Annotated in this window: 50 protein-coding genes (2 of these 50 only partly in view); 27 read left to right on the top strand and 23 right to left on the bottom strand. The window is 72.2% G+C overall.

Going from position 1 to position 56801, the window contains the following annotated elements; genetic code table 11:
• The 3 genes from Aiant_RS09940 to Aiant_RS09930 form a co-directional block, all read left to right on the top strand.
• Window positions 1-1499, top strand: partial view of a hypothetical protein gene (locus tag Aiant_RS09940; protein WP_229831452.1) — the 3' portion only. The gene continues 742 nt to the left of window position 1, outside the view; the window shows 1499 of its 2241 coding nt (coding positions 743-2241); the start codon falls outside the window, past its left edge; the stop codon is at window positions 1497-1499.
• 124 nt (window positions 1500-1623) lie between these two features.
• Window positions 1624-3321 carry a CTP synthase gene (locus Aiant_RS09935; RefSeq protein WP_189336595.1) on the top strand — a complete coding sequence of 566 codons (1698 nt, stop codon included), beginning with the start codon at window positions 1624-1626 and terminating at the stop codon, window positions 3319-3321.
• Window positions 3321-3869 (top strand): NUDIX domain-containing protein, encoded by a 549-nt coding sequence (locus Aiant_RS09930; RefSeq protein WP_189336596.1) that lies wholly within the window; start codon window positions 3321-3323, stop codon window positions 3867-3869. Before Aiant_RS09935 ends, Aiant_RS09930 begins: the two co-directional genes overlap by 1 nt.
• 6 nt (window positions 3870-3875) lie before the next feature.
• Here Aiant_RS09930 and Aiant_RS09925 read toward each other — a convergent pair whose 3' ends face one another.
• Window positions 3876-5267 carry an alpha/beta hydrolase gene (locus Aiant_RS09925; protein WP_189336597.1) on the bottom strand — a complete coding sequence of 464 codons (1392 nt, stop codon included), beginning with the start codon at window positions 5265-5267 and terminating at the stop codon, window positions 3876-3878.
• A gap of 89 nt (window positions 5268-5356) precedes the next feature.
• On the bottom strand, window positions 5357-7252 hold the full coding sequence (locus Aiant_RS09920; RefSeq protein WP_189336598.1) for a hypothetical protein: 1896 nt from the start codon (window positions 7250-7252) through the stop codon (window positions 5357-5359).
• A gap of 72 nt (window positions 7253-7324) precedes the next feature.
• On the opposite strand from Aiant_RS09920, the gene Aiant_RS09915 reads away from it, so the two are divergent.
• The 3 genes from Aiant_RS09915 to Aiant_RS09905 all read left to right on the top strand — a co-directional run bounded on the left by Aiant_RS09915 (window position 7325) and on the right by Aiant_RS09905 (window position 10126).
• Window positions 7325-7825: an ArsR/SmtB family transcription factor gene (locus Aiant_RS09915; protein ID WP_189336599.1), complete on the top strand. Its 501-nt coding sequence runs from the start codon at window positions 7325-7327 to the stop codon at window positions 7823-7825.
• 40 nt (window positions 7826-7865) lie between these two features.
• On the top strand, window positions 7866-9116 hold the full coding sequence (locus tag Aiant_RS09910; protein ID WP_189336600.1) for an MFS transporter: 1251 nt from the start codon (window positions 7866-7868) through the stop codon (window positions 9114-9116).
• 212 nt (window positions 9117-9328) lie between these two features.
• Complete coding sequence (locus tag Aiant_RS09905) at window positions 9329-10126, top strand: alpha/beta hydrolase (protein ID WP_245006648.1); 798 nt, start codon at window positions 9329-9331, stop codon at window positions 10124-10126.
• Between the two features lie 184 nt (window positions 10127-10310).
• Here the strand turns inward: Aiant_RS09905 and Aiant_RS09900 are convergent, their stop codons facing one another.
• Window positions 10311-11288 carry an NAD(P)-dependent alcohol dehydrogenase gene (locus Aiant_RS09900; RefSeq protein ID WP_189336602.1) on the bottom strand — a complete coding sequence of 326 codons (978 nt, stop codon included), beginning with the start codon at window positions 11286-11288 and terminating at the stop codon, window positions 10311-10313.
• 57 nt (window positions 11289-11345) lie between these two features.
• Here Aiant_RS09900 and Aiant_RS09895 point away from each other — a divergent pair, with 57 nt between their 5' ends.
• Window positions 11346-11765, top strand: coding sequence for a VOC family protein (locus Aiant_RS09895; protein WP_189336603.1), 420 nt, complete (start codon window positions 11346-11348; stop codon window positions 11763-11765).
• On the opposite strand, the gene Aiant_RS09890 is transcribed toward Aiant_RS09895, so the two are convergent.
• Complete coding sequence (locus Aiant_RS09890; protein ID WP_189336604.1) at window positions 11735-12100, bottom strand: winged helix-turn-helix transcriptional regulator; 366 nt, start codon at window positions 12098-12100, stop codon at window positions 11735-11737. The genes Aiant_RS09895 and Aiant_RS09890 overlap by 31 nt on opposite strands.
• A 106-nt stretch (window positions 12101-12206) precedes the next feature.
• Between Aiant_RS09890 and Aiant_RS09885 the strand changes: the two genes are divergently transcribed.
• On the top strand, window positions 12207-13019 hold the full coding sequence (locus Aiant_RS09885) for an NmrA family NAD(P)-binding protein (protein WP_189336605.1): 813 nt from the start codon (window positions 12207-12209) through the stop codon (window positions 13017-13019).
• A 76-nt stretch (window positions 13020-13095) separates the two neighbouring features.
• The gene (locus Aiant_RS09880) at window positions 13096-14580 is read left to right on the top strand and encodes a cellulose binding domain-containing protein (protein ID WP_189336606.1); all 1485 of its coding nucleotides are present in this window, start codon (window positions 13096-13098) and stop codon (window positions 14578-14580) included.
• 366 nt (window positions 14581-14946) lie between these two features.
• On the opposite strand, the gene Aiant_RS09875 is transcribed toward Aiant_RS09880, so the two are convergent.
• Window positions 14947-16155, bottom strand: coding sequence for a barstar family protein (locus Aiant_RS09875; protein WP_189336607.1), 1209 nt, complete (start codon window positions 16153-16155; stop codon window positions 14947-14949).
• Window positions 16156-16230: 75 nt separating this feature from the next.
• Between Aiant_RS09875 and ald the strand changes: the two genes are divergently transcribed.
• From ald to Aiant_RS09855, 4 genes are all read left to right on the top strand, one after another.
• A complete protein-coding gene (gene ald, locus Aiant_RS09870) occupies window positions 16231-17346 on the top strand; it encodes an alanine dehydrogenase (protein ID WP_189336608.1) in 1116 nt (371 codons plus the stop codon).
• Window positions 17343-18257, top strand: coding sequence for a site-specific tyrosine recombinase XerD (gene xerD, locus Aiant_RS09865; protein ID WP_189336673.1), 915 nt, complete (start codon window positions 17343-17345; stop codon window positions 18255-18257). The genes ald and xerD overlap by 4 nt, the downstream gene beginning before the upstream one ends.
• A gap of 100 nt (window positions 18258-18357) precedes the next feature.
• Entirely contained in the window at window positions 18358-19290 is a 933-nt protein-coding gene (locus Aiant_RS09860) for a ParA family protein (RefSeq protein WP_189336609.1), read from the top strand.
• Between the two features lie 12 nt (window positions 19291-19302).
• Window positions 19303-19974: a zinc metalloprotease gene (locus tag Aiant_RS09855; RefSeq protein WP_189336610.1), complete on the top strand. Its 672-nt coding sequence runs from the start codon at window positions 19303-19305 to the stop codon at window positions 19972-19974.
• A 32-nt stretch (window positions 19975-20006) separates the two neighbouring features.
• On the opposite strand, the gene Aiant_RS09850 is transcribed toward Aiant_RS09855, so the two are convergent.
• From Aiant_RS09850 to Aiant_RS09840, 3 genes are all read right to left on the bottom strand, one after another.
• A complete protein-coding gene (locus Aiant_RS09850; RefSeq protein WP_189336611.1) occupies window positions 20007-20333 on the bottom strand; it encodes a hypothetical protein in 327 nt (108 codons plus the stop codon).
• Between the two features lie 17 nt (window positions 20334-20350).
• Window positions 20351-21880, bottom strand: coding sequence for a hypothetical protein (locus Aiant_RS09845; protein WP_189336612.1), 1530 nt, complete (start codon window positions 21878-21880; stop codon window positions 20351-20353).
• Window positions 21881-22044: 164 nt separating this feature from the next.
• Window positions 22045-24804, bottom strand: a complete 2760-nt coding sequence (locus Aiant_RS09840) for an ATP-binding protein (RefSeq protein WP_189336613.1) — start codon at window positions 24802-24804, stop codon at window positions 22045-22047.
• 152 nt (window positions 24805-24956) lie between these two features.
• Between Aiant_RS09840 and Aiant_RS09835 the strand changes: the two genes are divergently transcribed.
• A complete protein-coding gene (locus tag Aiant_RS09835; protein ID WP_189336614.1) occupies window positions 24957-26153 on the top strand; it encodes a hypothetical protein in 1197 nt (398 codons plus the stop codon).
• Between the two features lie 19 nt (window positions 26154-26172).
• Window positions 26173-27090, top strand: a complete 918-nt coding sequence (locus tag Aiant_RS09830) for an adhesin (RefSeq protein ID WP_189336615.1) — start codon at window positions 26173-26175, stop codon at window positions 27088-27090.
• Window positions 27091-27824: 734 nt separating this feature from the next.
• Here the strand turns inward: Aiant_RS09830 and Aiant_RS09825 are convergent.
• The 4 genes from Aiant_RS09825 to Aiant_RS09810 form a co-directional block, all read right to left on the bottom strand.
• Window positions 27825-28526 (bottom strand): DJ-1/PfpI family protein, encoded by a 702-nt coding sequence (locus tag Aiant_RS09825; RefSeq protein ID WP_189336616.1) that lies wholly within the window; start codon window positions 28524-28526, stop codon window positions 27825-27827.
• Window positions 28527-28626: 100 nt separating this feature from the next.
• On the bottom strand, window positions 28627-29610 hold the full coding sequence (locus tag Aiant_RS09820; protein WP_189336617.1) for a GlxA family transcriptional regulator: 984 nt from the start codon (window positions 29608-29610) through the stop codon (window positions 28627-28629).
• A 65-nt stretch (window positions 29611-29675) separates the two neighbouring features.
• Window positions 29676-31082, bottom strand: coding sequence for an APC family permease (locus Aiant_RS09815; protein WP_212847032.1), 1407 nt, complete (start codon window positions 31080-31082; stop codon window positions 29676-29678).
• A gap of 46 nt (window positions 31083-31128) precedes the next feature.
• Complete coding sequence (locus Aiant_RS09810) at window positions 31129-32736, bottom strand: amidohydrolase (RefSeq protein WP_189336619.1); 1608 nt, start codon at window positions 32734-32736, stop codon at window positions 31129-31131.
• 62 nt (window positions 32737-32798) lie between these two features.
• On the opposite strand from Aiant_RS09810, the gene Aiant_RS09805 reads away from it, so the two are divergent.
• The 6 genes from Aiant_RS09805 (at window position 32799) to Aiant_RS09780 (ending at window position 38916) form a co-directional block, all read left to right on the top strand.
• Entirely contained in the window at window positions 32799-33401 is a 603-nt protein-coding gene (locus tag Aiant_RS09805) for a TetR/AcrR family transcriptional regulator (RefSeq protein ID WP_189336620.1), read from the top strand.
• Window positions 33402-33483: 82 nt separating this feature from the next.
• The gene (locus Aiant_RS09800; RefSeq protein ID WP_189336621.1) at window positions 33484-34632 is read left to right on the top strand and encodes a hypothetical protein; all 1149 of its coding nucleotides are present in this window, start codon (window positions 33484-33486) and stop codon (window positions 34630-34632) included.
• Between the two features lie 21 nt (window positions 34633-34653).
• Window positions 34654-35736: an adhesin gene (locus Aiant_RS09795; RefSeq protein WP_189336678.1), complete on the top strand. Its 1083-nt coding sequence runs from the start codon at window positions 34654-34656 to the stop codon at window positions 35734-35736.
• Window positions 35737-35946: 210 nt separating this feature from the next.
• Entirely contained in the window at window positions 35947-37086 is a 1140-nt protein-coding gene (locus Aiant_RS09790; RefSeq protein ID WP_189336622.1) for a segregation and condensation protein A, read from the top strand.
• On the top strand, window positions 37083-38186 hold the full coding sequence (gene scpB, locus Aiant_RS09785) for an SMC-Scp complex subunit ScpB (protein ID WP_189336623.1): 1104 nt from the start codon (window positions 37083-37085) through the stop codon (window positions 38184-38186). The genes Aiant_RS09790 and scpB overlap by 4 nt, the downstream gene beginning before the upstream one ends.
• Complete coding sequence (locus Aiant_RS09780) at window positions 38155-38916, top strand: pseudouridine synthase (protein WP_189336624.1); 762 nt, start codon at window positions 38155-38157, stop codon at window positions 38914-38916. The genes scpB and Aiant_RS09780 overlap by 32 nt, the downstream gene beginning before the upstream one ends.
• 42 nt (window positions 38917-38958) lie before the next feature.
• Here the strand turns inward: Aiant_RS09780 and Aiant_RS09775 are convergent, their stop codons facing one another.
• From Aiant_RS09775 to Aiant_RS09740, 8 genes are all read right to left on the bottom strand, one after another.
• Entirely contained in the window at window positions 38959-39498 is a 540-nt protein-coding gene (locus Aiant_RS09775; RefSeq protein ID WP_189336625.1) for a permease-like cell division protein FtsX, read from the bottom strand.
• A 52-nt stretch (window positions 39499-39550) separates the two neighbouring features.
• Complete coding sequence (locus tag Aiant_RS09770) at window positions 39551-40765, bottom strand: hypothetical protein (RefSeq protein ID WP_189336626.1); 1215 nt, start codon at window positions 40763-40765, stop codon at window positions 39551-39553.
• A 106-nt stretch (window positions 40766-40871) separates the two neighbouring features.
• Complete coding sequence (locus Aiant_RS09765) at window positions 40872-41669, bottom strand: alpha/beta fold hydrolase (RefSeq protein WP_189336627.1); 798 nt, start codon at window positions 41667-41669, stop codon at window positions 40872-40874.
• Window positions 41666-43300: a hypothetical protein gene (locus tag Aiant_RS09760; RefSeq protein WP_189336628.1), complete on the bottom strand. Its 1635-nt coding sequence runs from the start codon at window positions 43298-43300 to the stop codon at window positions 41666-41668. The genes Aiant_RS09765 and Aiant_RS09760 overlap by 4 nt, the downstream gene beginning before the upstream one ends.
• 5 nt (window positions 43301-43305) lie before the next feature.
• Window positions 43306-43962 carry a hypothetical protein gene (locus Aiant_RS09755; protein ID WP_189336629.1) on the bottom strand — a complete coding sequence of 219 codons (657 nt, stop codon included), beginning with the start codon at window positions 43960-43962 and terminating at the stop codon, window positions 43306-43308.
• A gap of 84 nt (window positions 43963-44046) precedes the next feature.
• Window positions 44047-45942, bottom strand: a complete 1896-nt coding sequence (locus Aiant_RS09750; RefSeq protein WP_189336630.1) for a purple acid phosphatase family protein — start codon at window positions 45940-45942, stop codon at window positions 44047-44049.
• A 10-nt stretch (window positions 45943-45952) separates the two neighbouring features.
• Window positions 45953-47305: an AMP-binding protein gene (locus tag Aiant_RS09745; RefSeq protein WP_189336631.1), complete on the bottom strand. Its 1353-nt coding sequence runs from the start codon at window positions 47303-47305 to the stop codon at window positions 45953-45955.
• Between the two features lie 7 nt (window positions 47306-47312).
• Entirely contained in the window at window positions 47313-47741 is a 429-nt protein-coding gene (locus Aiant_RS09740) for an acyl-CoA thioesterase (RefSeq protein WP_189336632.1), read from the bottom strand.
• Between the two features lie 103 nt (window positions 47742-47844).
• On the opposite strand from Aiant_RS09740, the gene Aiant_RS09735 reads away from it, so the two are divergent.
• The 4 genes from Aiant_RS09735 to Aiant_RS09720 all read left to right on the top strand — a co-directional run bounded on the left by Aiant_RS09735 (window position 47845) and on the right by Aiant_RS09720 (window position 51304).
• Window positions 47845-48924, top strand: coding sequence for an RNA ligase RtcB family protein (locus tag Aiant_RS09735; protein WP_189336633.1), 1080 nt, complete (start codon window positions 47845-47847; stop codon window positions 48922-48924).
• Between the two features lie 20 nt (window positions 48925-48944).
• Window positions 48945-49559, top strand: coding sequence for a peptide chain release factor H (prfH, locus tag Aiant_RS09730; RefSeq protein WP_189336674.1), 615 nt, complete (start codon window positions 48945-48947; stop codon window positions 49557-49559).
• Between the two features lie 171 nt (window positions 49560-49730).
• Window positions 49731-50597: a hypothetical protein gene (locus Aiant_RS09725; protein WP_189336634.1), complete on the top strand. Its 867-nt coding sequence runs from the start codon at window positions 49731-49733 to the stop codon at window positions 50595-50597.
• Between the two features lie 2 nt (window positions 50598-50599).
• The gene (locus tag Aiant_RS09720) at window positions 50600-51304 is read left to right on the top strand and encodes a HEAT repeat domain-containing protein (protein ID WP_189336635.1); all 705 of its coding nucleotides are present in this window, start codon (window positions 50600-50602) and stop codon (window positions 51302-51304) included.
• A 51-nt stretch (window positions 51305-51355) separates the two neighbouring features.
• On the opposite strand, the gene Aiant_RS09715 is transcribed toward Aiant_RS09720, so the two are convergent.
• The 3 genes from Aiant_RS09715 to Aiant_RS09705 form a co-directional block, all read right to left on the bottom strand.
• Entirely contained in the window at window positions 51356-52786 is a 1431-nt protein-coding gene (locus Aiant_RS09715) for a phosphatase PAP2 family protein (protein ID WP_229831454.1), read from the bottom strand.
• 53 nt (window positions 52787-52839) lie between these two features.
• Complete coding sequence (locus Aiant_RS09710; protein WP_189336636.1) at window positions 52840-54012, bottom strand: alpha/beta hydrolase family protein; 1173 nt, start codon at window positions 54010-54012, stop codon at window positions 52840-52842.
• A 74-nt stretch (window positions 54013-54086) separates the two neighbouring features.
• On the bottom strand, window positions 54087-54962 hold the full coding sequence (locus Aiant_RS09705) for a LysR family transcriptional regulator (RefSeq protein WP_189336637.1): 876 nt from the start codon (window positions 54960-54962) through the stop codon (window positions 54087-54089).
• A gap of 162 nt (window positions 54963-55124) precedes the next feature.
• Here Aiant_RS09705 and Aiant_RS09700 point away from each other — a divergent pair, with 162 nt between their 5' ends.
• Together Aiant_RS09700 and Aiant_RS09695 are read left to right on the top strand one after the other, a co-directional pair.
• Complete coding sequence (locus Aiant_RS09700; RefSeq protein ID WP_229831455.1) at window positions 55125-56234, top strand: MFS transporter; 1110 nt, start codon at window positions 55125-55127, stop codon at window positions 56232-56234.
• A gap of 67 nt (window positions 56235-56301) precedes the next feature.
• Window positions 56302-56801, top strand: partial view of a 3-oxoacyl-ACP reductase family protein gene (locus tag Aiant_RS09695; protein WP_189336639.1) — the 5' portion only. The gene runs 244 nt beyond the window's last position; only the first 500 of its 744 coding nucleotides appear in the window; it begins with the start codon at window positions 56302-56304; its stop codon lies beyond the right edge, outside the window.

Genomic DNA, 56801 nt, shown 5'->3' with positions numbered 1-56801 from the left:
GGTCGCTGATGCTGATCGCCGGGGTCGCCGACACCGACGCCACCTCCCGGCTGCACGTGGCGATCGCCGAGGGCGACGGCTGGCAGGGCGGCTGGCTCACCTCGGCCGGCACCGGCCGGGACGGTTACCTCCAGCTGGTCGACCTGGCCCCGACGGTGCTGGCCGCGCTCGGCCGGTCCGCGCCGGAGAAGCTGTTCGCCGGGTACGCGGCCACCGTCTCCGACGGCCGTCCCGCCGACCCGGCCGTCGCGATGCAGGGGCACAACAACGCCGACCAGCGGGCCATCGCCCAGCGCGGGGTGGCGTCGATCTTCTTCGGGGTGCTGGCCGCCGTCCAGGTGTTGCTGTTCCTGGCGGTCGTGCCGGTGCTCATGCGGGCCCGGCGGCATGCCGGACCGGCCGCCCCGCCGCTGCCCCCGCCCCGTCTGGTGGCGGTCCTGGAGGCGGCCCTGATCGCGGCCTCGCTGGCGATCCCGGCCGGCCTGGTCGCCGACGTGGCGCCGTGGTGGTCCAGCGCGCACCCGGCCTGGATGTTCGGCGGCGCGACGGTCATCCTGATGGCCGTCGGCACCCTCGCCGTACGCCTGTCCCCCCGTTACCGGATGACCCTGTGGCCGATGGGCGCCGCCGCCGTGATCAGCGCCATCGTGGTCGTCGTCGACCTGCTCACCGGCGCCCGCCTCCAGCTCAACGGCGTGGCCGGCTACTCGGCCACGCACGGTGTCCGCTACGCCGGCCTGGGCAGCGTCGGCCTGGGCGTGTTCGTGGCCGGCCTGCTGCTCGCCGCCGGCTGCTGCGCGCAGTGGGTGGGCCGCACCTGGCGCCCGGTCGTGATGGTGCTCTTCGGCGGGCTCGGCGTGGTCATGGTGGGCAGCCCCTACCTGGGCGCCGACCCGGTCGGCGCGATCGCGGTGACCGCCGGCGTGTGCCTGGCCGCGGCGCTCAGCTCGGGTGGCTGGCTCACCTTCCCGCGGGTGGCCTGGGCGACCGTGGGCGCGATCGCGGTGACCGTCGGGTTCGCCGCCTTCGACCTGCACCGGGCCCCGCTGGAGCAGGGCACCCTGGGCCGGTTCCTGAGCGCGCTGGGCAGCGGCACGGCCGGCCCGGCGATGCAGCGGGCCGCCGCGGCGAACGGGCAGGCCCTGCTGGACAGCCCGCTCAGCCTGCTGGCGGTGGCCGGCGCGCTGATGCTGGCGTTCTGCCAGTTCTCCCCGTGGGGCGGGCTGAACCGGGTGTACGGCCTGCACCCGGCCGTCCGCGGCGCGATCGCCGGCACGGTCGTGGCGAGCCTCACGGCCGGGATTCTCGGCGGCACCGCGCTGGGGGTGGCCGGCGCGGCGGCCGCGACCGCGGTGCCGGTCGCCGTGCTGACCGCGTTGCGGGTGCTGTTGCACGCCGCCGACCGCACTCCGCCGCCGGGGGAGACCGACGGCCCGGGCGGCCCGTTGTTGCGCAAAGCCGACAACGATCAACTCTCGGTGACGGAAGCCACGAGCTGACACGCAGGTCCACCAGCCCGAACGCCGCGGCCCCGGCAATCAGTGTTACGGTGAATTCCCGTGGATGGGGCACTGAAGCCCCGGTCTGCACGATCTGGAAGACAGGCGACCACGGGAGCGGGCCTTGGCCTCAACAGTGCGCGACACGCGGCACATCTTCGTCACCGGGGGCGTCGCCTCCTCGCTGGGCAAGGGCCTCACCGCCTCCAGTCTCGGCAATCTGCTCACCGCCCGCGGTCTTCGCGTCGTGATGCAGAAGCTCGACCCCTACCTGAACGTCGACCCGGGGACGATGAACCCGTTCCAGCACGGTGAGGTCTTCGTCACCGAGGACGGCGCCGAGACCGACCTGGACGTCGGGCACTACGAGCGCTTCCTGGACCGGGACCTCTCCGGCAAGGCGAACGTCACGACCGGCCAGGTGTACTCGGCGGTCATCGCCCGGGAGCGGCGCGGTGAGTACCTCGGCGACACCGTCCAGGTGATTCCGCACATCACCAACGAGATCAAGAGCCGGATCTTCGCGATGGCCGACGCCGACGAGAACGGCGTCGTCCCGGACGTGGTGATCACCGAGGTCGGCGGCACCGTCGGCGACATGGAGTCGCTGCCGTTCCTGGAGGCGATCCGCCAGGTCCGCCACGAGGTCGGCCGCGACCACGTGTTCTACCTGCACGTGTCGCTGGTGCCCTACCTGGCCCCGTCCGGCGAGCTGAAGACCAAGCCGACCCAGCACTCGGTGGCGGCGCTGCGCAACATCGGTATCCAGCCGGATGCCCTGATCTGCCGCAGTGACCGGGAGATCCCCGAGAAGATGAAGCACAAGCTGGCGCTCTACTGCGACGTGGACGTCGAGGCGGTCATCGCCTGCCCGGACGCGCCGAGCATCTACGACATCCCGAAGGTGCTGCACGACGAGGGGCTGGACGCGTACGTCGTGCGCCGTCTCGGCCTGTCCTTCCGGGACGTCAACTGGCAGCAGTGGAACGACCTGCTGGAGCGGGTGCACCACCCGAAGCGCACGATCACCATCGCGCTGGTCGGGAAGTACGTGGACCTGCCCGACGCGTACCTGTCGGTCACCGAGGCGATCCGGGCGGCCGGCTTCGGCAACACCGTGAAGATCCAGATCCGCTGGGTGCCGAGCGACAGCTGCGAGACTCCGGCCGGCGCCGCGACCGCGCTCAAGGGCGTCGACGGCATCTGCATCCCCGGCGGCTTCGGCGTCCGCGGCATCGAGGGCAAGGTCAACACCTCGAAGTACGCCCGGGAGAACGGCATCCCGATCCTCGGTCTCTGCCTGGGCCTGCAGTGCATGACCATCGACGCGGCCCGCAACCTGGCCGGTCTGGCCGGGGCGAACTCGCTGGAGTTCGACGAGACCGCCACCTACCCGGTGATCTCGACGATGGCCGACCAGGAGGACATCGTCGCGGGCAAGGGCGACATGGGCGGCACCATGCGGCTGGGCGCGTACCCGGCCGCCCTGAAGCCGGGTTCCATCGTCGCCGAGGTGTACGGCTCGACGGAGATCTCCGAGCGGCACCGGCACCGCTACGAGGTGAACAACGACTACCGGGACAAGCTGTCGCAGGCCGGCCTGGTCTTCTCCGGCACCTCGCCGGACGGCCGCCTGGTCGAGTTCATCGAGCTGGACCGTGCGGTGCACCCGTACTTCGTGGCCACCCAGGCGCACCCGGAGCTGAAGAGCCGGCCGACCCGCCCGCACCCGCTGTTCGACGGTCTGGTCAAGGCCGCGATCACGTACGCGGCCGCGGACGAGCTGCCGGTCGAGCTGCCGGTCGAGCCGGTCGAGTCCTGATGGCCTTCGAGCACGAGGTCGTCGGCAGCACCGAGCGGTACCGCGGGCCGATCTTCGACGTGGTCACGGACGAGGTGACCATGTCCGACGGCGACACCGCCAAGCGCGACGTGGTGCGCAACAAGGGCGCCGTCGTCGTGGTCGCCCTCGACGAGCGGGACCGGGTGGTGCTGATCAAGCAGTACCGGCACGCGCTCCGCGCCCGGATCTGGGAGCTGCCGGCCGGGCTGCGCGACGTCGACGGCGAGGACCCGGCGCTGACCGCGGCCCGGGAGCTGGCCGAGGAGGCCGACCTCGCGGCCGCGCGCTGGGACCGGCTGATCGAGCTGCACACCTCGCCCGGGTTCAGCACCGAGCACGTGCTGATCTATCGGGCTCGGGAGCTGACCCCGGTGCCGCCGGGGGAGCGGCACTCCCGCACCGCTGAGGAGGCCGACCTGGAGGTGGTCCGGGTCGACCTCGACGAGGCGGTCGCCATGGTGTTCCGCGGCGAGATCACCAACGCCGCGGCGGTGGCCGGGCTGCTGGCCGCGGCCCGGGCCCGCTGAACTGACTCAGTCCGCCGCCGGGCACGAGGCGCCCGGCGGCGGGACCGTCAGGTCGATCAGGTAGCGGTCGATCACCGACGTGGTGCAGGCGGTCGCCCGGTACTGGCCGTGCCCGGCGCCCCGGTAGGTGACCAGCCGCCCGCTCGGACCGAGCTCGGCGGCCACGTGCCGGGCCCACGCGTACGGCGTCCGGGGGTCGTGCACGGCGTTGAACACCAGCAGCGGGGTGCGGGTGTGCACGCTCAGGCGGTGCGGCGGATTCGCGATCGGTTGCGGCCAGCCGAGACAGGTCCGGACCGCGAGCAGGCCCGCGCCGTAAGGCACGTCCGGCGCGGCCTTCGCCGCCACGTCCAGGAGCTTTCGGTACGCCTGGAAGTCCCGCACCCGCACCGGGAAGTCCGCGCAGAACACACCGGACGCCACGCCCAGATCCGGCTTCGGCGGCACCCACCCGTCCGCCAACCGGCGGATCGTGGTGGCCAGCGTCGGCCACTGCGGGGTCAGCGCCATCGGGATCGCCGCGATCTCGAACGTGGTCGACCCCGGATAGCCACCCTCGCCGGCCCGTTTCACGATCGAGCGCCAGGTGTCCCGCACGTCGGTGCCGTGCAGCTCGCATTCGGCCGTGGTCACCCGGTCGCACCAGGCCACGAACTCGTCGAGGGCGTCCTGCGAGGCGGCTGCCTCGGACCGGACGTACTCGGTCAGCGGCAGATCGTGGTCGAAGGCGCTCTCCAGCACGATCGCCCGGACCCGGTCGGGGAACCGTTCGGCGTACATCTGCCCGAGCAGCGTGCCGTAGGAGCTGCCGTGGAAGGTCAGCCGCGGCTCACCGAGCGCCCGGCGCAGCGCGTCCAGGTCCCGCGCGATCGTCACCGAGTCGGCGTTGCCGAAGACCGGGCTGCTCGCCCGGCACCGCGCCCAGTAGGCGCGGTTGCTGCTGATCGCCGCCGCGAACGCGGCCGGCCCGTCGAGGATCACCGGTGGGTCGTCCGCCTCCGGCGCGCAGGTGGGCGCGGCCGATCGAGCCACGGTACGCGGATCGAAGCTGACGATGTCGAACCGGTCCCGCTGCTCGGGGCTGAACCGGGTGCCCTGGCGTACCCGGTAGACGCCCGAGTCACCCGGCCCGCCCGGCCCGAACACCAGTGTCCCGACCCGGCGCTGCGGGTCCGGAGCGGCCCGTTTCGCCACCGCCATCCGGAACGTCGCGCCGTGCGGGCGTGCCCAGTCGACCGGCAGGGTCAGCCACCCGCAGGTGACCAGGGGGTCCGGCGTGATGTTCGGGATCACCTCGGTGCACTCGCCCCAGTCCAGGGCCGCACGGGCGGGCGCGGCGTGCGCGACCGCCGGTGCGGCGGCGACCAGGACGGTGGTGACCAGCGCCATCAAACGCATGGGGACTCCCGGGGATCAGTGACAGGGACCGATTCATCCTGTCCCGGGCGCCGCCGGCGACATATCCGGAATCGGACCCATCCGATCCCTTAGGGGTGCTCGCCGATCCGCTCCAGTGCGGCGGCGCAGGCGGCGCGCCACTCCTCGTCCTCGCGCACCGCGTCCGCGTCACCGGCGGACCGCGCCTGCCGCAGCGGCGCCGCCACCGCCGCCCGCAACCGCGGCACCGCCGCGGCCGCCTCCGGCCCGATCTCGGCCAGGCACGCCACCGCCCGCCGGCCGCGCAGGTTGCACTCCAGATAGCGCAGCAGCACCGGAACGACCGGCGCGCTGTCGCCGGTCACCTTCCAGTACGCGATCGCCGCCTCGGACGGTGCCCAGTAGTCGTCCGCGTCGAACAGCGGCGGCAGTCGATCGGCGAACTCGGCCGCCACCGGACCCAGCTCGGCGATCAGCTGCCGTGCCTGCGGGTCCCCGGAGTCCTCGCGCAGCAGCTCCAGCACGCCGGTCGGGTCGCCGGTGATCCGCCAGATCGCCCGGGCCGCGTTCCGCCGGATCCGGGCCGGGCGCGGGCCGGTCAGCGCGGTCAGCTCGGGCAGCGCCGCGGCCCCGTCCGGGCCGAGGTCGGCGAGGACCAGGCAGACCGGCGTCGGATGGTGGGCGATCCACCGGCGCAGCAGCGGAACCAGCTCGGCGGCCGGCACCCCGGTCCGGCCGGCCGCGCGAATCATGCCGTTGCGCAGGTTGCCCTCGATCGTGCCCTCGGCGCTGAACGGGGCGGCGTCGATCGCCGCGGCCAGCACGTCCCGGCTGGCGGTCGCCCACGGGCCGAGCAGGTTCAGCGACTTCCACAGCGGGTCGTACTCCCCGGCGGCGAGCCGCCGCGCGACGAACGCGTCGGCCCGCGGGTCCCGCGCGCGGCACAGCTGGGCCAGGACGTCGGGGTCGCCGTCCCGCTCCAGCGCGGCCACCAACCGGTCGGTGACGCCGGCGGCCGGCGTGCCGCCCGGGGGCAGGAACCGCCCGGCCCAGCGGCGGACCCGCTCGGACGGGTCGGCGAGGGCGTCGGCGAGCGGTCCGGCCAGCAGCTCGGCGGCCGGTGGCCAGGCCATCATCGGTTCCTGCGCGGCGAACGCGGCACCACCGCGCACCTCCGGGTCGGTGTGCCGCAGCCAGCCGGTGATCAGCCGGACCTGCAACTCCCAGCGGGGCGCCAGCCGGCGCACCACCCAGATCAGCGCGCCGGTCTCGTGCGCCGGCAACCGCTCGATCAGGTCCAGGGCGTCCGGCGCGTCCCGTTCCAGGATCTGCACCACCGGGCCGGGCAGCGCCGCGTCCGGGTCGGACGCGGCGAGCACCAGCGCGGCGGCCAGCCGGACCAGCGGCGACGGGTCGGCGAGCCGGTCGTCGGCGGTCTCGCCGCGCGCGCCGAGGGCCAGCACCGCGGTGGCCCGGACCAGCTCGGCCCGATCGGTGACCGAGGTCGTGCGCAGCCCGGCGGAGGCCCCGCCGGCCACCTCCGCGCCGAGCTCGCCGATCAGGTGGGCGGCGCCGGACCGTACCTCGTCGTCCGGGTGCGCGGCGAGCAGCCGCAGGTAGCTGGGCAGCCCGGCGACGACCGCCTGGTGCGCCGCCGTGACGGTGTCCAGCTCCGCGGCGATCTGCTCGCGCATCTCCGGGACGTCCCGCTTGACCGGCTCGCGCACGTGCACGTCGTGGTAGCCGTGCCCGTCGGCGATCTCGGTGAGCAGGTGCAGCACGCCCGCGGTGTCGGCGCCGGGCGCGTCCAGGAGCCGGATCAGGAACGGCACGGCGTACGCCGTCGCCGGATACACCGTCCCCTGGTGCCAGATGTTGCCGAACAGCTCGTAGAGCGCCTCCTCGTCCCCGTCGGCGAGCGCCCGGAGCAGGCCGGGCACGTCCTCGGCCGGCCCGTACGCGTGCTCCAGCCCCGCCCAGTCCACCGTCGCAAGATCGTCAAGCACAGGAAGAAGGTACAAGGTGCATATGACGAAATGTCGTTGAACGCCTTTACGTAGTTACGTAATAGTGAAGTCATGCCTGATGACCTGCACGAACGCCTGGCCGCCCTGGAGCGCGTCGTCGCCGACCTGGTCGGCCAGGCTCAGCAACCCGCCGTCCCGGAGCCGTCCGCCGACACCTACTGGGCCCTGTACGGGCTGCGCGACCGGGTCGCCGAGACCACCGGGGCCGTCCTTTACACCGGGACCGTCGACCTGCCGACCGGCGAGCACTACGACTGGCAGTATGCCCGCCACCTCGACGACCTGCTCGCGCTCGACTGGCCGGAGCACGCGTCCGCCCTCGCCGCCCTCGGCAACCCGGTCCGGCTCCGCCTGCTCCGCAAGATCCTGGGCGGCACACGGAGCGCCGCCGAGCTGGGCGAGGACCCCGACTTCGGCACCACCGGCCAGCTCTACCACCACCTGCGGCAGCTGGTCGCGGCCGGCTGGCTGCGCACCCTCGGCCGCGGCCAATACACCGTGCCGGGAGACCGTGTCGTCCCGTTGCTGGTGATCATCGCCGCGACATTATGACCTTGTGGTTTCCGGCCGGTGAATGATCCGATGTCCCCCGATGATCGATTTACCGGCTCCGCTCCAGAAGATCCTCCCGCCGCCCGGCCTGCCCCGGATGATGTCCTTCCAGAACGCGCTCTGGGGCCTGGGCATCGGCACCTTCCTCACCGGCAGCGTCGTCTTCTTCACCCTGTACGTCGGCCTGACGCCGGTGCAGATCGGCATCGGGCTCTCCATCGGTGGCCTCCTCGCGGTGCTCGGCTCGATGCCGTTCGGCCACCTCGCCGACCGGATCGGCGGCCAGCGCGCCTGGGCGGTCGGTGCCCTGGCGCAGGCCGCCGCGTTCGCCGCCTACCCCCTGGCCCGCACCTTCTGGCTGTTCCTGCTGGTCATCGCCGTCCAGACGACCGCCGAGACACTGGCCACCGCGGGCCGGGTGGTCTACATGGCCGCCGCATTGCCGGCCGAGTCCCGGGTCCGCGCGATGGCGTTCAGCCGCGCATACCTCAACGTCGGCTGGACCGTCGGCGCCGGCCTGGGCGCCGCCGCCCTCGCCCTCGACTCCCGGACCGGCCTGCTGATCCTGGTGTACACCGCGGCCGCCTGCATCGGCTGCAACGGCCTGGCGGTGCTGCGCATGCCACCCGCCACCCCGGTCGCCCACCCCGAGGGCACCAAGCCGCCCAGCCCGTGGAGCGTCCTGCGCGACCGCCCCTACGCCGTCACCTCCCTGATCTTCGGGGTCCTCTGGCTGCACAGCATCGTCTGGGCCGAGGTGCTCCCGCTCTGGGCGATCACCTTCACCGACGTGCCGAAACCCGTCCTCGGCGGCCTGGTCGCCCTGAACACCGTGCTGGCGGTGACCCTCCAGGTCCGCGCCACCCGAGGCGCCGACACCCTCCCGGGAGTCACCCGCCTGACCCGCTGGGCCGCCCTGGCCGCCGCGGTCGGCAGCCCCCTGGCCGCCCTCACCGGGCGCACCCACGGCTGGCTCACCATCGCCCTGCTCACCCTGATCGTCGCCCTCTTCACCGGCGCCGAGCTCTGGGTCTCCGCCGCCCAGTGGTTCGTCCAGACCGAGGTGCCGCCCGCCGGCCAGCGAGGCGTCTACATCGGCCTCGACAAGTCGGTGCAGGGTCTGGGCAAGATGCTGGGCCCGGCCGGTCTCACCTACCTCGCCATCCAGACCGGTGGCTGGGGCTGGTGGGTCATCGCGGCCCTCTTCGCCGTCTGCGCCGTGACCGTCCGTCCGGTCCTGACCTGGCTCACCAGCACGTCGCGCAACCCGGCCGCGGTCTCCACCGCCTGAGCCTGCCGTCCGGCCTCCCCGTCGACCCCGACGTCGTGGTCCGGTTCAGCAGGCCGAAACTCGTTGGCGGAGCCTCCTCGACTGCGGTAGCGTCCCGCAAGCCGTGACATTGCGAGGAGGTGAGACCCATGACGCTGTACGCATGTGGGTGCTCCCCACTCTCCTCACGGCGAGGCGGTTGACATAGGAGTCGCCGGGAGCGCCTGACCCTCATGGCACTTCTGAAAGGCATTCCCATGCAATCTCTGCATTTCACCTCGAAGACATCGTCGGACGGTGTCGTCGAACAGGAGTTCGTTCTCGGCGGCATCACCGGGGTGCTGTGGTCCCCGGAAAGCGGCACTGACCTCTCGCCCCTGGTGTTGATGGGGCACGGTGGTGGCCTGCACAAGAAGACCCCGGGACTCGTCGCGCGGGCCCATGAGTCCGTGACGAACTGGGGGTTCACCGTCGTCGCCATCGATGCGCCCGGGCACGGCGACCGTGCCCGTACAGCCGAGGACGAGCAGGCGCGTGCTGACATCCACCAGGCGGTGACGGCGGGCGACACCGAGCGGTTCGCGTCGGTGAGCATGCGCTACATGGATTCGCTGGCGGAACGCGGCGTGCCCGAATGGCAGGCGGTCCTGGACGCGTTGCAGGACGTGCCGGCGATCGGCACCGGCGCGCCGATCGGTTACGGCGGCGGCATGTCGTTGGGCAGCGCCATCGGCGTGCCGCTGGTGGCGGCCGAACCCCGGATCACCGCCGCCGTCTTCGGTGGCGGGTTCTTCGTCTCCGAGGCGGTGCTCGAGGCCGCGAAACGGATCACCGTTCCGATCCAGTTCCTGCTCCCGCTGGACGAGGAGTACGTCGACCGAGGATCCGTCCTGGCGCTGTTCGACGCCTTCGCATCGAAGGACAAGACGCTGCTCGCCAACCCCGGCACGCATCGCGCCATGCGGTGGGTGGGCGTCGACAGGGAATTCCTGGCCCGGCAGTTCAGCCGGGCCGGCGCCGCACCGGTCTGACCCGATCGGCACCGGCGTCCGGCAGCTCACCGCCGAGCATCTGCCCAGCCCGGCGAGTTCGCTGTCGAGCTGCCGTGCCGGCCAGGCGAGCGCAGCCAGTTCTGCGCTCGCCTGCGTACCTTCGTGTCCTTGACGACATCGGGTGGCCGACAGCCGGGCTCCGGGCGTACCGAAAGCATGGGATCTAGACGGTGACCACCAGCTTGCCGCGGCTGTGGCCGGAGCCGATCAAGCGGACTGCCTCGGCGGCGCCGGACAGCGGGAAGGTCCGCTCGACGCAGGGGCGGAGCGTGCCTTTCTCCAGGAGGTCCGCGAGGACGCGCAGGTCGGCGGCGTTCTCCTTGGCGATCAGGCCGACCAGGCGCCGGCCGCTGAACATCGAGCTGAGCGGGGCGGCGATCAGGCTGCGGCTCAGGCCGCCCAGCAGGGCGGTGCCGCGGGCCTCGCCGCCGACCAGGACCAGGGTGCCGCGAGGGGTCAGGGCTCGGCGGAGCAGGGAGAGAGGACGGTTGCCGGCGACGTCGATGATGACGTCGAAGACCGGGCCGCGGGTGTCGACCTCCTCGGTGCGGTAATCGAGGACGTCGACGGCGCCCAGGGAGCGGACCAGGTCGGCCTTGCCGGCGCTGCACACGCCGGTGACCTCGGCGCCGGCCTCGGTGGCGAGCGGGACGGCGAAGCTGCCGATGCCGCCGCCGGCGCCGATCACCAGGACTCTCTGGCCGGACCGGACCCTGGCGACGTCCCGGACCGCCTGCAACGCGGTGGTGCCGGAGACCGGGACCACCGCGGCCTGCTCGAACGACACGCCGGCCGGTTTGGCGGCGATCCGGTCGGCCCGGGCCGTGGCGAACTCGGCGAACGAGCCGGTCGACGTGGTGCCGTAGACCTCGTCCCCGGGCTGGAATCCGGACACGCCGGGGCCGACGGCCTCGACCACGCCGGCCAGGTCGCGGCCGCGGACCGGGATCTTGGGGGTACGCATGCCGGTGACCGGGCGCATCGCCCACGGCCGGCCGGTCATCATGTGCCAGACGCCCGGGTCGACGCCGGCGGCGACGACCCGGACCAGCACCTCACCGGGCCCGGGTGTGGGGCGGTCGACGTCGCGGAGGTGGAGCACGCCGGCATCGCCGTAGACGTCCTGGACGACAGCTCTCATGTGGCCGACGGTATGGACACACCGCAAACTCGGCCCGAAGGCGGGTACAAGGGAGCCATGAGCTTTCCGAGACTGCAATCGATCGTGCTGGACGCTCCGGACGCGCGGGAACTCGCCGAGTTCTACCGCCACCTGCTGGGCCTGCGATACCGGCCCGGTGACGAGCCGCCCGCGCCGGGGCAGGACGACGTCAACGGCCGGGACTGGCTGGTCCTGGAGGGTGCCGACGGCGGGGTGCGGCTGGCGTTCCAGCAGGAGCCGAAGCTGAAACCGACCACCTGGCCGGACCAGGAGATCCCGCAGCAGATCCACCTGGACACCACGGTGCCGTCGGTCGAGGAACTGAACCGGCAGCACGAGCGGGCGCTGAGCCTCGGCGCCACCCTGCGGTTCGACCGCAGCGACGACCCGGAGGAGCCGCTCCGCGTTTACGCCGACCCGGCCGGTCACACCTTCTGCGTCTTCGTCGCGTCGTAGGACTCCCGGGCCGCCGCGACGTCGCCCAGGTGGTCACCGGCCCAGGTGGCCAGCTGGGCGAAGACCGGGGAGAGGCTGCGGCCCAGGTCGCTGATCTCATACTCCACCCGGGGCGGGACCTCCGGATGGTACGTGCGGGTGAGCAGGCCGTCACGCTCCAGCTGCCGCAACCGCTGGGTCAGCACCTTCGGCGTGATGCTGGGCAGCCGGCGCTCCAGCTCGACGAACCGCTGCCGGCCGAACTCGTGCAGCGCCCAGAGGATCGGCGTGGTCCACCGGCTGAAGACGATGTCGACCACCGGCGCGATCGGGCAGGCCAGCTCCGGATCGGTCATCGTGGCGCTCCTCACAAACCCATTACTATCCTCTAGGTACCTACTGTCATCAGGAAATTAGCGTACGTCCCGAGTGGTCCACAACGGACCCGGAGGGAGTCCCGAGATGTACGTGGTGACAGGCGCGACCGGCAACGTCGGACGACCGCTGACCCAGGCGCTGGCGGCGTCCGGCGCCGAGGTGCGAGCGGTGTCCCGCAACGCCCCACGCTGGCGGGCCGACCTGGCCGACCCGGAGAGCCTGCGCCCGGTGGTGGCCGGCGCCGAGGCGTTCTTCCTGCTGGTCTCCGGCGCCGGCGCCCACCTGGACGGCCCGGCGATCGTCGACGTGGTGAAGGCCGGGGGCGTACCGAAAATCGTCCTGCTCTCCTCGCAGGCGGCCGGCACCCGGCCGGACGCGGTGTCGCACGCGCCGCTGCGCGAGCTGGAGCGGACCGTGCGCGAGTCGGGCCTGGACTGGGTGGTGCTGCGACCCGGCGGGTTCATGTCGAACACCTTCGCGTGGGCCGAGCCGGTCCGCCGGCACCGGGCGGTGGCCGGCCCGTTCGGGGACGTCGGGCTGCCGCTGGTCGACCCGGCGGACATCGCCGGGGTGGCCGCGGCGGCGCTGGTGGACCCGGTGCACGCCGGCCGGACCTACGTGCTGACCGGGCCGGAGCTGAGCACGCCCCGGCAGCGAGCCGCGCAGCTCGCGGAGGTTCTGGGCGAGCCGGTGCGGTTCACCGAGCAGACCCCGGAGCAGGCCCGCGAGCAGCTGCTGACCTTCATGCCGGAGCCGGTCGCGGACGGCACCCTGGCCATCCTCGGCGCGCCGACCGAGCAGGAGCGGCGGATCAGCCCGGATGTCGATCGGGTGCTGGGGCGGCCGGCGCGCACGTTCGCCGCATGGGCGCGGCAGAACGCGGACGCGTTCCGCTGAGTCCTTTACATCAATGGTGCCGATCGACAGAATGGGAGCGCTCCCAATCCGTTCCCCAGTGATTGGCACATCCCCCATGAAGATCCGTACGATGGCGCTGCTCGCCGCCGGTTCGCTGGTGGCGGCGGGCACGCTGCTCGCGGCGCTGCCCCCGGCGTCCGCGGCGAGCGCCGGCTGCACCGTCACCTATCAGGTCGCCAGCTCCTGGCCCGGCGGCTTCCAGGGCGACGTCACGGTCAAGAACCTCGGCGACCCGCTCACCTCCTGGTCCCTCGGCTTCGACTTCCCGGACGCCGGGCAGAAGGTCACCCAGGGCTGGAGCGCCGCCTGGAGCCAATCCGGCGCGCACGTCACCGCGGCGAGCATGAGCTGGAACGGCTCGCTGGCCACCAACGCGTCGGTGGGCCTCGGCTTCACCGGCTCCTGGACCGGCGCGAACCCGGTGCCGACCACCTTCACGCTGAACGGCGTGGCCTGCACCGGTGGGGTTTCCCCGAGCAGCCCGTCGCCGAGCCCCTCGACGACCACCCCGCCGCCTCCCACCGGCGCGGCCCCGGCTTTGAAGGTGAGCGGCAACACGTTCGTCACCAGTGCCGGCGCCGAGCACCGCCTGTACGGCGTCAACCGCTCCGGCGGCGAGTTCGCCTGCATCCAGGGCAACGGCATCTGGGACGGCCCGATGGACCAGGCCTCGATCGACGCCATGCGCTCCTGGAAGATCCGCACCGTCCGGGTGCCGCTCAACGAGGAATGCTGGCTGGGCACCCCCGACGTCCCGGCCGCGTACGGCGGCGCCACGTACCAGACCGCCGTCAAGAACTACGTCAACCTGCTGGTCCAGAACGGCATCACGCCGATCGTCGAGATGCACTGGAACTACGGCCAGTACACCGGCACCTCGTCCGGCTGCTCCGACGTCAAGGCCACCTGCCAGAAGCCGATGCCCGACGCCCAGTACGCCCCGTCGTTCTGGACCGGCGTGGCCACCGCCTTCAAGGGCAACGACGCGGTCGTCCTCGACCTGTTCAACGAGCCGTACCCGGAGCGGGCCACCGGCGACGCCACCAGCGGCTGGAAGTGCTGGCGGGACGGCGGCACCTGCGCCGGCATCGCCTACCGGGTGGCCGGTTTCCAGAGCCTGGTGAACGCGGTCCGGGACACCGGCGCCACCAACGTCATCATGATCGGTGGCCTGGCGTACTCGAACGACCTGAGCCAGTGGCTGACCTACAAGCCGAGCGACCCGCTGAACAACCTGGCCGCGTTCGCGCACATCTACAACTTCAACAGCTGTGCGAACGCCGGCTGCTGGAACAGCCAGCTCGCCCCGGTGGCCGCGCAGGTGCCGCTCACCCTGAGCGAGATCGGTGAGAACGACTGCGCCCACGGCTTCATCGACTCTCTGATGGACTGGGCCGACGCCACCAAGGTCGGCTACCTGGGCTGGACCTGGAACACCTGGGACTGCTCGACCGGGCCGTCGCTGATCAGCAACCACAACGGGACGGCGACCGCTTTCGGTCAGGGCCTCAAGGACCGCCTGGCGAGGGTGTCCAACTAGGTGAGGAGAAGGCGACCGGTCGCGGGGGAGACGGCACCCCCGCGGCCGGTTTCTCCACAGATGCTTGCTCTACAGCTGCTTTTCTCTACAGCTGCGCCAGGAAGTCCCGGGTGATCTGAACGGCCGTCCGGCCCCAGGCGTCCATCCGCGCGCAGGGCTTCGACGACTGGTCGGCCAGGAAGGCCAGCGACAGCTCGGCCCGCGGTCAGGTCCAGCTTGGCGCAGGGGGCGGGGGCTTTCGCGTACGGAGACTGGAAACCGGTCCAGAGGACCACCGCGACCGTGCCGGCCACCGCGAGGGTCAGCGCCACCCCGATGTAGGACGGGAGATGTCCCGGCCGCCGAGGCGGCGGATCCCAGACGGCTTCACCGTAACTCAACCTCGACCCCGTCCTCCGCCAGCCAGGCCAGCAGATGGTCCATCGTCACCGCCGGGCACCAGTCCCGCCGGTCGTATCCCGGCACCAGGTGCCGCCGGGCGACCTCGGAATCGTGCCAGATCAGCCGGAAGCCGGGCGCCGCACCCCAGTCCCCGAGCAGGCAGTCGTGCAGCGCACCGGTGTTCCACCCGAAGTACCCACCCGGCCCGTTGATCGCCTCGCCGATCGCGCAGTAGAACCCGTCCTCGTCGGTGATGTACCGCCCGTCCAGGTGGTACGTCCGCCCGGAGCGCCGGTCCGGCCCCGGCCGGTGATGCGCGAGCGCCGCCCCGGCCCACTCGTGGCGCAGCGCCGCCGGGAAGTCGGCCCACAGTCCCGGCTTCTCCGGCCGCCCCCGCCGCCACAGCTCCCAGATCTCCCGGGCCCCGGTCGGTCGTCCGCCTTTGATCGCATCCCCGTACGAGCTCTCGAACGTCACGTCGACCAGGGCGTCGCCGAGCACCGACGGCCGCACGTCGGCCACCTCGGCGCCCAGCCCACTGTCCAGCATGTGCGTGGCGGTCCCGTCGTCGGCCACGCTGTAGATCGACGCGATGATCATCCGGCGGTGCCGGGCGGCGCCCCGCTGCTGTGCCTCGATGGCCCGGCGCAGTCGCGGCTCGGGCCGGCAGCCGATCAGCGTCGCCGGTTTCGGCAGGGGCTGCGGCCTGGGCCGGAACACACCGGACACGTCCTGGCAAGTGCCGAACATCTCCTCGCCCTCGCCGGTGATGCCGGTCAGCACGTACCCGTCGGCCTCCGGCGCCCGGTCCGGGCCGCGCCGCCGCTTGCGGTGCTCCGGGTCGATCCGCAGCCGGCCCTCCAGGACCACGTCGTAGACCCCGTAGCCGGCCGGGCGGGCCGACAGGACGGTCAGGTCGAGCAGCTCCTCGGTGCACTCCCAGCACTCCCGGGGGTGCTTCGAGTCGGGCCGGTGGATGGTCTCCAGTCCGATGTTGCCCAGCCAGGCCGAGCCGTAGCCGTCGCAGGCCGCCCGCAGCCGGCCGGCCGGGGCGCAGCCCAGCAGCGTGTACCGCTCGACCGGCGGCTCCCCGGGGTCGGCGAAGAGACCGTCGATGTCGGCACACGCCGCCACGACCGCGTCGCCGTCGTCGATGTTCTGGTCGACGAGAAGCCAGGGGAAGCCGCCACTCATCGGGCGACCGTACCGGTAAGTCTCTTCTGGGGGGATAGCGAGTGGGTAGCGTGCCGGATAGAGGGGGTAATCACGGTGAAGGTAGGTATTCCCAGCGAGGTCAAGAACAACGAGTTCCGGGTGGCGATCACCCCGGCCGGGGTCTTCGAGTTCAGCCGGGCCGGGCACGAGGTGTTCGTGCAGAGCGCGGCCGGGCTCGGCTCGTCGATCACCGACGCCGACTACCGGGACGCCGGCGCCACCATCCTGCCGGACGCCGACGCGGTGTGGGCGGAGGGCGACCTGATCCTCAAGGTCAAGGAGCCGGTGGCCAGCGAGTACCACCGGATGCGGCCCGGGCAGGTGCTCTTCACATACCTGCACCTGGCGGCGTCCAAGGAGTGCACCGACGCGCTGATCGACCGGAAGGTGACCGGGATCGCGTACGAGACGGTGGAGCTGCCGGACCGGTCGCTGCCGCTGCTGGCCCCGATGTCCGAGGTGGCCGGCCGGCTCGCGCCGCAGGTCGGTGCGTACCACCTGATGCGGCAGGGCGGCGGGCGCGGTGTGCTGATGGGCGGGGTGCCCGGCGTGTACGCGGCCAAGGTGGTGGTGATCGGCGCCGGCGTGTCCGGGATGAACGCGGCCGCCATCGCGCTCGGCATGCAGGCCGAGGTGATGCTGCTGGACCGCAACATCGCCCGGTTGCGGGCGGCCGACGCCGACTACCGGGGGCACTTGCAGACGATCGCCTCCAACGCGTACGAGATCGAACGCGCCGTCCTGGACGCGGACCTGGTCGTCGGCGCGGTCCTGGTCCCCGGCGCGAAAGCGCCGACGCTGATCTCCAACGACCTGGTGGAGCGGATGAAACCGGGCAGCGTGCTGGTCGACATCTCGATCGACCAGGGCGGCTGCTTCGAGGCGTCCCGGCCGACCACCCACGACGACCCGACCTACCGGGTGCACGGCTCGATGTTCTACTGCGTGGCGAACATGCCCGGGGCGGTGCCGCACACCAGCACCTACGCGTTGACCAACGTGACTCTCCCGTACGCTCTGGAACTGGCCAACCGCGGCTGGCGGGACGCGCTGCGCCGCGATCCCGCGCTCGCCGCCGGCCTGAACACGCACGACGGTCACGTGACCTACGGACCGGTGGCCGAGGCGCACGGCATGACGGCGATGGCCCTGACGGAGGTGCTGAACTGAGTCTCGACCGGGCGATCCAGGCGTACCTCGACCACCTCGGGGTGGAACGTGGCCTGTCCCGCAACACGCTCGCGTCGTACCGCCGCGACCTGGACCGGTACGCCGAGCAGCTGACCGCCGCCGGCATCGAGGAACTCGCCGACGTCCGCCCGGCCGACGTCACCGGCCACCTGGCCACCCTGCGCGCCGGCGGGCTGGCCTCGTCCTCCGCGGCCCGGGCGATCAGCGCGGTGCGTGGCCTGCACCGGTTCGCCGTCCGGGAACGCCTGGTCGCCCACGACGTGGCCGCCGACGTGCACCCGCCGTCGCCCCCGAAACGCCTGCCCAAGGCCCTGGACGTGGACCAGGTGAACCGGTTGCTCGCGGTACCGGCCGGGGACACCCCCCTCGGCCTGCGCGACCGGGCCCTGCTGGAATTCCTCTACGGCACCGGCGCCCGGATCTCCGAGGCGGTCGGCGCGGACATCGACGACCTTTCTTTTGCGGAGGAGAACACCGCGATCCTGCGTGGTAAGGGCGGCCGGACCAGGCTCGTCCCGGTCGGCGGCTATGCCAAGAACGCGCTGGACGCGTACCTCGTGCGCGCCCGCCCGGTGCTCGCCGACGCCGGCCGTGGCACCCCGGCGATCTTCCTGAACGCCCGCGGCGGCCGGCTGTCCCGGCAGAGCGCCTGGACCGTGCTGCACCGCTGCGCCACCGCCGCCGGCCTCCCCGTCGACGGCCCGTACGCCGTGAGCCCGCACACTTTGCGGCACTCGTACGCCACGCATCTGCTCGACGGCGGGGCCGATGTGCGCGTGGTTCAGGAACTGCTGGGACACGCCTCGGTCACCACGACGCAGGTGTATACCCTGGTGACCGTCGAGCGCCTGCGAGAGGTTTACGCGACTTCTCACCCGCGCGCTCGTTAGAAGCTACGCATCCATAGGTGCGACACGCCGAACGGCTGACCCCTGTGGGACGGCACGTGTGGCGTACAGTCGGGCTTCGAGTCGGGAGGGGGCGAGGGCGATGGCAGGGAACGGCGACCGTGCGGAAGCCTGGACAACCGCGCTCCGCGATCAGCAGAATTCCCTGGATCTGGGCGCTGACCTCGGTCCTGCCGACCCTACGGCGTACACGATGCGCCGTCCGATCCCCGAGCCGATGCCCACCGACCGGCACGGCCCGGCCCGGATCATCGCGCTGGCGAACCAGAAGGGTGGCGTCGGAAAGACGACGACCACCATCAACCTGGGCGCCGCACTCGCGGAGTACGGTCGCAAGGTTCTGCTCGTCGACTTCGACCCGCAGGGCGCCTGCTCGGTCGGTCTCGGGGTCAACCCGCACAACCTCGACCTGAGCATCTACAACCTGCTCATGCAGGACGACGTCACCACCGAGGACGTCATCATCAAGACCGATGTGGCCGGCCTGCACCTGCTCCCGGCCAACATCGACCTCTCCGCGGCCGAGATCCAGCTGGTCAACGAGGTGGCGCGCGAGATGGCCCTGGCCCGCGCGCTCCGCTCGGTCCGCAAGGAGTACGACTTCATCCTGATCGACTGCCAGCCCTCCCTGGGCCTGCTGGCGATCAACGCGCTGACCATCGCGCACGGCGTGCTCATCCCGCTGGAGTGCGAGTTCTTCTCGCTGCGCGGTGTCGCCCTGCTGCTCGACACCATCGACAAGGTGCGCGAGCGGCTCAACTTCGACCTGGAGCTCGAGGGCATCCTCGCCACCATGTACGACTCGCGCACCACGCACTGCCGCCAGGTGTTGCAGCGGGTGGTCGAGGCGTTCGGCGACAAGGTTTACCAGACCGTGATCACCAAGACGGTGAAATTCCCGGAGTCGACCGTGGCCGGCGCGCCGATCACTACGCTGGATCCGGCGTCCTCGGGCGCCCGCAACTACCGTCAGCTGGCTCGCGAGGTCATCGCCGCCAAGGTCGAACGAGGGTAGGTTCCAGGCCCGGTGCTCTTCGCGCTCGGGACGCCGGTCGCGTTCGCCGCGCTCGTCGTCTCCTTTCTCTGTGGGTTGATGCTGCGCGCGGTCGCCATCCGGTTCACCGCGCGCACCGTCGGCCTGGCCGACCGCGGCGACCTGATGGCCCCCAACCTGCGCCGCGACATCGACCCGTTCGGCGCGGTCGCCGCCGCCATCGGCGGCATGGGCTGGGGCAAACAACTCACCGTCGACGACGTCCCCCGCTGGCGAGGCCGCGGCCGGGCCGCCGCCGTCTTCGCCGCCGGTCCGGTCGCCTGCATCCTGGCCGGCGAGTTGGTCCTGGCCGGCTTCGCGCTGTCGACCCCGGATGCGAGCCTCTTGCGTTACCTCACCGTCGGCGCCGTCCTGCACGGCATCGGCGAGACGTGGACCCAGCAGATCCTGCTCTCCCTGGGCGGCGGTCTGCTCGCTTTCGGTCTGCTCGCCCTGATCCCGATCCCCCCGCTGGACGGCTTCGGCATCCTCTATTACGCGCTCCGCCGCCCCGGCCACGGCATGCAATGGATGCGCCTCTGGTTCGAGCACAAAAACATCGGCGTCGTGCTGCTGATCGTTTTCAGCCTGATTCCCACCGGCTACCCGATCCTCCTCAGCATCCTCGACATCCTGGGAAATTTGTTCCTCCGCGTCTGGGGATAGCCCTCCTCCAGACCTCTTCCTCCGTCCGGTGCTCAGCCGAGGCGGAGGACACCCTCCACGGTCAGTCCGGCAGCCGCGGCAGCCGCGAGGATCTCTTCCTCGATCGGTGCGAGCACGTCCGGCCGGGCGTCGCCGTCCAGGCTGAGGTCCACTTCCCACCCTTCGCGGACGTCGTCCCGCAAGAGGCGGATCTGGACCTGGCCGTCGCCGACGGGGACCACTCGCCGGCCGAAGATTTCGTCCTGGTCGTCGGTGAACCGGCCCTCCGGGGTGAGGGCGAGACTCGTTCGCAGTGAGTGCATGGGTGCCTGGTCGAGCGGGCCGGACAACTTGTAGGCCACGGCACGGGAAAACGCCATCCTCGTCCCCTTATCTCCTAGAGCGGAAGTTTCCAGTCATCGTCCCGGTGATGTGCGGACATCCCATTCGCCGAGGTCAGCGACTTGTCCGGCGGGCCGCTCCCGGGGAATACCGCGGGTGCCACTTCCCGGTTGACCGCTGCTTCCTGGCTCCGGCGCCACGCCTGCAAGTTCGGGAATGCCTCATCCATCACGGCCTTTCTGACGAAGTCGTATTTCGGATGGAAGAGATCCTTGTCCGGGTAGTTCTGCTGCCTGACGGCCTCGGCCCGCTCGACCATCTGGTCGGAGGAGAGCTGTACGTCATAGTCGCTGGGCGGCTCGACTTCGCCACCGGCCTCTTTGACGCCGAGCTTGTTCATCGAGTCGAACGGGCGCTGCTGGGGTGGGATCCCGTCCCCGATCCACTGGTCGTATTTCGCCTGTGCTTCCGGGCTGCCGGCGAGTTCCGGGCCATCCCGTTCGGGGAAGGACTTGTGCCTGCCCGAGAAGAAGCGGGCCGACGAACCCTGCAGGCGAGCGTCCACTCCCGCGGGATCGATGCCGTCCGCCCGCAGCGCGTCGCTGAGGGAAGAGCGGAACTCGGTGTACTGCTCCGGAGTCATGCCGAGCGGAGCGGTACGGTCCGACCAGTTCTGCACCTCGTCGGGGGTGATCTCGAGGAACTGACAGTCCCTCGGAGTGAGCCGGCGCCCGGATTCGTCCGCGGGCAGCAGGTCGCGAACCTCCTCCCAGCGCGCATCCTCGTTCCGGTCCTGCGCCTCGTCGGTCGCGGGCTCGTCCGGGTCCGGGGCGGGAGGCCGCGAGTCGTCCGCGGATGCCGGGGACTCACCCGGCTCCGGGTCCAGCCCCCGATCCTCGGGCGCGAATGGGTCGGGGACCGGCCGTTGGTGCTCCTCCGCCGTCGTGGTGTCCTCGGGCGGGACCGCCGCCTCGCCCGGCTCCGTGTCAGCGTCGGGGACGGGCTCCCGGGCCTCCGGGTCGTCGGGCGCCGTGTCCTGCGCTTCCGGCATGCCGTACCCAGCAAGTGGCTCTGGAGGCGGCTCCTCATCAGCCTCCGTGGACGAGGCCGATTCGTCCGGCGGATCGGTGGGCCCGTCGCCCGATGCCGGAGGCTCCTCGGCCGCGGGATCAGTCTTCTCAGCGGCAGCCAGGGTCTCTTCGGCCGGTTCGTCGGCAGGCGTTTCGGGGCCTGCCGACGAACCGGCCGGCGCCGTGTCTTCGACCGGTTCGGGCGGCTCATCCTGGGCCGGATCGGCGGGAACGTCGACTCCGGACGCTCCGTCGTTGCTGGCCGCCGACGGCGTGGCGTCCTGTGGCGTCTGGTCCACCGGCTCGGTGTTCCCGGGATCGGGGACCACCGGCTGCTCGTCAGCGGGCCCGGCCGGGGTCTCCTGCGCGGGCTCGCTCCCGGCCTCCGGATCCGGCACCGGCTGCTGCTCTCCGGCCCCGGACTCCGGATCCGGCACGGGCTGCTGCTCTCCGGCCCCGGCTTCCGGCTCCGGCACGGGCTGCTGCTCTCCGGCCCCGGCTTCCGGCTCCGGCACCGGCTGCTGCTCTCCGGCCCCGGCCTCCGGCTCCTCCGCCGGGGCGTCCTCCGATCCGGAGGCCTCCGGCTGGGCGGCTTCCGGGTCGGGCGCCGGTGGGCGGTCGTCGCCGCCCTCGTCGCCGCCGGTCTCGACCGGCTCGGGAGGGACCTCCTGGTGTTCGCTCATCGTGCCGCGTCTTGCCGCATTCGCGTCAGGTGGTCTCGGTACAGAGCGCGCCAGCGGCCGGTGTCGCCGCTGTACGCCTTCTCCAGCAGCGCCACGAACACCGCGGTGCGCCAGTGCGGGTCGTCAGGTCCGGCTCGGTGGGGACGCTTCACGGCGCCCCACGACTCCAGCAGCTCGCCGGTCGCCTCCCACCAGGCGGGACGGTCGTCCCGCGCGGACGGCCAGGACTTCATCCGCTCGCGGAAGGCGGGTATGTGGGCCTCGGCGGCGCGGTTCGCGGCGTACGCGAAGGAACAGCGGACGGGGCAGATGCCGCAGGGCGCCTGGGGCGTCATGGCGGCCGAGGCCGCGGGGTTGCCGGCCAGCCACGCGCGATGCCGCCGGGTCAGTTCGTCGTTGCCGGCCAGCGGGGCCTCCGGCAGGCCGCGCTGGGCGGCGTCGCGGGCCCGCACGTCGTCGACCGCGACCAGCGCGGGACGGTCGAGGCGAGAGTGGAAAGCGAAGGCGGACATCTTCGGCAGAGCGCCCGCGTACGCCCGCTGGTCGTCGGAGAACCGCATGGTGTCGCCGATCAGGTCGCGGTCCTCGGCGGAGAGCAGCTGATGCATCACCTTGAGGTTGGTGTTCTTGTACGCGTCCGCGATCAGCTTCGACGGCGACTGTTCCACGATCACCAGGCCCTCGCCGTACTTGCGGTTCTCCGCGAGCGTGTTCGCGAACGTCTCGGCCGCCCTGGCCTGGGCGTCGCCCTGCCGGGTGTCGCCGCCGGGAGCGGGGCGCCCGAGCAGCCGGTGCGCCTCCTCGATCACGGTGACGTGGGCCAGCCGGGACCCCTCCCGGTGCGCCTTGTAGTGCTCGGTCATCGCGTTCAACAGCAGCGCCATGACCAGCGCCTGCTCCTTGGTGTCGTCGCCGATCGCGGCCAGTTCGATCACCACAGGGCGGCTGAGCAGGTCGGCGACCGGGAACGAGCGGGCCGCCGAGAGGGTGGTCCCGCAGGCGCCCTCGGCCAGTGACTCGGCGCGCAGCCGGGACGCCGCCAGGATGTTGGAGCGCACCTCGCCGGCGTAGTCCAGACCGTCGGTGACCTCGGTGATCGCCGCGACGAAGTCGGCCAGCACCGGCCAGGTGTCCGCCTCGCCGGCGATCTCCGCGAGATCGAAACCGGCTTTCTGGTACATCTCCCGGAGCGCTCGCGCGTAGATCGCCGGAAGCGGGTCCCACAGGCCGAAGGCGGCGTCGAAGCAGGCCCGCAGGTTGGCGGCGTGGGTGGCGACGCGCACCCCGGGCGGCACCTCGAACGGGTTGAGCCGCAGCGGCGCGGTGTGCTCGTCACCGACCGTGAAGATCAGCAGCTCCTCGAACCCGGGCAGGGTGGCCAGCCACCGGTAGTCGTCGCGCTCGGCGTTGACCGGCTCGAGCACGGTGAACGGGACGCGGTGCGTACCCCACAGCTGCCGCACGAACGACAGCGTCGAGTCGGTCTTGCCGGACCCGGTGGTGCCGAGGAACAGCGCGTGCCGGTTCAGGTCGGCCAGCTCGACGCCGAGCGGCCCGGCGTCCGGCTGTCCGCCGAGGACCAGGTGCGGCCCGGACGGGGTGTAGTCGGCGACCACGGCCGGCGTACGGGCGCGTACCGGGAAACGCGGGAGGGTGCCGTGCGCCGCGATCGGCAGCCGGAACGCGGCGGTGGCCTCCTCGGCGTCGACGATCCAGGTCAGCGGGTAGAGTGCGGCGCTGGGCGGGGCCGGTCCGCGCCACACCGGGTGACCGCCCCAGTCGCCGAACGACAGCGACCCCAGGTTGCGGGTGAAGATCTCCAGCTGCGGGCCGGACGGCCGTTCCAGGGTGTAGGTCGCCCCGGTCGCGTGGCTGGTCAGGTAGTTCTCCGCGGCGCCGCGCTCGCTGCTGGAGATGGTCGCGCCGATCACCGACGGCAGGTCGTCGCCGAGCGGCTGGGGTGCACAGACCGCGACCCGGATCCGGAACGCGGAGCCCTGGTAGCGGCGGCCGGCGTCGGCGTACATCTTCTCGGCCTCGACCGCGAACGCGTCCGGGGTGAGCTTGACCCGTCCACCGTAGAGGCCGCCGTGCTGGTACTCGCCGTCCGTCGCGAGCCGCTTGTAGTGCGACGCGGAGAGCGCGACCGCCTGGTTCAGCGAGCCGGGCACCGGCATCGGGTTGAGCCCGACGGTGACCACCACGGGGTGCGGGAGGCTGGTGATCGCCCGCAGCAGCGGCTCCCACGACCGGTACGTGCCGGTGAACGGCTGCACCGCGAAGTAGTAGAGCACCCCGGCGTCCGGCCGGTGCGGCGTCTCCACCAGCACCCGTTTACGCACCTCGACAGCGCCCGCCGGGTGCGGCGTGAACGGCTGCAGCGCCGCGTGCAGCTCGGAATCGGTCAGCGCCGCCGTGAAGACGTGCCGCGGCGCGGCGGACAGGCGGCTCGCGGCGGCCTCGGCGGCGGCCCGGGCGGCCGGCTCGTCCGGACCCCACACCCGGGTCAGCAGGTACGCCTCGAGCGTGGCCGTCTCCGGCCGCCACCACCAGCGCAGCTCGAGCGCCGCCCCGGCCCGCTCGCCGAGCTGCGCCGCCAGGAACGTGATCTGCTCGGAGATCGCCTTGCCGACCCGTTCCTCCTCCTTGAGCCCGGCGTACTCGCGCAGCTCGGTGAGGTCGGCCGCGGCCGTGATCCGCATGCCGGTCCACGCCCAGGCGCCGGACGGCTCGGCGGCCGTGAGCACGGCGGTCATCGACTTCCCCCGGTATCGATCACGCTGACGGTGCACATGACGCGACGATGCAACCACACCACGCGATCCGGCGGCAACGCCGGTCGATGGCCGTACCTGCGCTTGGTGTAGCGTTCGGTCACCTGAAATCACCATGGGGGAGACAGTCGGTGATGGATTCAGCCGAGGCATCCGCCACCGGCGTGTGCTTCCAATGCGGCGGCGGCGTCACCGCGGCACAGCGATCCTGCTCGTTCTGCGGCATGCCGGTGCTCCCCGAGATGCTCGGAGCGCCGCGGGAGAGCAGCCCTCCGCCGGGGATCGGCGCGGCGCCACTTCCCCAGCCGACGCTCACCCTCGGCACGGCCTCGCACGAGCGGCGGATCGGCCGCAAGCCGGTGCTGATCGCGGTTGCCGCGGCCGCCGCCCTGGTCCTGGTCGCGACCGGGATCGCCGTGGTGTCGAGGCTGACGGCGGACACCCCGAAGTCGACGGTGCAGGACTACTTCGATGCGCTCGGCGACGGCGACGCCGCCCGCGCGCTGCAGCTGGTGTCCCGCGGCGACGAGGTCGACACCGCGAAGTACCCGCTGCTCACCGACGCCGCGCTGGCCGATCGCGCCGCGCGCCCCAGTGAGGTCGAGGTCGGCGACGCCACCGAGGACAACACGATGTACGGCGAGGACGCCAGCACCGTCCCGGTCACGTACCACGCGCTCGGCACCACGGTGCAGCTGAAGGTCCCGGTCGTCAAGGCCGCGAAGGGCGACGGCTACCAGCTGGTCGCCCCGCTGGTCCAGCTCAGCCTGAAAGGCGTGGCCGGCCGTGCGGTCACGGTCAACGGCATCGCCCTGAGCGCCGCGAGCCAGGACGAGGTGATCGCCTTCCCCGGCGGGTACCAGGCCCAGGCCGGCGGCACCGCGCTGCTGGCCCCCGCGAGCGTGACAGCGCTGCCGGTCGACAGCGGATTCGGCTGGGAGTCCGAGCTGGACTTCGGCGACCCGCAGCTGGCGCCGGACGCGCACGAGAAGATCGCTTCGGCGGTGCGGTCGTCGATCGACCGGTGCGCGGCCTCCACCGAGGCGGCGCCCGCCGGGTGCCCGTTCAGCACGTACGTGGGCGGGTCGGATGTGTCGGTGCGGTGGTCGATCACCACGTACCCAGCGATCACCGAGGACGCGAGCTCGATCGCCTGGCTCGGCACCGGTGACCAGGTGCCGATCTCCGACGACGGCACCGGCAGCGCGCACTGGACCGCCACCTACACCGACTACTCCGGCGCCCGTCAGACCGAGAGCGGCGACACGTCCTTCCGGATCTACGGCTACGCGCAGGCAACCGGCTCGGACATCCGGGTCGCCCTGAACTGAAGACACGAGTGGAGGATTCATGAGCAGTCCCGGTGAGCCGCGGCAGTGGGCGACCGCCGGCCCCGGCAGTGGCGACGTCGCCTACCGCATGCAGGGCCTCAAGTACGCCGGGGTCGAGCTCGCCCTCGACGAGTCGGTCTCGGCCTGGGCCATCTTCCGGCTCTGGCTCGGCGCGGCCCTCAGCGCGTTCGTCGTCTGGCTGGTCTTCGCCTTCTTCGGCGTGCTGTTGGCGATCAACTCCGAGCCGTCGGTGTTCAGCGACAACTCCTCGGGCAGCGGCCTGTTCACCATCGGCGGCCTGCTGTCCTTCGCGGTCTTCTGGGTGGTGCTGCTCGCCTCCAAGGTCGACGAGCCGATCGCCGAGTGGAAGACGCTGGTCGAGGACCGGTACCAGGCGGCCGACTCGGCCTACGCGGCGATCTACGGCACGCTGCGCCGCCGCGGCTTCCCGCTGAACGCGAACGCGGTCCGGATCCGCGCCGACCTGCTGGCCCCCGAGACGGTCAACAACCGGCTGCTGATCCGGGATCGCAGCTACAGCATCTACGTCTCGGTCTTCCCGTACGGCAGCAGCCTCTACCTCGGCTGGATGATGTGGCGCAGTCGCCGTGGCGCCGTGCTGATCGGCCACTTCGTCAAGGACCTCATCGGCGGCATGCTCGGCCGTACCGGCTCGATCAACCAGATGTTGCGTACCGAGTGGGTCCGGGCGATGCGCGAGGCGGTGCACGCCGCCGTCCGTGAGGGCGCCGAGGTCGCCATGCAGGGTGTCACGGTGCCGCTGGCCGCCACGTTCGGCCATGAGGTTCCGGTCCAGGACCTGCGCACCGGGGTCGCGGCGCAGGGTTACGGTCCGGTCCCGAGCGTCGCCCCGATGCCGTCTTACACCCCGCCGGCGCCCAGCCACGGCCCGGACTCCGGCCCGGCGGGCTCCTGACCTGAACCGGCGGTGACGCGCCCGGCCCGATCGTCGGGCCGGGCGCATCCTGGACATCCTCGGCGACCTGTCCTGCGCGTCTGGGGATAGGCCGCTTCGTCCCCCGCGGCGGACGAAATATCAGGTCAACTTCTTCATGTACGCGCGTCCGCTGTGGTACGGATCGCATGCTCCCGCGCGGGCCGAGGCCGGCGATCTGGCCGCTGGCGCGTCCAGGGCGATCGCCGCCCTCTTCACTGTCCGCGGCTGGTTCCGGAGATCAAACCCGGGCTGGCGCCCAGCGCCCTATCCCCGACCCGGATAGGGCTCTGGGCGCCAGCCCGATATCTCCGGCTGGTCCTGGTGGCCCTATCCGGCCGTGGGATAGGGCGCTGAGCACCAGCCCGGGTTTCGGCTCGCGGTCCGGGCCGTTGTCCGGCCACCGGGACCAGCCCGGTTTCTGCGGCTGGTCCTGGTGGCCCTATCCGGCCGTGGGATAGGGCGCTGAGCGCCAGCCCGGGTTTCGGCTCGCGCTTCGGGCCGTTGTGCGGCCACCGGGACCAGCCCGGTTTCTCCGGCTGGTCCTGGTGGCCCTATCTGGCCATGGGATAGGGCGCTGAGCACCAGCCCGGTTTCTGCGGCTGGTCCTGGTGGCCCTATCTGGCCGTGGGATAGGGCGCTGGGGGCCAGCCCGGGTTTTGGCTGTTGTCTGGCCATCGGGATAACGGCCCGCGGTGCAGGGTGGGGGTTCGGGGTTAGAAGTGGTGGAGGACTCGGCGCCAGGCGACGGTGGCGGCGGCTTTGAACTCGCCGGGGGTGAGGGAGATCTGGCGGCCGAGGCGGGTGGCTCGGTCGAGGATTTCTTTGCGGGCCTTGGTGGGGTGGCCGGCGTCGAACGGGGGCTGGGGGTCGTACTCGACGTAGAGCTGGACCAGCTCGGCGTGGTCGCGGCCGGCTATCTCGCCGGTGAGCCAGAGGGCCAGGTCGAGGCCGGCGGAGACGCCGGCGGCGGTGACGAGCTTGCCGGAGCGGACGATGCGGTCGTTCGGGCGGGGGTCGGCGCCGAGGGGCTTGAGGGCGCTCTGGGCTATCCAGTGGGTGGTGGCCGGGTGGCCGTTCAGCAGGCCGGCGGCGGCCAGGATCAGGGCGCCCGAGCAGACCGAGGTGGTCCAGGTGGTGGTTTCGTGTACCTGGCGCAGCCAGCCGGTGAGCTGCTTGTCGGCCATCGCGGTGGCGGTGTTCGGGCCGGAGCCGGGCACCAGGACCAGGTCCGGGCGGGGCGTGTCGGCGAAGCTGTGGGTGACACCGAGGGCGAGCACACCGCTGTCGGTCATCAGCGGACCCACTTCCGCGCCGACGAACCGGAGTTCGGCGTCCGGGAGGAAGCGCAGGATCTCGTAGGGGCCGATGGCGTCCAGGGCGGTCATCCCGGGATAGAGCACGATGGCGATCTGCATGGGACCGATGCTGCCGCGCCTCGCTCCCTCGCGAAGGACCCGAGAAAGCGTCTGGTCCGGATCCGTGGCCGGCCGTGCCGGATTCTTGCGATCGGCCGGTTCAGGCGGATCGGGGGTGTTTCGGCTGGGGGGATGGTGAGGATCGGTAGTGCGAGGGCGGCATGCCGTAGCGGTCCGTGAAAGCCTGCCGCAACGACTCCGTGGAGCCGAAACCGCAGCGCCGGGCCACCGCCGCCAGCGGCAGCGCGGTCGCGGTCAGCAGGTGCGCGGCCGCCTCGGTGCGCGCCCGGCGGACATACTGCGCCGGGGTGAGCTGCACATATGCCTGGAAGAGCCGGGCCAGATGCCGCTCGCTCACCCCGAAGCGCCGAGCCAGCGCCCCGCTGCTGAGGTCGTCGGTCAGATGCCCGGCGATGTGGTCGGTGGCCCGCCGGACCACGTAGTCGTCGCTGCCGCGCCGGGCCAGGAACATGCTGATCTGCGCCTGCCCGCCGGGCCGTTGCAGGTAGGCGACCGTGCCCAGCGCCACCCCGCGGGCCACGGCCGGCCCGTTGTCCTCCTCGATGAAGGCGAGCGCCAGGTCGAGGGCGCTGGTCACCCCGCCCGACGTCGCCACGTGCCCGTCGCGGATCCACACCGGCTCCGCGTCCACCAGCACCGACGGGTACCGTCCGGCCAGCGTGGACGCGTACCGCCAGTGGGTGGTGGCGCGGCGGCCGTCGAGCAGGCCGGCCTCGGCCAGCACGGTGGAACCGGTGCAGACCGAGGCGACCCGGCGGGACAGGGCGGCGAGCCGGCGGACGTGTCCGACCAGGATCGGACTCGCCGCCGCCCGCTCGTGCCCGTTGCCGCCGGTGACCAGCAGCGTGTCGAGTGGCTCGTTGATCCGCTCCAGTTCCGCCCCGGCGTCCAGCCGCAGCCCGGAGTCGCAGGCCACCGGTTGCCGGCCGAGGGTGGCCAGCACGGTCCGGTACGGCGGGTCGGCGCCGATCCGGTTCGCGATGTCCAGGGCCGAGGTGACACAGGCGATGTCGAGCAGTTCCGCGCCGTCGTAGGCGACGACCACGAACGGGCGTTCGGACATGCCGGCCAGTGTAGAAAAGCCGGTCAGGAAAGGCCGGTCAGGAAAGGCGGATCGAGAAGGCCGGTCTAGGAAGAGGGAGAGGAAGAGGAAGAGGGAGAGGGAGAGGAAGCGGGAGAGGGAGAGGAAGCGGGGGAGGAAGCGGGAGCGCCGCTCACCTCCACGATCGGATCGGGCAGGGTCCACCGCGACGCCCGGCGCGGGTGGATGTAGACCGCATACCAGGCATACCCGGCGAGCATGATGGCCACGGCGACCACCACCGGCAGCACGTCCGCCCGCACCGACTCGTAGGCGACGTAGGCCATCGCCACCAGCAGCGCCACCGGCACCCACGGCCAGCCCGGCATCCGATACGGCCCGGACTTCCCCCTGCGCCGGACGACCAGCGCGGACAGCGCGATCACCACATAGGTGAGCATCAGGTTCGCCCCGGTCGCCAGCAGCAACGCGTCGAACGGAACGAACGCCGCCGCCAGCAACGCCAGCACGCCGACCGTGATCGTGGCGGCTATGGGCGTACGGAAACGGGGGTTGACCTTTGCCAGCGGCCTGCCGATGGCATCGGGCCAGGACCCGTCGCGGGCCGAGGCGTAGAGCAGCCGCCCGATCTGCAACATGATCGCGATGACGGCGTTGATGATGGCGACCGCGACCCCGAGGCTGACCAGGGTGTTCACCGTCTCCCCGGCGCGCGTGGTGAGCAGGTAGCCCATCGGGTTCCCGGCACTGACCAGCGCGTCCATGCTCGGCGTGCCGAGCAGCACGGCGACCAGCGGGATCATCTCGGCGGCCACGGTGATCCCGAGCGACACCAGGATCGCCTTGCCGATGGTCTTCCCGGCGTCGTGCGTCTCCTCGGCGAAGTAGACCGCGGTGCCGTAGCCGCTGTACGCGAAGATCGCGGTCGCGGTGTACGACGCCACCAGCCCCCAGGAGATCGCGCCGCCCGGCGTCCCGGCCGTCCAGAGCACCGAGATCGGCTGGCTGACGTGCAGGAACCCGACGGCGGTCAGGACCACCAGGGTGAGCACCTCCAGCGCCAGGAACGCCGCGACGACCAGCGCGTTCGCCCGGATGTTGCCGCACGCGACCACCGTGGCGGCGGCGATCACGACCAGGCCGATCGACTTGCCGCCGAGGTCGTCGGCGAGCACCGCGAGGTAGTCGCCGGTGCCCAGCGCGATCACCGACAGGGTGAGCACGCCGCCGGCCAGGGCCAGCAGGAACATCGCGAAGCCGGTGGCGCGGCCCAGGGTGCGGGCGGCGAAGGCGTATTCGCCACCGGTGATCGGGTAGGCGCTGGACAGCTCCGCGTAGCAGAACGCGACGAGGACCCCGACCAGCGCGGCCGCGCCGAACGCGACCGCTGACGCGCCGCCGATCGCGGCGATCACCGGCGGAATGATGATGAAGACGCTCGACCCGGGGGTGACCGAGCTCAGGGTGATCAGAATGTTGTCACGTAGGGACAATGATCGGGACAGTTCTTGCCGGTATGACGTCATGCGGGAATCCGATCTAGGCGGAGTGGACGATCGTGCCGTCGACCACGGTCAGGGCGGCGTGCTGGTCGAGCAGTTCGGCCGGGGTGAGCCGATACAGGTCCGCCGACCAGGCCACGAGGTCGGCGCGGTGTCCGGTCCGGATCGCGCCCAGCTCGTGCTCGGCGTGCCAGGCCCAGGCGCCGCCGGCGGTGTACGCCCGCAGCGCCCGGTCCAGGTCGAGGCGTTCGCCGGGCACCCAGGAGGTGCGCCCGTCGAGGGAGGCCCGGGTCATCGCGGTGTAGAGCCCGATCAGCGGGTCCATCTCGCCGACCTGCCAGTCGCTGGAGAACGCGACCGGGGCGCCGTCGTCGATCAGCGACCGGAACCGCCAGGCCCGTGACCAGCGCTCCTCGCCGACGTTCGCCATCCAGGCGCCGGCCACCAGGTCGGGGGAGCAGTGCCGGGGCTGCATCGCGGCGACCACCCCGAGCTGCCGGAACCGCGGCAGGTCCGCCGGGTCGAGGCACTCGACGTGCACGATGCCGTGCCGCCGGTCCCGGGTGCCGTTGCGCCGCCCGGCCTGCTCGATCGCGTCGAGCGCGAGCCGGATGCCGGCGTCGCCGGTGGCGTGCGTGTGCGTCTGGAAGCCCATCCGGTCCAGTTCGGTGAGCAGGTCGGCGAACGCGTCCGGGGCCAGGTAGGGCACGCCGCGGTGACCGGGCCGGTTGGCGTAGTCGTCGAGCATCGCCGCGGTGTGCGGCTCGATCACGTCGTCGGCGTACAGCTTGAGCGGGCCGAGTCGCAGCCGCCCACCGGCCGGGTGCGTGTCGACCGCCTCGCGCAGGTCGCGCCGGAACGCCGCGTCCGCACCGGCCGGGTGGAACAGCGCGGCGATCACCCGGCTGCGGAACCGGCCCTCGGCCTCGGCGCGGCGCAGCAGGCCCAGCTCGGCGAGCGGCACCTGCGGCTCGACGACCGTGGTGATCCCGCACCTCGTGGCCATCTCGGCGGAGCCGGCCAGTTTCCGGTAACGGCGCTCCGGGTGGTACATCGGGATGTCGCGTTGCAGCGCCGCCAGCCCGGCCGTGGTCATCGCGCTGGTGTAGAAGTCGGTGATCCAGCCGGTCGGCTCCCCGGTGTGCGGGTCGCGTTCCGGGTTGCCCCAGGCGATGTCCCCGCCGTCGGCGATGCCCAGGATCCGCAGCGCGGTCTCGTTGAGCCAGACGCTGTGCTGGTCGTACGTGGTGATGAAGACCGGCCGGTCGGTGATGCCGGCCAGGTCCCGGGAGTGCGGGCGGCGGCCGGTGACCACCGAGTACACCGCGTTCTCCGCGCAGATCCAGGCCAGGTCGGGCCGCTCGGCGGCGAGGCGGGCCACCCGGCGGCGCACCGCCGCCAGGTCGGCCGCGCCCTCCAGGCTGACCGCGTCCGGGTCGAAGCCGAGCAGCAGGTGGTTGTGGCTGTCGACGATGCCCGGGGTGAGCAGCCGGCCGTCCAGGCGCCGGGTCTCCCGGGCCGCGGGCGCCTCGGCGGCGTCGCCCACGAAGGCGATCCGCCCGTCGCGCACCCCGACCGCCTCGGCCCACGGCAGGTCCGGGTCGAAGGTGCGCACCCGGGCGTCGGTCAGCAGCAGGTCCAGCATCGCGCCTCAATTCTTTGACGATGGTGTCAAAGAATTGGGGTGAGGTGGGTTAATGTCAAGGGGTGGCGAGACGGAAAGAGCAGGAGGGCCGGCGGAAAGCCCTGGTGGACGCGGCCATCGCGGCCGGCGCCGAGCGGGGCCTGCGGTCACTGTCGCTGACCGACGTCGCGGCCAAGGCGGGGCTCACCCGGGGCGCGGTGCTCTATTACTACGCCGATCTGGAGGCGTTGCTGGTCGAGGTGCACAAGGCCGGCGTGGCCCGGCTCTGCGACGGCCGCGACGCCGAGTTGGCCACGCTGGCCGACGCCCGGCAGATGCTGGTCGCCGCGATCCGGGCCGGCCTGCCGACCGGGCCGGACGACGCGCTGATGCGGCTGCTCTACGAGTTCGACGTGCTGGCCGGCGCCTCCCCGCTGCACGACGATCTGGTGCGCGCGATGTATGAGCGGCAGCACGCCACCTACCTGCGGATCCTTCGGCTCGGCGAGCAGCAGGGCCACTTCCGGATCAAGGCGGACGCCGAGCAGGTGGCGATGAACCTGGTGGCGCTGGAGGACGCGTACGGGCTGCACATCGTCGGTGGCAACATCCTGATCGGGACCGAGCAGGCTGAGGCCGCGATCGTCTCGGTGGCCGAGCACCTCACCCACTGCACGCTCGGCTGACCGATCTCCAACCTGCCATCCGATACCGGGTGATTCGGGTATGTTTCCGGTGACTTGCGGTGACTGTCCGAGGAGTGCGGGCATGGAGAGCGTCCTCTGCTTCCACTGCGGCGGTGACGTGCCCACGGATCAGCAGTGGTGCGGCTACTGCGCCGCGCCGGTCGTCGCCGTCGGGCCGCCGGCGCCCGCGGCGCCCCTTCCGGGTCCGGCGCCGACCCGCACTTCCGGTTCTTCTTCGGTACGCCCACCGCGCGCCGCCCCGATCATCGCGACCGCGGCGGTCCTGATCCTGGTCGCCGCCGTCGTCGCGCTCGGTGTCGCCCGGTTCGCCGGGGACAGTCCCGAGTCGGTCGCCGGGGACTACCTCGACGCGCTCGCCGACGGTGACGCCGGCGCGGCGCTGGACCTGGTCGCGGGCGCCGGCACGTTCCGGGACGCCCAGCGTTACCCGCTGCTCACCGGCGCCGCGCTGGCCGAGGACCGGTACCGGCCGCGGGACGCGCACGTCGGCGACGCCACCGAGTCGGACCTGATGACCGGCGGGAAGGCGTGGCAGATCCCGGTCACCTATCGGGCCGCCGACCGGACGGTCAGCCAGGATCTGACCGTCGTCGACGCGACCGAGGGATACCGGTTGCAGTCCCCGCTGGTGCTGCTCGGCGTCGACGGGGAGCGGGGCCGGGCGGTGACGGTGAACGGGGTCGCGCTCGGCAGCCGGGACGCGTACGTGTTCCCGGGGGCGTACGAGGTGGTCGCGACCGGCAATCGGCTGCTCGCCGAGAGCCGGGTGACCGCGGTCCCGCAGCGCGCCCAGGTCCCGGTCACCGGGCAGACCGTCTACCTCGCCGGGGCCCGGTTCGACCTGCCGCGGCTCGCCGCCGGCGCCCAGGAGGACATCCAGGGCCAGGTCCGGACAGCGCTCGACCGGTGCGCCGGCAGCGCCCTGGCGCAGCCGGCCGGATGCCCGTTCGGGCTGAACATCCCGGGGACCGGCGCGACCGTGCGGTGGACGATCACCGGGTACCCGGCGGTCAGCGTGCGCAGCGACAGCACGTTCTGGTTCAACTCGTCGTCGGTGCAGCTCGCCGACGACGGCGCGGGAAAGGTGCACTGGAGCGTCGGCTACACCGACTACCGCGGGACCGCCAAGTCGGAGAGCGGCGACAGCGCCTTCCGGATCAACGGCAGCGCGCAGGCGACGCCGAACGGCATCCAGATCTCCCTCGTCTGACACGCGATCCCTGGAGGAGCAATGAGCGAGCTTGCGCGCGGACCGATGAGCACGGCCTCGCTGGGCCCCGGCAACGGCGACGTCGCGTACCGGATGCAGGGGCTGCGGCACACCCCGGTGGAGCTCGGGCTGGAGGAGTCGGTGCCGGCCGGGACGCTGGTCCGGCTCTGGCTGTGGGCGGCCGTCCCGTCGTTCGTCGTCTGGGCCGTCTTCGCGTTCCTGGCCCTGCTGGTCCACGTCGCCTCCGAGCCGAGCCCGTTCGGCGGGGACACGCCCGGGGACGGGGTGTTCGCGGTCGGGTCGCTGCTCAGCTTCATCGTCTTCTGGGTGGTGCTGCTGGCGGCCCGGGTCGACGAGCCGGTCGCCGAGTGGCGCACGCTGCTGGAGGATCGCTGGCAGGCTGCCGACTCGGCGTACGCGGCGATTTACGGCACGCTGCGCCGGCGGGCGATCCCGGTGGAGGCGCACGCGGTCCGGATCCGGACCGACCTGCTGGCCCCCGAGGCGGTCAACAACCGGCTGGAGATCACCGACCGTTCCTATCAGGTGCACGTCACGGTCTTCCCCTACGGCAGCAGCCTGTTCCTGGGCTGGACGATGTGGCGCGGACGCCGGGGCGCGACCCTGCTCGGGCACTTCGTGAAGGACCTGGTCGGCGGCATGTTCGGCCGGGTCGGCCCGATAAACCCGATGCTGCGCGGCGAGCGGGTGCGGGCGCTGCGGGAGGCGGTGCACGGGGCGGTCCGGGAGGGTGCGGAGGTGGCGGCGCAGGGCCTGGTGGTGCCGCTCACGGCGACCTTCGGGGCCGAGGTGCCGGTGCAGGACCTGCGGGCCCAGGCCGCCTACGGTCCGCCGCCCGGTTACGGCCCGCCCGTCCCCGGGCCGATGCCTTCGGGGTACGCCCCGGGCGCGTTCACCGCGCCACCGGCCGGTCCCACGCCCGCCTCTGCCGCACCCGCTTTCGGCATGCCGGCTCCGGGCGCGCCCGCCGAGCCGGCTCCCACCCCCGCCGAGCCGGCTCCCACCCCCGCCGGGTCCGGCGCACCGGAGCCGGACCCGGCCCCGGCGCCGGCCAAGCCGGACGGCCCCGAACCGCACGCCTGACGCGTGACCTTTCCGAGGCGCCATGCAGACGGCGTGGCGGCGCGGCTTCTCGTCGGCGGGACGCTCCCGGCGTACCGGAAACGGGTCCGTCTTCGAGCCGTGCGGGGACGGATTTTCGCCGGTCGGCGGGGGTGAAGATCGCTCGGGCAGCAACCGGGCACCGGTTGTGGCGTTGGTACCGGCGTGAGCCCGGAGCACGTTGTCACAGGCATGGTCTACGGTCGGCACGTGCTTGAAGAGCCTGCCCAGCCGCTGTCCGGCGACGCCCTCCAGCCTGACCTGGAGTCCACCGCATCCGATGATGCGGCGATCGCCGTGGCCACGGGGGCCGATTCCGGAAAGTCCGCCGACGAGGCCGACCCCGGAGCCGTCGCGGCCGCCGAGCCCGACGACGGCAAGTTCAAGGTCAAGCTGGCGAATTTCGAGGGGCCCTTCGACCTGCTGCTCCAGCTGATCGGCAAGCACAAGCTGGACGTCACCGAGGTCGCGTTGCACCGGGTGACCGACGAGTTCATCGCCTACATCCGGGCCATGGGCGACGACTGGGATCTCGACGAGGCGAGCGAGTTCCTGCTGGTCGCGGCGACGTTGCTGGATCTGAAGGCGGCCCGGTTGCTGCCCGCCGCCGAGGTCGAGGACGAGGAGGACCTGGCGCTGCTGGAGGCGCGGGACCTGCTCTTCGCCCGGCTTCTGCAATACAAGGCCTACAAGGAGGCGGCTGCCCACCTCTCCGAGCTGGAGACGGCCGGCGCCAAGCGGTGGCCGCGGCTGGTCACCCTGGAGCCGCGTTATGCGGAGGCGCTGCCCGAGCTGGTGCTCGGCATCGGCGCGCAGCGGTTGTTCAAGCTGGCGCTCAAGCAGTTCACCCCGAAACCCGGGCCGCCGCAGGTGTCGATCGCGCACATCCACCAGGTCCGGGTCAGTGTCCGGGAGCACGCCGAGCTGCTGCGCGACCGGTTGCGGCGGGCTGGATCGGCCACGTTCAGCCTCCTCGTGGCCGATTGTGAGAACACACTCGAGGTGGTCGCCCGGTTCCTCGCCCTGCTGGAGCTGTACCGGCAGAATCTGATCGACTTCGAGCAGCCGGTGTCGCTGGACGAGTTGACCGTTCGCTGGATCGGTGGTGACCAGGAGGCGGAGCTGACCGTCGACGACTACGAGGGCAGTCCGGAAAAGATCACCGACAATCCGGACCGTCCGGCGGGGGCGGGGTCCGATGCCGGCGGTGCGGAAGCCACCGTTTCGGACGATCCGCCCGCGAGCGCACTTGACGTGGCCGTTCCGGATAGCGATCTTGACGAGGCGGTCTCGGTGGCCGACGAGGCGGTCCTGGAGGAGAAACAGCAGTGAGCGACGAGCGTCCCGACTCCCTGGCCGCGCAGATGGGCGCGTGGGTGCCGCCGTGGGAGCGTAAGCAGGACGAGCCGGACCGGGTTTTCCAGGCGGACGCGGACGAGATCGAGGACGTTGGCGATCGGGAGCCGTGGGCGGTCGATCATCGGGAGCCGGAGGCGGTCGACGCTCCGGAGGCGGCGCCGGAGGAGGACGAGCCGGGGCCGACCGAGGTCGAGATCGAGCCGGAGGTGCCGCTGCCCGAGTCGGTCGAGGAGGCCGGGGACGCGCCGGGGGTGGAGCCGGAGAGCGCGCCGATCGACGAGCCCGCCCGGCCGGAGGTGGACCGGGTCGCCGCGTCGGCCCAGCCGGAGTTCGATGAGGCTTCGGCAATCGGATATCTGGCGGGATATCACGACACCTCGGAGCGTATCGCTCCGGTGGCGGCGGAGAGTGTCGCGGACGTCACGGCCGAGCCGGCGGCTCCCGCTCCCGCGGTGCCCGCGCAGGCGACCGGCCCGCGGGACGGGGTGGCCGCGGAGGGCGGCGACGACCGTACCGAAAAGGCTCTTGACGATGCCGAGCTGGCCGCGGCCCTGGAGGCGATCCTGCTCGTCGTCGACGAGCCGACCAACGAGCTGAAGCTGGCCGAGGTGCTGGAGCAGCCGGTCGAGCGCGTGGCCCGGATGCTGGACGACATCTCGGCGCGCTACACCGCGGCCGGGCACGGGTTCGACCTGCGCCGCGTGGCCGGCGGCTGGCGGCTCTACACCCGGCCGGAGTACGCCGCTTACGTCGAGCGGTTCGTGCTGGACGGCCAGTCCGTGCGGCTGACCCAGGCGGCACTGGAGACACTCGCCGTGGTCGCCTACAAGCAGCCGGTGACCAGGTCGCGCATCTCGGCCATCCGCGGTGTGAACTGTGACGGCGTGATGCGTACGCTGGTCACTCGCGGCCTGATCGAGGAGTGCGGCACCGAGCCGGAAACCGGGGCATACCTGTACCGGACGACCGCTCTGTTCCTGGAGAAGCTCGGCCTGAACTCGGTCGATCAGCTGCCGCCGCTCGCTCCATTCCTGCCCGACGATGTGGAAGAAGTGCTCGATGCCTCAGGCTGACACCGCCGAACGCCTCCAGAAAGTCCTGGCCGCGGCCGGTGTTGGATCCCGCCGCGCCTGCGAAGACCTGATCTTCCGGCGCCGCGTCACGGTCAACGGCCGGGTCGCCAAGCTCGGCGACAAGGTCGATCCGGCCACCGCCGAGATCTACGTCGACGGTGCCCGCGTGATCACCAACACCAAGCTGGTGTACGTCGCGTTGAACAAGCCGCGCGGTGTGGTCGCCAGCCTGGACGACGAGAAGGGCCGCACCGAGCTCGCCGACTTCCTCCAGGGCAACTTCGAGCAGCGGCTGTTCCACGTCGGCCGGCTCGACGCCGACTCGGAGGGCCTGCTGCTGCTCACCAACGACGGCGCGCTCGCGCACAAGCTGATGCACCCGTCGTACGAGGTCTCCAAGACGTACCTGGCCGAGGTGCTCGGCCCGCTGCCGCGGACGGTCGGGCGGCGCTTGCAGGCCGGTGTCGAGCTGGAGGACGGCCCGGCCAAGGTCGACACGTTCCGGCTGGTCGACGCGATCGGCAAGACGGCGCAGGTGGAGATCACCCTGCACGAGGGCCGCAAGCACATCGTGCGGCGGATGATGGACGAGGTCGGGCACCCGGTGACCCGGCTGATCCGGACCGCGGTCGGTCCGATCCGCCTCGGTGACCTGCGCCCGGGCGGTTTCCGCCACTTGTCGAACGCTGAGGTCGCCGCCCTGTTCAAGGCCGTCGGCGACGAGGTCTGACCCGGCGGGTCACCGGCCGGCGATCACTCGCCGGCCGGTGGCTCAGCAGGTGAGCTTCGCCGCGGGCTCGTCATCGGTCTTGAGCTGGACGACGCTCAGGCTGGAGACGCCCTTGTTCTCCGCCAGCGGCAGGAGCGGGGCGCAGTCGAAGCTCACCGCGGTGCTGTTCACCTTGAACGACTCCGGGGTGGTCGCCTCGGTGAGCTTCTTGAGCTCCTCGGTGCCGGCGTAGACCTTCTGCGCGTTCGCGTACGACTCGGCCTTGCTGACCAGCACGACGTCGCTGGTGCGGCCGGGGAGGCCGGTCAGGGTGGCCTGCGCGGCGTCCTTCTGCTCCTGGGTAGCGGTCAGCTTCAGGACCACCAGCACGTTGTACTGGTGCTCGGGCGCCTTGCGCCAGCCGGCCAGCCACAGCCCGCCGAAGGTCGCGCCCGCCCCGATGACCAGCGCGATCAGGGCCGGCAGCAGCCAGCCGCGGGCCGGTTGCGGCGCGGGCTCCGGCGCCAGGAAGCGCCCGGACGGTGCCTTCTTCGGCGCGGGCTTCTCGGCCGGTTCGCCCGGCTGCACGGAAACATCACTCACGATCGCGGAACCTTACCCGCAAGTAGCCGCCCGCGGCAGCCGGGACGACAATTCAGCGCTCCCGCGGCGACCGGCGGATCTCTCGCGCCGCCCGGAGATACACCTCGGCGGAGGGATCCTCGGTGCCGAGGTGTTCCTGCGGAAGCCGGGGAAGGATGCCTCGTGCGGGACCGGCGGCGCGGAGGCGGTCCAGGCCGGCCGGGCTGATCCGGGTGTCGACCAGGTCGAGGTGGGTCCGCGGGTATCGGTCGAGCAGTAGAGGTAGCAGCGCGTCGGTGACCCGGGTGCCGCGCAGCGTCAGGTTTCCGAGCCGGTCGACACCGTCCAGCAGCGCCGTGATCTCGTCGTCACCGGCCTCGGGCAGGTTCAGCACCAGCATGCCGAGCCGGTCCGGCAGCCGGGCGGGGCCGGTGGTCCGCGTCCCGCCCAGCGTGAGCCGGCGCAGTCCGGGCGGCCAGGCGCCGTCGAGCCACAGGACGCCGCGGCCGCGCAGCGAGATCGCCTCGACGCCGGGCGCCTGGGCGACCACCTCGGCCTGCGGCCAGGAATGGTCCGGCAGGCCGGTGATGGTGAGCCCGCGCAACTCGGGCAACGGCCCGCCGAGCTGGACGTCGCCGCCGCCGGTCAAGCGCAGGCGCAGGTGCCGGAGTCGTGGGAAGCGGGTGTAGTCCGACCCGCCGGGTGTGACGTGTTCGATGATCTCGACGTTCGGCAGGGCGGGCACGTCGTCGGCCCGGTCAGCGGGCAGGGCGAGCGACCAGACGTGCTCGGCGGCGCCGCCGAGCTGGGCGAGATCCTCGTCATCCCAGACCTCGGCGTTGGTGTAGAGGCTGAATCGGGACGCCCCGTCCCAGTGCACCGGCAGGGTGGGACCGACCGCCTGGAACGGTGGATATCCTCCCTGCGCGTGGTAGAGCCGCTCCTCGTCGGTGGTGAACCGGCCGCAGCACGCCGCCTCGATCAGCGTGGTGTCCTCGGTGGCGGAGTGGACCCTGAGGTCGATCCACTCGGGCACCGCGCCGTCCCGCCACAGGGCCGCGACCGCCGTCGCCAGGTCGCAGCGGCGCAGCTCGGCGGCCCGCTCCGGCGAGCTGTCCGCCGGGTAGCGGCGCTCCCCGGGCTGGGGCTCGTTCCCGTCGTAGGACTGGTTGAGCCGGATCCGGAACCGCAGCTCGTCCGGCAGTTCCTCAAGGGCATGGCGCAGCCCGAATTCCCGGGCACGCTCCGCCGCCCGCAGAAGCCGTTCCGTGAACACCTTCTGATCCACGCCGGCAAATCTACCGACGGCCCTCGCCCGGGTAAGGCAGTCGTCTCGATAGAGGTGGGGCCGGGCCATCGGGTGGCTAGCAGGCCGGCAGGCGGCCCCGGAGGGACTACTGGTCGAGGAAGGCGTGGAGGGCGGCGTTGAAGGCGGCCGGCTGCTCCAGGTTCGGCAGGTGGCCCGCGCCGTCGATCACCGCGAGCGTCGAGTCCGGGATCAGGCGGTGCATCAGCTCCGCGTCGGCGACCGGGGTGAACTCGTCGTCGCGGCCGACCACCACCAGTGTCGGCACCGACACCTTGGTCAGCAGCTCCTGGTAGTCCTGGCGTTCGGCGCGGCCGCGCAGGGCCGCCGCGGCGCCGGCCGGCGGGGCGTTGAGCATCATGGTGCGCACGTGCGCGGCCACGTCCGGCATCGCCTCGACGTTGTAGGCGGCGAGCATCTTCGACAGGTTCTCGGTGACGTAACCGGTCATGCCCTCGGCCAGCAGCTGGTCGGCGACCCGGTTGCGGTGGGCGTGGCCCTCCGGGGTCTCGCCCTGCGGGAACGTGTCGGCCAGCACCAGGCCGCAGATGCGGTCCGGGAAGAGGCGGTAGCACTCCATCGCGATCTGCCCGCCCATCGACAGGCCGGCCAGCACCACCTCGTCGTCGATGGCCAGGTGGTCGACCAGGGCGAAGGTGTCCCGGGCGAACGTCTCCAGAGTGGTCAGCCCGGGCACCACCGTGGACCGCCCGTAGCCGCGCAGGTCGGCGGTGATCACCCGGTAGCCGGCGGCGGTGAGCGAGGCCACCTGCGGCCGCCACATCGAGCGGTCGAACGGGTGCCCGTGGACCAGGACGAAGGCCGGGCCGATGCCGGCGTCGTCGAAGCTGACCGTGATCCCGTTGACCTCTGCCGTGCGCGTCATGGCCACACGCTAGGAATCCGCACCCCGCCTTGGGAAGATCCAATATCCGCGAGGTGGCTCAGCGCGGCGCGGGCCCGGTCGGCCGCGTCCCGCGGGACGTCAGGCTCGGTCAGGGCGGTGCGCAGCACGTCGGCGGCCCGCGGATCGTGGCGTACGTTGGCCAGGAACTCGGCGAGCCGGAGCAGCCGGGCGTAGTGCGGCTCGGACGGCATCGGCCCGGTCACCGCCGGCCCCTCGGCGTCCCGGACCAGCAGCTCCTCCGCCTCGTCCAGCCGGCCCTGCCCGGTCAGCAGCCGGGCGAGGGCGTCCGGCGCCCGATCGGCGTGCATCCGGTGGGCCGGGCGCAGCAGCTGCTCGGCCTCGTCGGCGCGGCCCCGCAGCTGGGCGACGGCGGCCAGGTTCACCACCGCGGTCCAGTCACCCTCGTCCATGGCCCGGCGGAACCAGGCCTCGGCCGCGTCGGTGTGCCCGCGGGCCAGCTCGACCGCGCCCAGGTCGTTGCAGGCCGGGAGGACCCGGCGGCGGGCGGCCCGGCGCAGCCATTCGGCGGCCCGGTCCAGGTCGCCGGCCCGGCGCAGGGTGACGCCGAGGGCGTACGCGGCCGGTCCGCTGCCGGACTCGGCCGCGGCCCGCCACAGGTCGGCGGCGGCCTCGTCCTGCCCGGCCTCGTGCTCGGCCTCCGCCTTCTCGCGCAGCTCGGCGGCCTCGGCCGGCTCCGGGTCGGGTGCCGGGCGGGCCGAGGCGCTCCGCACACCGTGCCCGGCCAGGTCGACGATCTCCGGATAGTCGTCGGCGCCGGGATGCTCGTTCGCCGGGTCCCAGTGGTCGGGGAACAGCTCGTAGACCGCGGCGCCGAGGCCGCCGCAGGCCGCGGTGACGTCCAGGTCCCAGTGCACGGTGTCGGTCCGGCCCGCGCAGTCGATCTCGGCGGTCAGCCGCCAGCGCAGCCAGCCGTGCCACTCGGTGACCGGGGCGAACGCCACGCTGCGGGACTCGGCCGCCGGGACGAGCAGGGGCGGGCGCTCGGCGGCGCCGAGGGCGGCCACGGCCGGGGGCTGGTCGTCGAGCAGGATCGCGGCGTCCGGCATCGGCAGCGGACGGTACGCGGCGACCGAGCGCTGCAACGACTCGAGCAGGCCGGGGCCGGCCACCAGGTCGGGCATCCGGCGCGAGATCACGCTCAGACCGGTCGGGCCGGGGAACGGGGCGGTGGCGAGCACGGTGGCGGCCAGCGAGCGTACGGTGACCGCCTCCGCCTCGGGCGCGCTCACCGTGAGCGTCAGGTTGTGCCCGGTGCCGGGGATCCAGCGCCCCTCCGGCCCGGTCGCCCCGCCCGGCGCCAGGATCACCGCGGCGTGCGTCCGGCTGGTCAGCAGCAGCGTGTACCCGGAGTCCGCCGGGATGCCGTGCGCGGCGACGGTCCGCAGCGGCCGCTGCATGACGTACAGCGGCTGCTCGTCCGGCTGTGCCGGCGCCCGGCGGCGCAGCGCGACGGCACCGGAGAGACCGGCCACCGCGACCACGCCCAGCCACGCCGGCCAGGCGGTGACCCGGCCGGCGGCCAGCAGCACCGAGCCCGCGACGGCGGGGAGCCCGGCGCTGTACCAGAACGTGTGCCCCCGCCCGCCCATGTCGATCAGCCTGGGATGCCGTGCCGGGCGGCGGTGCGGAACGGCTGCCCGGCCAGGTCGACCCGGACGTCCCCGGTCCGTGTCCCGCACGACCAGCCGAGCCAGAGCCGCCACCGCACGTCGCCGCTGTCGGTCAGCACCGCCAAGTCGAACACCTCCGTCTCGTGGTGGTCCAGCCGGACCGGGAAGTCGGTCTCGCCGAGCGCCCGCACCCGCGGCGGCCGCTCGTCGAGGCGCACCTCGAAGTGCCGCACCGGCGGCGCGGCCGCCGCGTGCCGGGACAGCTCCCCGGTCGCGCCGGAGCGGCTGAGCACCTCGGCGCGCAGCCCGGTGAGCAGCACCGGGACCGGCGACAGCCCGGTCACCGCGAGCCGCACGGTGTGCCCACCGGCCGGCACGTCGGCGAGCCGGTCACCGTCGGCGAGCGTCACGTAGTCGTGGTCCTGGATCCGGACGGTGTGGCTGACCGGGACGGTCGTGGCGAGCGTCGGCTCCGGGCGGCGCCACCGGCCCGGCCCGCTCTGGCTGAGGTAACCGATCGTGGCGGCGCCGAGCACCGCGACGATCGAGGTGAGCAGCGCGCCGGGCGTCTCGAGCAGCATCGCGCCCGCGGTGAGCGCGACCGCGGCCGAGGTCACCACCAAAGCACGTGTCCCGCCCATCCCATCGCGTCCCGTCTGCCGGTAACGGAGGGCATCACGATAACAACGTTGGGCGATCTTGTCGGTCCCCTGTGGACCGTGGTTCTACTGGGCGATGGTCAGCCCGGAGGTGCGCGTCAGCACGATGCGATCGATCTCGCTGTATGGTTTACCGCTTCCGGGCAGGGCATCCGCGAGCGTACGCACCGTCATCGTGGTGCTGCCGCCGGTCGCTGCGGGCGGCGCGACATCGACCGCGATGAACGCGTAGCCGTCGTAGCGGACCTGCGACCAGTCCACCGACTCGGGCACCCGGGCCCCGGTCGGCGCGCCCTTGCCCTTCTTCGGCTTGCCCTTCTCCTTGGTCCAGAAGTAGCTGTTGTCCACCGTCGAGGAGGTGTTCTCCTTGCCGCTCGGCTTGTGCCCGCGATAGCGCTGACCCTCGGGCAGCTTCCGCTCGCCCTTCGGGGTGACCCCAGCGGGGGCGGGCGCGTCCGGGCCCGGCGCCGGGCGGAACGGGTAGCGCGGACGGCCGCCGGACCCGACACAGACGTACGTCACCCCGTCCCGCGCCGGATGCACCGTCGCGCCGTCCGGGGCCGCCTTGGTCCGCTTGCCGTTGCGGATCGGGTCGGTCCGCTCGAACAGGTGGTTGTGCCCCTGCACCGCCAGGTCCACCTGGTACTTCGTGAACAGCGGGTCGACCGCGGCCCGAACCCCGCCGTCCGAGGCGTGGTTGTGCGCGGTGGAGAACGCGCAGTGGTGGAAGAACGCCACGATGAAGTCCACCCCCGACCCGGCCGCCCGCCAGGCCTTGAGCGTCGAGGTCAGCCAGGTGAGCTGCGCGCCGCCGGAGTACCCGGTGTTCGACTGGAGCTCCCAGGACAGCTCGTTGGCGTCCAGCGAGATGACGCCGACGTTGCCGTAGACGAAGCGGTAGACCGACGGGCACCCCTTCGGGCCGGTGGCCGGGAAGTCCAGGCGCTGCACGTGCCCGCCGTACCCGTGCGTGGGGCTGCCGCCCAGGTAGGTCGTGTTGCCGTACACCGGCTCCATGTCGTGGTTGCCGGTCGCGAACATCCACGGCGTGAAGGCCGCCTGCGGTTCGATCTGATTCAGGAAGACATCCCAGACGTACGGGTTGAACAGGTTCTTCCCGGCCGGGGCCTTACCGGTCAGCGCGGTGGTGTCGTCGGCCGGCAGCCCGGTCCCGGACGGATTCGCGTAACAGATGTCCCCGGCGAGCAGGGTGAACGCGGGCCGCTGGGTGCCCATCAGCTTGGTGATCGTGGCGGCCGGCGTCTTGTCGGTCGCGTACTTCCCGGCGATCGGGTCGGCCGCCCCGTACGCGTTGTTGTCGAAGATTCCCTTCGGCCAGCCGGCGTGCGGCTTCGTCCAGGCGTACGCCGGATCCTTGGGCGCCGTGTTGGTGCCGACGTCGGCGAACGCGGTGAACGTGAACGGTTTCGCGGACTCCGGCGCGGTGGTGAAATGCGCGTCGCCGCTGACCGTGCCGTCGGACAGGCGTACCCGGTAGTGGTAGACCGTGTTCGGCTTGAGGCCCTTGATGGCGGCCTTGGCGTAGAACTGGCTGCCGGCCGGGCCGCCCGGGATGGCGTACTGCCCGACCAGGTGCTTGATCCCGGCCTCGACCCGGGTGCCGTACGCCCCGGGCGCGTCACCCACGTCGACGAAGGCGCGCAGCTTGGCCGGCAGCGACCCGGTCTTGCTGACCAGCTGCGCGGTGACCGCCATCGCGTCGCGGGGTATGTCACCGGCCCCCGGCAGGAACGACAGGTGTCTGCCGGAGACCACCACGCCGGCCGCGCCGCTGGTGCCGCCCCCGGCCGCGAACGCCCGCGCGGCCAGGTGGAACTGGTCGTGGGCGCAGCCGCCCAGACCCGCCGCCATAGCCGCCAGCAGCAGCGACCGCCGGGTCACCGGGTGCCGGTTGAGCTGCTGCTGGTTCCACTCGCTGAACTCGTCGACCGTGAGACTCACATGCCCCACGCTAACCGGCGGTGAGCTGCTTTTTCTGGACCTTGCCCATCGCGTTCCGCGGCAAACTGGGCACCAGGTGGACCGCTCGCGGCCGCTTGTGCGCCGCCAGGCGCCCGGCCACGAACGCGATCAGCTCCTCCGGGGCGACCGGGTCGGCCACCACGAACGCGGTCACCTGCTCGCCCAGATCCAGGTGCGGGGTGCCGACCACGGCGGCCTCGTGCACCGCCGGGTGCAGCAGCAGCGCGTCCTCCACCTCGCCGGCGCCGATCCGGTACCCGCCGCTCTTGATCAGGTCGGTGGAGGCCCGGCCGACGATCCGGTGCCAGCCGTCCGGGCCGATGGTGGCCACGTCCCCGGTCGGGAACCAGCCGTCGACCAGCTCGGCCGGGCGTACCCCGTCGCCGCGCAGGTAGCCGTCGAGCAGGGTCGGGCCGCAGACCTGGAGGTGCCCGATGCTCACCCCGTCGTCCGGCAGCGGGTTGCCGGCCTCGTCAACCAGCCGGGTGTGCACGTCCCGCAGGGGCAGGCCGACGTGGCCGGCGCGGCGTTCCCCGTCGGCGCGGGCACTGACCGTGATCAGGGTTTCGGTCATGCCGTAGCGCTCGACCGGGGCCTGGCCGGTCAGCTCGGCGAGCGCGTCGAAGACCGGGACCGGCAGCGGGGCGCTGCCCGAGACCAGCAGTCGCGCGGGTCGCAGGGCGCGGGCGGCGGCCGGGGCGGCGGCGATCCGGGACCAGACCGTCGGGACGCCGAAGTACATGGAGCCGGGCGTCTCGGCGTACGCCGAAGGGGTTGGCTTTGTCGTGTGCCGCAGCCGGGAACCGATGCGCAGCGGGCCGAGCACGCCGAGGACCAGGCCGTGCACGTGATAGAGGGGCAGGCCGTGCACGAGCGTGTCGTCGGCGGTCCACTGCCACGCGGCGGCCAGGGCGTCCAGGTCGGCGGCGAGGGCGGCGCGGGAGAGCACGACGCCTTTCGGGGCGCCGGTCGTGCCGCTGGTGTACAGGATGAGACCGGGCAGGTCGGGGTCCGGCTCCGGCGGCACATCACTGGTTGTGGTCCTGCTCAACGAAGCGTTGATCAACTCGGCGCCCGAGTCGGTGAGGATGTGCGCCCGCTCGACGTCACCGGCATCCGGCGGAATCGGGACGATCGGCACGCCGGCCAGCAGCGCGGCGGTGACCGCGACGATCGTCTCCAAGCCCGGCGTCGCGTTCACCGCGACGATCCGCTTGCCGCTCAGCTCCCCGGCGAGCGCCGCGGCCCGGCCCAGCAACTCGTGGCGGCTGACCCGCTGATCCGGGGTGACCACGAAGTCGGCGACGTCGGCGTCCTGGAGCAGTGCGGCGAGCAGAGGCATGTATTGATCATGCCAGCAGGCCGAGCACCGCCGGATCGGTGGCGATCTCGCGCAGCCGGGCGGCCGGGTCGGCGACCAGGCGGCGCGACTGGCGGTCGAGGATGCCGCAGACGCTGCTCAGCTTCGCGACCGGCACCCCGTCGGCGCGCAGGTAGTCCTGCTCGACCCGGAACGTCTTGCCCTCGCCCCAGACGAACTCGGTGGTGACGTCCACCTCGTCGCCGTCACGCAGCTCCTTGAGGTAGCGGATCGTGGTCTCCAGCACGACCGGCCCGACACCCGCGCCGACCAGCACGTGCGCGTCGATCCCGGCGGCGTGGAAGCACTGCCAGCGGGAGTGCTCGCCGTACTGGACGTAGACCGCCTGGTTCACGTGGCCCTGGATGTCCAGCTCGTAGCCACGGACCCCGATGCGTACCTGAAAGACGTCAGCCATGCGCCCGACGATATTCGGTTGCCCGGCTTTGCACGGTCCGGAAAGCTGTCGCGCATGACTTACTGACGCACCTTCCCAGGCCCACTTCTCGCCCTTTCCTGGAATGGTTGTGTCCGTTTTGTCTTCTAGCGTTGCTATTTTCGCGTCCCCCTCCAGCTGGATCGAGTCCAGCGCCGTCGATCAGTGCCACCAGGTCGCCGCGCTGCCCGGCATGCACCACGTCGCCGGCATGCCCGACCTGCACCCCGGCAAGGGCGCCCCGATCGGCGCCGCGATGACCTCGTCGGTGCTCTACCCGTTCCTGGTCGGCTCGGACATCGGCTGCGGCATCGCGGTCTTCCCGATCAAGCTCAAGCGTGTGGTGCCGGAGAAGCTCGCCGCCCGGTTCCCCGACCTGGACGTGCCGGACCCCGCTTTTTTCGACGAGGCCGACGTGCCGGGCGGCTGGACCGACAGCCTTGGCACCGTCGGCCGCGGCAATCACTTCGTCGAATTGGCCCGAGTCGACACCGTTTTCGATTCTGAGCACGCCGGCCGGCTCGGCCTCGCCGCCCGCGACCTCGTGCTGATCGTGCACAGCGGCTCGCGCGGGCTCGGCGAGCAGATCCTGCGCGCGCACACCGAGGTGCACGGCGCGGGACCGGCCGCCGACCCGGCGGCCTACCTCGCCGCGCACGACGACGCGGTGCGCTGGGGATCGCTGAACCGGCGGGTGATGGCGGCCCGGGTCGCCGACGCGCTCGGCGCCTCCTGCGAACCACCGCTCGTCGACGAGTGCCACAACTCGGTGGAGCGGCGCGACGGGCTCTACCTGCACCGCAAGGGCGCGGCCAACGGGGACGGGCGGGACGTGCTGATCGCCGGGACGCGCGGCACGCCGTCGTTCCTGGTGGCCGGGCACGCCGGGGCGGACGCCGGCTGGTCGGTCGCGCACGGCGCGGGACGCAAGATGTCCCGGGCCGATGCCCTGCGGCGGGGCAAGGCCAAGCACACGGTCGAGGAGCTTCGGCGTACGCCGGTCGGCTCGCTCGTCGTGTGCGGTGACCGGCAACTGCTGTTCGAGGAGGCGCCGACCGCGTACAAGCGGATCGAGCAGGTCGTCGGGGATCTGGTCGAGCACGGGCTCGCGACGAAAGTGGTGAGCACGGTGCCGATCGTGACCTACAAGACGGTGCGCCGGTGAGCGAGCTTGCGAGCGAATCAATGAGCATGTACATGCTGATGTCGGCGGGCAGGGGGCCGCAGGAGTGCACCTGGGCGCTGGCTCAGCTGCTGCGGCGCCTGGAATCCGACGCCCGGTCGCTCCGGGTCGTGGTGGAGCGGGTGGAGACCGTCGCGGGCGAGCGGCCCGGCACATACCGGTCGGTGCTGCTGAAGATCTCCGGCGACGCCGCGGACCGGTTCGCGGCATCCTGGACCGGGACGCTGTGCTGGCAGGCGCCGAGTCCGTACCGGACCGGCCCGGGCCGCAAGAACTGGTACGTCACCGCCCAACCCTGCCAGGTCGGCGCCCCGCGGACCGCGTTCGACGAGTCCGAGGTGGACGTCGTCGCGGTCCGCACCGGCGGGCCCGGCGGCCAGCACCGCAACAAGGCCAGCACTGCGGTCCGCGCCACTCACCGTCCGACCGGCACGGTCGTGGTCGTCGACACCGAGCGCCAGTTCACCCTGAACCGGCGGATCGCCCTGAGCCTGATCCGCGAACGCCTCCATCAGTCCGATGTCGCCGCAGGCCAGGACGTGATCACCGCCCGGTGGCGGATCCACGACGACCTGGTCCGCGGCGATCCCACCCGGGTCGAGCGGCCGTCCGGCTGATCCAAATCCGGCCGCGCCCCCTGTTGGTGCCGCCGCCGATCTGTCAGGCTCGATGGCGTTCGCGGAGCCTGGGGGTGTCCGTTGGTCAAGTTCCCTCGCCCGGAAGAGGGACCGGAGGCGTCACCGGCGATGCCGGCCGATCAGTTCGCCACGCCCAGTCAGGAGGAGTCCATGTCCTCGATCGAGCTCCTGATCTACCCATCCGGCGTTCCCCGCGGGCTGGCCGACCTTCCGGCGCACCGCCTGTTCGGGCTGCCCGGCCCGCTCGAGCAGGACGACCTGGAGCGGTGGGGCTTCGAGGTCGAGGCCCGGCCGCTGCGCTCCTACCCGCTGCGCAACTCCAGCGCCGGCTGGGTCCGCCCGGAGTACCACACCGTCGTGTGCACCACCGCCGGCCCGCTCGCGCCACGGATCGCGTGCTACGGGCTCGGCCTGATGTTCCCGCCGCACACCGCGCACGCGTCGGACTCGACCGTGGACGGCGACGACTGCCCGCTCACCCGGACCGACCACGTGCACCTGCGCCGCGCCGAGCTGGCCCCGGACGACCCGCTGCGCTCCGACCGGGTCCGCCAGATCCTCGGCTGGGCCAAACTCGGCCAGGACAACTCCGGCGTGGTCCGGGTCCTGCGCGCCGCCCTGGCCGACCAGGTCGACCGCAGCGCCGCCGCCACCTGCACCAGCTCGATCCACCAGGCCGAGATGGTCATGCTCGGCGACGACGCCCTGACCCGTCTCGACTCCCGCTACGTCCTGGAGAGCACGATCATCCCGGCCGGCGCCCTGCTCGCCGACGACGAGGAACTCGCCCACCAGTACGTCGAGCTGGTCTCCGGCGCCCCGGACGACCCGGCGGCCCTGACCGGCTTCCTGGGCGACCTGATCGCTTTCGCCGCCGGCACCACCGGCAAGAACCTCTTGGGGTACGCCGATGGCCTCCCCGACCAGCGAGCCGCCCTGCTCGGCCTCTTCGCCCTGGTCACCGTCAACCCGTCGACCAGCCTGATGGTCCTCACCGGCACCGCGCCGGACGCCTGAGCGTGATCCGTCACGAGGTCGCGGACCTCCTGCGGCGGTTCGCCTCCGCCACCCCACCCGAGCGATGCCGGGCGATCAGAGGGATCGGGACGGTCGCCCGTCGATCGCCGCCCGGCAGCGCGGAGCAGGAGGCCACCGTTCACGCCCTGGTCCTGGCCGCACAGGATGCCGACGTGAGGCTGCGACGGGGAGCGGTCCGCGGCCTCGCGCACGTCAGCAGGCGGACGACCTTCGCGACCGTCGCCGCGATGATCGCTGACGACGACTACGTGGTCCGGGAAGCGGCAGTCCGGGCGGTGCTCCGGCTCGACTCCGGCCGCGCGGTGCGGGCGCTTGTCGCGGCGTCACATGATGCGCGAGCACCGGTGCGTTGCGCCGCGCTCATCGGCCTGCGGTCTGCCTCGATCATCGACGAAGACGTGTGGGCTGCGCTGGTAGCCGGCCTGGCCGATGCCGATCCGTCGGTGCAGGGCGCCGCGATGGCAAGTCTTCGAGCACTGTCCCGCCGGGCCCCCGAACTGGCCGCCACCGTCGACGAGTTGGCCAGGCAGGGGCTGAATGCCGAGAGCCCGTGTCGCCGTGAGATCTCGCTCGAACTGCTCCGCCAGCTCGGAGCGCCCGGCCACCGCGAGCGTTGCCGGGCCGCCCTGAGCGACGCCGACCCCGGAGTGCGACGACGGGCCGAATATGGCTTGAGAAACCAGTGACCGGCTCACTGACGCCGGCGGGTCGCTGCCGGCACCGCTGGAGCCCGGGACTCAGACCAGTTCCGGTTGCGGTTCTGGGATCCGAGGCGGCACTGTCGGTGGCGGATCCCATGATCGAGTGGTCCGTACATAGCGGTGAATGACGGAAGCCATCACCAGAATGATGACCGGTCCGAAGATCCATGGCTGCTCGGCCATCGGTAGCGACAGAAACCGGTATGCCAGCAGAAGCATGGTGAAGACGGCCGCACCGTGGACGGCCGTCCGCATTCCCGATCGGTCCCACCCTCGTGCCTGCGAGCGCAGAGCAGCCTCGATGGTGAGGGCGAACACCACACCGGCGACGATGTCCGCACCGTAGTGATAGCCGAACCCCAGCGTCGCGCCGAGCGTGGCGATCAACCAGAACGTCCCGGCCCACCGGAGCGCGCGGGGACCCCGGCGAGAATGAATGAAGATCGCGGTGGCCCACGCGGTGTGCAGGCTGGGCATGCAGTTGCGGGGAGTGAGCTCGTCGAAGGGCAGGTACCGCGGGGGGCCGATCGGCGGCGGCATGTCCGGCCAGATGGTGGCCACCGCCCAGTGCCCGCCGTCCGAACCGTAGGCGAAAACCGGTCCGACCACCGGGAACAGCATGTAGACGGCCGGGCCGACAAGTCCGATGACAAGAAAGGTGCGCACCAGGTGATGGCGCGGGAACGCACGGTCGGCCGCCACATTGCGCAGCTGGTAGAACGCGACGAAAACCGCGGCCACCGCGAGCTGTATGTAGACGTAGTCGAGGACGTGTGCGCCGACGGTGCCGGTGGCCCTGACGATCCGGCCCGCCACCCAGGACGGGTCGCCCAGCGCGTGATCGGCGGTCGCCACGTACTGGTCGAGGACCGCAGGACGGGTCTTCGACGTGATGAGCAGCCAGGTGTCGCCGGTCTTGCGGCCCGCCACCAGCAGCAGCGCCAGCCCGATGCCCTTCAGCCGCAGGATGCGTTCCCGGCCGGTACGTCGCGTCACGGCGAGGAACGCGTGGGCCGCGATGACCCACAGCGCGCCGTTCCCGAAGGTGAGTTTCGCGTCGGTGGTCGACCGGACGAGCAGAAAGACGGCATCGATACCGATCGCCGCGCCGACGGAGACGAACCTTTCTCGCCGGGTCAGCGTCACCATTGCCAAGGCCATGCTGGCGTACAGCAGGAAGCCCGACTTGGGGGCGAAGATGAATTCCCGCACCTGATTGGTGACCGGTCCCGGCAGGCCGTAATGGCGTGCGGCGCATTCCAGCGTGACGAGAAAACCGAGGGCCGCGATGCCCGCGGTGGCCCACAGAACAGCTCGTGGCCGGGACCACCCGGCGAGCGCTTCGGTGCCGTTCATCCGCGAGGGTCCCCGTGATGCCTTGAGTTTCACATTTTTACCGATTGCCAGTTTCCGATGGGTGTTGATTCCCGTGACCCGCTCCGAGGGCATCGCCACGAGGCCGGTCATCGTAGCCGACGGAGTCCGGCGGGCGGTCCCGCCCGCCGGTTGGTGACGATCGGTCAGCGTGACCCGGCCAGACTGCTGAACCAGGCCGCGATCCGCGGCACGGCCAGCAACTGCGACCCCTCGTGGACCATCCCGCTGTACGACCGGTCCACCCCGACGTCGACCGCCGGCACCCGGACACCGCGAGCCGCGAACGACGCCTGACAGGCCGTCGTGTTCCCGTTCACCGCCTGCTCGTCACCCGGGCTGAAGTACAGCCGCGCCGGCACCGCCGGGGCCCACTCGCAGACGCTGTCCGCCTCCCGCAGCGCCGCCGCGAACCGCGCGTTCGGGTGCCGCAGCAGCTCCCGCCCCCGCGCGGTCAGCAGCCCGTCCACGGATTCCGGCAGCCCGGCCAGCACCTCCTGACCGGGGTGACTGGCGTCGAACAGCTCACCCATCCCGGTGTACCCCGGCGCGAAGACCTCCCGCGGATCCCGGTAGATGTCATGCAACCGGTCGTACGCCGTCAGCAGGTACGCCGTGTACGCCGCGCCCAGCCGCGGCGTCACCTCGGGCGTGAACACCGCCGGGATCTCCACCCGCCGCAGCGCGTACGCCCCGCTGATCGGAGCGACCGCCGCGACCCGGAACCACGGGTCCGCCCCGTCCTGCAACGCCCGGGCCAGGCCGAGCGCCGCCGACGCCCCCTGCGAGAACCCGGAGGCGTACACCTCCCGGTCCAGCGACCGGCCCTGCGAGGCGGCGAACCGGCGGGCGGCCCGGAGCAGGTCGAGCGAGGCGCTGGTCTCGGTCGGCACGTCCATCCACGGGTGCGGGCCGGTGCCGGCGCCCAGGCCCAGGTAGTCCGGGGCGACCGCGGCGAACCCGGCGGAGGCGAAGGTGACCGCGGGACCGGTGAGGAAGGGGTCGTCCTGGGCGACCGATGGGGCGTCGCCGCGGTACACCGAGGTGCCGTGGCCGAACGAGACCGTCTTGAGGTGGCGGGCGCCGCCGACGGGCAGGGCGAGCAGGCCACTCGCCGTCGTCGGCCTACCGTGCTCGTCGATGGTGCGGTAGACGAGTTGGTGCAGGCTCACGTCGTACCGAAAGGAACTGATCGGATGGTGCGCGAGCAGCGCACCGCGACCGGCCGGGGGTGGCGCCGCGACAGCCGGCGTGCCGAGGGCCGCCGCCGCGACGGCCGTGAGCAGGAACGCTGCGATGATCCGTCGATGTTTTCGCATGTCCATGACGCTAGGCAGCACGCCGGGCCGGATCGATCCTGCTGGCCGCCGTCCGTGGGGTGGGGAAAGGTCCCCTACGCCGACACGAGGCTGATCAGGGCCCGGGTGGCGGCGCCCGGCCTGCGGTCGGCGGGCATCGCCAGCGACAGCGGCCAGCGCAGGTCCGCACCGGTCACCGGCAGCGCGGTGACCCCGGTGACGCCGTCGAGCACGAACCGGGGCAGCAGCGCCACGCCGAGCCCGTGCCGCACGAAGTCCGCGCCGGTGCCGATGTCGCTGATCTCGATGGTGACCCGGCGGCGGACCCCGGCCGCGGCGAACGCGCGGTCGGCCACCGCCCGGTTGCCGAAACCGACCGGCGAGTCGATGAAGTCCAGATCGGTCAGCTCGGTGATCGGCACGGTGTCCCGCCCGGCGAGCCGGTGATCGGGCGGCACCACCAGGTCGAGCGGGGCGGACGCCAGGTCGATCAGCCGGATCCCGGGCGGCGGCGGGCCGGGCAGCGAGACGAACGCCAGGTCCAGGCGGTGCTCGGTCAGCTCGGTGACCAGGCCGGCCGAGCCGGACGGCGCGGCGCTGGTCCGCAGCAGCACGCCCGGATGGCGGCGGTGGTACTCACCGAGCAGCGCGGGCAGGTCGAGCAGCCGGATCGAGGTGAGCACGCCGAGCCGGAGTGTGCCGCGCAGCCCGCCGCGCACCTCGTCGACCGCGTCGCGGGCGTCGCGGGCCGCGTCCAGGGCCGCTCGGGCGCGCGGCAGCAGGGCGGTGCCGGCGTCGGTGAGCAGCACCCGCTTCGCGTTGCGGTCCAGCAACGGGACGCCGAGATCCCGCTCCAGCGTCTTGATCGCGGCGGAGACCGCGGACTGGACCACGTGCAGGCGCTCGGCGGCCCGGGAGAAGTGCTGCTCCTCGGCGACCGCGACGAAGTACTCCAGCTGGCGCAACTCCATGGTCCCGAGTATCACAGATCTTGATGGTGCTGTTCAAAAATGATCGTTGGTGTTGATGCTCGGACGCGCGGAAGCTGTCGGCATGACTCTTCTGGCTCCCGCTCCGGCAGGACCCGGCACGGCGCCGGGTTCTGGCTGATCGCCGCCGCGTTCCTGATCGCGATGGCGTTCTCCACCGTCCCGACCCCGCTCTACCCGCTCTACCAGGCCCGGGACGGGTTCTCCACGTTCACCGGAACGATCGTGTTCGCGGTCTACGCCGTCGGTGTCGTGATCAGCCTGCTGCTCGCCGGCCACGTCTCCGACCGGACCGGCCGCAAGCGGATCCTGATCCCGGCGCTCGGCCTGGAACTGGCCGCCGCCGTGCTCTTCCTGACCGGCACGTCGCTGCCGGTGCTGCTGGCCGCCCGCTTCCTGACCGGCCTCGGGGTCGGCATGATCACCGCGACGGCGACCGCCTACCTGCACGACCTGCACGCCGCCCACCGCCCCGGCGCCTCGAGGCAACGCTTCGAGATCGTCTCCACGGCGGCCAACACCGGTGGGCTCGGCTTCGGATCGCTGCTCGCCGGCGGGATCGCCGCGTTCGCCCACACCCCTTTGCGTACGCCGTATCTGGTCTTCGCCGCACTCCTGCTGCTGGCCCTCGCCGCCGTCGCCCTGACCCCGGAGACGGTGGCCGAGCGCCCCGCCGCGCCGGCCTACCGCCCCCAGAAGATCCGCGCCGACCGCACCGTGGCCGGCTACCTCGCCGCCGGTTTCGCCGCCTTCGCCGTCTTCGGCCTGTTCACCTCGGTCGCGCCCGGGTTCGTCGCCGGCACCCTGCACCACCCGTCCCGCCTGGTCGCCGGCGCCCTGGTCTTCGCGGTCTTCGGCGCGGCGGCGGCCGCGCAGGCGCTGACCGGGCGGCTGACCGCCCACGCGAAGCTCAGCCTCGGCCTGGCCGCCCAGGGACTCGGCGTGCTGATCCTGCTCGCCGGGATGTACCTGGCCGGCCTCCCGATCTTCGTGACCGGCGGCCTGATCGCCGGGATCGGCGCGGGCACCCTGTTCAAGGCGTCGGTCGGCACGGTCACCGCGCTCGCCGCCCCGGCCCGCCGCGGGGAGTCGCTCGCCGGGCTGTTCCTGATCGCGTACCTCGGCCTGACCGTCCCGGTGATCGGTCTCGGACTGGCCACCCAGGCGTTCACGGTGCTCACCGCGATGACCGGCTTCGTGATCCTGATGCTGGCCCTGCTCGCGGCGGTCGCCTCCCGGACCCTCCGGCGCTGATGCCCGGCGCAATGCCAGGTCCGATCACCGCCAGACCGGGCCGCCGTTCTTCGGCAGGCTTGCCGGCATGGGAGACACGATCGAAAACCGGGTGGCATTCGTCAGCGGCGGCAGCCGCGGAATCGGCGCCGCCGTCGCCCTGCGACTCGCCGAGGACGGCGCCGATGTGGCGATCACCTTTCAGCGGGACAAGGCACGGGCCGACGAAATCGTCGAACAGATCCGGGGGAAGGGCCGGCGCGCCGTCGCCTTCCAGGCCGACAGCGCCGACCCGGACGCGGTGGTGGACGCGGTGCACAGCACGGCCGCCGCATTCGGCCGTTTCGACATTCTGGTCAACAACGCCGCGCTGTTCCCGGTCGGCCCGATCGAGCAGGTCGGCCCGGACGATTTCGAGCAGACCATGGCGGTCAACGTGCGGGCGCCGTTCGTCGCGGCGCAGGCCGCCGTCCGGCACATGACCGCCGGCGGCCGGATCATCAGCATCGGCAGCAACGTGGCGGTGCGGGCCGCGTTCCCGGGCTTCGCGCTCTACTCGATGAGCAAGACCGCCCTGATCGGCCTGAC

It is taken from the genome of Actinoplanes ianthinogenes (assembly GCF_018324205.1).
Taxonomy (GTDB): Bacteria; Actinomycetota; Actinomycetes; order Mycobacteriales; family Micromonosporaceae; genus Actinoplanes; species Actinoplanes ianthinogenes.
Note: the sequence above shows the minus strand (reverse complement) of the source record. Positions and strands in the feature narration are given on the sequence as shown.

What these genes read in the sequence shown, in the direction of transcription:
- Aiant_RS09745 (WP_189336631.1), bottom strand. Translation starts at nt 47,305, where the DNA reads ATGCCTCTGCTCGCCGCACTGCTCCAGGACGCCGACGTCGCCGACTTC.
- Aiant_RS09910 (WP_189336600.1), top strand. Translation starts at nt 7,866, where the DNA reads ATGATCGATTTACCGGCTCCGCTCCAGAAGATCCTCCCGCCGCCCGGC.
- Aiant_RS09835 (WP_189336614.1), top strand. Translation starts at nt 24,957, where the DNA reads ATGGATTCAGCCGAGGCATCCGCCACCGGCGTGTGCTTCCAATGCGGC.
- Aiant_RS09755 (WP_189336629.1), bottom strand. Translation starts at nt 43,962, where the DNA reads ATGGGCGGGACACGTGCTTTGGTGGTGACCTCGGCCGCGGTCGCGCTC.
- Aiant_RS09810 (WP_189336619.1), bottom strand. Translation starts at nt 32,736, where the DNA reads ATGCTGGACCTGCTGCTGACCGACGCCCGGGTGCGCACCTTCGACCCG.
- Aiant_RS09725 (WP_189336634.1), top strand. Translation starts at nt 49,731, where the DNA reads ATGTCCTCGATCGAGCTCCTGATCTACCCATCCGGCGTTCCCCGCGGG.
- Aiant_RS09860 (WP_189336609.1), top strand. Translation starts at nt 18,358, where the DNA reads ATGGCAGGGAACGGCGACCGTGCGGAAGCCTGGACAACCGCGCTCCGC.
- Aiant_RS09825 (WP_189336616.1), bottom strand. Translation starts at nt 28,526, where the DNA reads ATGCAGATCGCCATCGTGCTCTATCCCGGGATGACCGCCCTGGACGCC.
- Aiant_RS09765 (WP_189336627.1), bottom strand. Translation starts at nt 41,669, where the DNA reads ATGACGCGCACGGCAGAGGTCAACGGGATCACGGTCAGCTTCGACGAC.
- Aiant_RS09780 (WP_189336624.1), top strand. Translation starts at nt 38,155, where the DNA reads ATGTGGAAGAAGTGCTCGATGCCTCAGGCTGACACCGCCGAACGCCTC.
- Aiant_RS09800 (WP_189336621.1), top strand. Translation starts at nt 33,484, where the DNA reads ATGGAGAGCGTCCTCTGCTTCCACTGCGGCGGTGACGTGCCCACGGAT.
- Aiant_RS09840 (WP_189336613.1), bottom strand. Translation starts at nt 24,804, where the DNA reads ATGACCGCCGTGCTCACGGCCGCCGAGCCGTCCGGCGCCTGGGCGTGG.
- Aiant_RS09880 (WP_189336606.1), top strand. Translation starts at nt 13,096, where the DNA reads ATGAAGATCCGTACGATGGCGCTGCTCGCCGCCGGTTCGCTGGTGGCG.
- Aiant_RS09885 (WP_189336605.1), top strand. Translation starts at nt 12,207, where the DNA reads ATGTACGTGGTGACAGGCGCGACCGGCAACGTCGGACGACCGCTGACC.
- Aiant_RS09820 (WP_189336617.1), bottom strand. Translation starts at nt 29,610, where the DNA reads ATGTCCGAACGCCCGTTCGTGGTCGTCGCCTACGACGGCGCGGAACTG.
- Aiant_RS09795 (WP_189336678.1), top strand. Translation starts at nt 34,654, where the DNA reads ATGAGCGAGCTTGCGCGCGGACCGATGAGCACGGCCTCGCTGGGCCCC.
- Aiant_RS09895 (WP_189336603.1), top strand. Translation starts at nt 11,346, where the DNA reads ATGAGCTTTCCGAGACTGCAATCGATCGTGCTGGACGCTCCGGACGCG.
- Aiant_RS09890 (WP_189336604.1), bottom strand. Translation starts at nt 12,100, where the DNA reads ATGACCGATCCGGAGCTGGCCTGCCCGATCGCGCCGGTGGTCGACATC.
- Aiant_RS09925 (WP_189336597.1), bottom strand. Translation starts at nt 5,267, where the DNA reads ATGCGTTTGATGGCGCTGGTCACCACCGTCCTGGTCGCCGCCGCACCG.
- prfH (WP_189336674.1), top strand. Translation starts at nt 48,945, where the DNA reads ATGAGCATGTACATGCTGATGTCGGCGGGCAGGGGGCCGCAGGAGTGC.
- Aiant_RS09760 (WP_189336628.1), bottom strand. Translation starts at nt 43,300, where the DNA reads ATGGGCGGGCGGGGGCACACGTTCTGGTACAGCGCCGGGCTCCCCGCC.
- Aiant_RS09710 (WP_189336636.1), bottom strand. Translation starts at nt 54,012, where the DNA reads ATGCGAAAACATCGACGGATCATCGCAGCGTTCCTGCTCACGGCCGTC.
- Aiant_RS09705 (WP_189336637.1), bottom strand. Translation starts at nt 54,962, where the DNA reads ATGGAGTTGCGCCAGCTGGAGTACTTCGTCGCGGTCGCCGAGGAGCAG.
- Aiant_RS09715 (WP_229831454.1), bottom strand. Translation starts at nt 52,786, where the DNA reads ATGACCGGCCTCGTGGCGATGCCCTCGGAGCGGGTCACGGGAATCAAC.
- Aiant_RS09735 (WP_189336633.1), top strand. Translation starts at nt 47,845, where the DNA reads ATGGTTGTGTCCGTTTTGTCTTCTAGCGTTGCTATTTTCGCGTCCCCC.
- Aiant_RS09875 (WP_189336607.1), bottom strand. Translation starts at nt 16,155, where the DNA reads ATGAGTGGCGGCTTCCCCTGGCTTCTCGTCGACCAGAACATCGACGAC.
- Aiant_RS09900 (WP_189336602.1), bottom strand. Translation starts at nt 11,288, where the DNA reads ATGAGAGCTGTCGTCCAGGACGTCTACGGCGATGCCGGCGTGCTCCAC.
- Aiant_RS09700 (WP_229831455.1), top strand. Translation starts at nt 55,125, where the DNA reads ATGGCGTTCTCCACCGTCCCGACCCCGCTCTACCCGCTCTACCAGGCC.
- Aiant_RS09850 (WP_189336611.1), bottom strand. Translation starts at nt 20,333, where the DNA reads ATGGCGTTTTCCCGTGCCGTGGCCTACAAGTTGTCCGGCCCGCTCGAC.
- Aiant_RS09915 (WP_189336599.1), top strand. Translation starts at nt 7,325, where the DNA reads ATGCCTGATGACCTGCACGAACGCCTGGCCGCCCTGGAGCGCGTCGTC.
- Aiant_RS09830 (WP_189336615.1), top strand. Translation starts at nt 26,173, where the DNA reads ATGAGCAGTCCCGGTGAGCCGCGGCAGTGGGCGACCGCCGGCCCCGGC.
- Aiant_RS09740 (WP_189336632.1), bottom strand. Translation starts at nt 47,741, where the DNA reads ATGGCTGACGTCTTTCAGGTACGCATCGGGGTCCGTGGCTACGAGCTG.
- Aiant_RS09790 (WP_189336622.1), top strand. Translation starts at nt 35,947, where the DNA reads ATGGTCTACGGTCGGCACGTGCTTGAAGAGCCTGCCCAGCCGCTGTCC.
- Aiant_RS09930 (WP_189336596.1), top strand. Translation starts at nt 3,321, where the DNA reads ATGGCCTTCGAGCACGAGGTCGTCGGCAGCACCGAGCGGTACCGCGGG.
- Aiant_RS09905 (WP_245006648.1), top strand. Translation starts at nt 9,329, where the DNA reads ATGGCACTTCTGAAAGGCATTCCCATGCAATCTCTGCATTTCACCTCG.